59 protein-coding genes (2 of these 59 cut by a window edge) are annotated in these 54680 nt (G+C 65.3%); 31 read left to right on the top strand and 28 right to left on the bottom strand.

The features are described from left to right. Window positions 1-335: the 3' portion of a phospholipase D-like domain-containing protein gene (locus J2X53_RS12425; RefSeq protein ID WP_349037799.1), read on the top strand. 1228 nt of this gene lie to the left of the window's left edge; the window shows 335 of its 1563 coding nt (coding positions 1229-1563); its start codon lies off the left edge, out of view; the stop codon is at window positions 333-335. Between the two features lie 99 nt (window positions 336-434). Here J2X53_RS12425 and J2X53_RS12420 read toward each other — a convergent pair whose 3' ends face one another. Genes J2X53_RS12420 through J2X53_RS12410 form a run of 3 tightly spaced genes read right to left on the bottom strand, consistent with a single transcriptional unit; the run spans window position 435 to window position 2129 of the window. Further along, the gene (locus J2X53_RS12420) at window positions 435-1496 is read right to left on the bottom strand and encodes a hypothetical protein (protein WP_349037798.1); all 1062 of its coding nucleotides are present in this window, start codon (window positions 1494-1496) and stop codon (window positions 435-437) included. 23 nt (window positions 1497-1519) lie between these two features. Then, the gene (locus J2X53_RS12415; RefSeq protein WP_349037797.1) at window positions 1520-1900 is read right to left on the bottom strand and encodes a phage holin family protein; all 381 of its coding nucleotides are present in this window, start codon (window positions 1898-1900) and stop codon (window positions 1520-1522) included. 22 nt (window positions 1901-1922) lie between these two features. Next, window positions 1923-2129: a PLD nuclease N-terminal domain-containing protein gene (locus J2X53_RS12410; RefSeq protein WP_349037796.1), complete on the bottom strand. Its 207-nt coding sequence runs from the start codon at window positions 2127-2129 to the stop codon at window positions 1923-1925. Between the two features lie 391 nt (window positions 2130-2520). Between J2X53_RS12410 and J2X53_RS12405 the strand changes: the two genes are divergently transcribed. Further along, window positions 2521-2694, top strand: coding sequence for a DUF1328 domain-containing protein (locus tag J2X53_RS12405; RefSeq protein ID WP_103333097.1), 174 nt, complete (start codon window positions 2521-2523; stop codon window positions 2692-2694). Window positions 2695-2845: 151 nt separating this feature from the next. Here J2X53_RS12405 and J2X53_RS12400 read toward each other — a convergent pair whose 3' ends face one another. Beyond that, window positions 2846-3352, bottom strand: a complete 507-nt coding sequence (locus J2X53_RS12400) for a hypothetical protein (RefSeq protein WP_349037795.1) — start codon at window positions 3350-3352, stop codon at window positions 2846-2848. Between the two features lie 219 nt (window positions 3353-3571). Between J2X53_RS12400 and J2X53_RS12395 the strand changes: the two genes are divergently transcribed. Further along, entirely contained in the window at window positions 3572-4201 is a 630-nt protein-coding gene (locus tag J2X53_RS12395; protein ID WP_349037794.1) for an exopolysaccharide biosynthesis protein, read from the top strand. An 11-nt stretch (window positions 4202-4212) separates the two neighbouring features. Here the strand turns inward: J2X53_RS12395 and J2X53_RS12390 are convergent, their stop codons facing one another. After that, a complete protein-coding gene (locus J2X53_RS12390) occupies window positions 4213-5220 on the bottom strand; it encodes a histidine kinase dimerization/phosphoacceptor domain -containing protein (RefSeq protein ID WP_349037793.1) in 1008 nt (335 codons plus the stop codon). A gap of 41 nt (window positions 5221-5261) precedes the next feature. After that, complete coding sequence (locus J2X53_RS12385; protein WP_349037792.1) at window positions 5262-5663, bottom strand: hypothetical protein; 402 nt, start codon at window positions 5661-5663, stop codon at window positions 5262-5264. An 80-nt stretch (window positions 5664-5743) separates the two neighbouring features. On the opposite strand from J2X53_RS12385, the gene J2X53_RS12380 reads away from it, so the two are divergent. From J2X53_RS12380 to ureC, 10 genes are all read left to right on the top strand, one after another. Beyond that, window positions 5744-6475, top strand: a complete 732-nt coding sequence (locus J2X53_RS12380; protein ID WP_349037791.1) for a Crp/Fnr family transcriptional regulator — start codon at window positions 5744-5746, stop codon at window positions 6473-6475. An 80-nt stretch (window positions 6476-6555) separates the two neighbouring features. Then, the gene (locus J2X53_RS12375; RefSeq protein WP_349037790.1) at window positions 6556-7008 is read left to right on the top strand and encodes an RbsD/FucU domain-containing protein; all 453 of its coding nucleotides are present in this window, start codon (window positions 6556-6558) and stop codon (window positions 7006-7008) included. Window positions 7009-7010: 2 nt separating this feature from the next. Further along, window positions 7011-7931, top strand: a complete 921-nt coding sequence (gene rbsK / locus J2X53_RS12370; RefSeq protein WP_349037789.1) for a ribokinase — start codon at window positions 7011-7013, stop codon at window positions 7929-7931. Between the two features lie 152 nt (window positions 7932-8083). Continuing rightward, window positions 8084-8728 carry a sugar transferase gene (locus tag J2X53_RS12365; protein WP_349037788.1) on the top strand — a complete coding sequence of 215 codons (645 nt, stop codon included), beginning with the start codon at window positions 8084-8086 and terminating at the stop codon, window positions 8726-8728. 164 nt (window positions 8729-8892) lie between these two features. Continuing rightward, window positions 8893-9723, top strand: coding sequence for an urease accessory protein UreD (locus J2X53_RS12360; RefSeq protein ID WP_349037787.1), 831 nt, complete (start codon window positions 8893-8895; stop codon window positions 9721-9723). A 27-nt stretch (window positions 9724-9750) separates the two neighbouring features. After that, window positions 9751-10053 carry an urease subunit gamma gene (locus tag J2X53_RS12355; RefSeq protein WP_349037786.1) on the top strand — a complete coding sequence of 101 codons (303 nt, stop codon included), beginning with the start codon at window positions 9751-9753 and terminating at the stop codon, window positions 10051-10053. A gap of 13 nt (window positions 10054-10066) precedes the next feature. Continuing rightward, a complete protein-coding gene (locus J2X53_RS12350) occupies window positions 10067-10639 on the top strand; it encodes a HupE/UreJ family protein (protein ID WP_349037785.1) in 573 nt (190 codons plus the stop codon). Window positions 10640-10649: 10 nt separating this feature from the next. Next, entirely contained in the window at window positions 10650-10955 is a 306-nt protein-coding gene (locus J2X53_RS12345) for an urease subunit beta (RefSeq protein ID WP_349037784.1), read from the top strand. A gap of 12 nt (window positions 10956-10967) precedes the next feature. Further along, a complete protein-coding gene (locus tag J2X53_RS12340) occupies window positions 10968-11282 on the top strand; it encodes an antifreeze protein (RefSeq protein ID WP_349037783.1) in 315 nt (104 codons plus the stop codon). 16 nt (window positions 11283-11298) lie between these two features. Continuing rightward, window positions 11299-13050: an urease subunit alpha gene (gene ureC / locus J2X53_RS12335; RefSeq protein ID WP_349037782.1), complete on the top strand. Its 1752-nt coding sequence runs from the start codon at window positions 11299-11301 to the stop codon at window positions 13048-13050. Between the two features lie 7 nt (window positions 13051-13057). Here the strand turns inward: ureC and J2X53_RS12330 are convergent, their stop codons facing one another. After that, window positions 13058-13228 carry a hypothetical protein gene (locus J2X53_RS12330; protein WP_349037781.1) on the bottom strand — a complete coding sequence of 57 codons (171 nt, stop codon included), beginning with the start codon at window positions 13226-13228 and terminating at the stop codon, window positions 13058-13060. Window positions 13229-13335: 107 nt separating this feature from the next. On the opposite strand from J2X53_RS12330, the gene J2X53_RS12325 reads away from it, so the two are divergent. From J2X53_RS12325 to urtE, 8 genes are all read left to right on the top strand, one after another. Further along, window positions 13336-13923 (top strand): urease accessory protein UreE, encoded by a 588-nt coding sequence (locus tag J2X53_RS12325; protein WP_349037780.1) that lies wholly within the window; start codon window positions 13336-13338, stop codon window positions 13921-13923. Window positions 13924-13932: 9 nt separating this feature from the next. Further along, a complete protein-coding gene (locus tag J2X53_RS12320; protein WP_349037779.1) occupies window positions 13933-14568 on the top strand; it encodes an urease accessory UreF family protein in 636 nt (211 codons plus the stop codon). Beyond that, window positions 14565-15209, top strand: a complete 645-nt coding sequence (gene ureG / locus J2X53_RS12315) for an urease accessory protein UreG (protein WP_349037778.1) — start codon at window positions 14565-14567, stop codon at window positions 15207-15209. Before J2X53_RS12320 ends, ureG begins: the two co-directional genes overlap by 4 nt. Window positions 15210-15615: 406 nt before the next feature. After that, complete coding sequence (gene urtA, locus J2X53_RS12310; protein WP_349037777.1) at window positions 15616-16893, top strand: urea ABC transporter substrate-binding protein; 1278 nt, start codon at window positions 15616-15618, stop codon at window positions 16891-16893. A 63-nt stretch (window positions 16894-16956) separates the two neighbouring features. Further along, a complete protein-coding gene (gene urtB, locus J2X53_RS12305) occupies window positions 16957-18918 on the top strand; it encodes an urea ABC transporter permease subunit UrtB (protein WP_349037776.1) in 1962 nt (653 codons plus the stop codon). 121 nt (window positions 18919-19039) lie between these two features. Continuing rightward, the gene (urtC, locus tag J2X53_RS12300) at window positions 19040-20272 is read left to right on the top strand and encodes an urea ABC transporter permease subunit UrtC (RefSeq protein ID WP_349037775.1); all 1233 of its coding nucleotides are present in this window, start codon (window positions 19040-19042) and stop codon (window positions 20270-20272) included. Then, window positions 20269-21018, top strand: a complete 750-nt coding sequence (gene urtD, locus J2X53_RS12295) for an urea ABC transporter ATP-binding protein UrtD (RefSeq protein ID WP_349037774.1) — start codon at window positions 20269-20271, stop codon at window positions 21016-21018. The genes urtC and urtD overlap by 4 nt, the downstream gene beginning before the upstream one ends. After that, on the top strand, window positions 21015-21710 hold the full coding sequence (gene urtE, locus J2X53_RS12290) for an urea ABC transporter ATP-binding subunit UrtE (RefSeq protein ID WP_349037773.1): 696 nt from the start codon (window positions 21015-21017) through the stop codon (window positions 21708-21710). Before urtD ends, urtE begins: the two co-directional genes overlap by 4 nt. Before the next feature lie 139 nt (window positions 21711-21849). Here the strand turns inward: urtE and J2X53_RS12285 are convergent, their stop codons facing one another. Next, a complete protein-coding gene (locus J2X53_RS12285) occupies window positions 21850-22215 on the bottom strand; it encodes a hypothetical protein (RefSeq protein ID WP_349037772.1) in 366 nt (121 codons plus the stop codon). Between J2X53_RS12285 and J2X53_RS12280 the strand changes: the two genes are divergently transcribed. Beyond that, on the top strand, window positions 22162-23055 hold the full coding sequence (locus tag J2X53_RS12280) for a LysR family transcriptional regulator (RefSeq protein ID WP_349037771.1): 894 nt from the start codon (window positions 22162-22164) through the stop codon (window positions 23053-23055). The two genes, J2X53_RS12285 and J2X53_RS12280, sit on opposite strands and share 54 nt — an antisense overlap. Before the next feature lie 97 nt (window positions 23056-23152). Here J2X53_RS12280 and J2X53_RS12275 read toward each other — a convergent pair whose 3' ends face one another. The 15 genes from J2X53_RS12275 to bchF form a co-directional block, all read right to left on the bottom strand. Then, entirely contained in the window at window positions 23153-23638 is a 486-nt protein-coding gene (locus tag J2X53_RS12275) for a cytochrome C (RefSeq protein WP_349037770.1), read from the bottom strand. Window positions 23639-23752: 114 nt separating this feature from the next. After that, the gene (gene hemA / locus J2X53_RS12270) at window positions 23753-24964 is read right to left on the bottom strand and encodes a 5-aminolevulinate synthase (RefSeq protein ID WP_349037769.1); all 1212 of its coding nucleotides are present in this window, start codon (window positions 24962-24964) and stop codon (window positions 23753-23755) included. Continuing rightward, complete coding sequence (gene puhE, locus J2X53_RS12265; RefSeq protein ID WP_349037768.1) at window positions 24954-25802, bottom strand: putative photosynthetic complex assembly protein PuhE; 849 nt, start codon at window positions 25800-25802, stop codon at window positions 24954-24956. Before puhE ends, hemA begins: the two co-directional genes overlap by 11 nt. Window positions 25803-25901: 99 nt before the next feature. Further along, window positions 25902-26927, bottom strand: a complete 1026-nt coding sequence (gene acsF, locus J2X53_RS12260) for a magnesium-protoporphyrin IX monomethyl ester (oxidative) cyclase (protein ID WP_349037862.1) — start codon at window positions 26925-26927, stop codon at window positions 25902-25904. 83 nt (window positions 26928-27010) lie between these two features. Continuing rightward, window positions 27011-27307, bottom strand: coding sequence for a hypothetical protein (locus J2X53_RS12255; protein WP_349037767.1), 297 nt, complete (start codon window positions 27305-27307; stop codon window positions 27011-27013). Between the two features lie 12 nt (window positions 27308-27319). After that, window positions 27320-27787: a photosynthetic complex assembly protein PuhC gene (gene puhC / locus J2X53_RS12250; protein ID WP_349037766.1), complete on the bottom strand. Its 468-nt coding sequence runs from the start codon at window positions 27785-27787 to the stop codon at window positions 27320-27322. Between the two features lie 12 nt (window positions 27788-27799). Continuing rightward, a complete protein-coding gene (puhB, locus tag J2X53_RS12245) occupies window positions 27800-28438 on the bottom strand; it encodes a photosynthetic complex putative assembly protein PuhB (RefSeq protein WP_349037765.1) in 639 nt (212 codons plus the stop codon). 64 nt (window positions 28439-28502) lie between these two features. Further along, window positions 28503-29270, bottom strand: a complete 768-nt coding sequence (gene puhA / locus J2X53_RS12240) for a photosynthetic reaction center subunit H (protein ID WP_349037764.1) — start codon at window positions 29268-29270, stop codon at window positions 28503-28505. Between the two features lie 19 nt (window positions 29271-29289). After that, window positions 29290-30729 carry a PucC family protein gene (locus J2X53_RS12235; protein ID WP_349037763.1) on the bottom strand — a complete coding sequence of 480 codons (1440 nt, stop codon included), beginning with the start codon at window positions 30727-30729 and terminating at the stop codon, window positions 29290-29292. Continuing rightward, window positions 30726-31394: a magnesium protoporphyrin IX methyltransferase gene (bchM, locus tag J2X53_RS12230; RefSeq protein WP_349037762.1), complete on the bottom strand. Its 669-nt coding sequence runs from the start codon at window positions 31392-31394 to the stop codon at window positions 30726-30728. Before bchM ends, J2X53_RS12235 begins: the two co-directional genes overlap by 4 nt. A gap of 2 nt (window positions 31395-31396) precedes the next feature. Next, window positions 31397-32299, bottom strand: a complete 903-nt coding sequence (gene bchL, locus J2X53_RS12225; protein WP_349037761.1) for a ferredoxin:protochlorophyllide reductase (ATP-dependent) iron-sulfur ATP-binding protein — start codon at window positions 32297-32299, stop codon at window positions 31397-31399. Window positions 32300-32405: 106 nt separating this feature from the next. Further along, window positions 32406-35972, bottom strand: coding sequence for a magnesium chelatase subunit H (locus J2X53_RS12220; protein WP_349037861.1), 3567 nt, complete (start codon window positions 35970-35972; stop codon window positions 32406-32408). A 19-nt stretch (window positions 35973-35991) separates the two neighbouring features. Further along, on the bottom strand, window positions 35992-37563 hold the full coding sequence (bchB, locus tag J2X53_RS12215) for a ferredoxin:protochlorophyllide reductase (ATP-dependent) subunit B (RefSeq protein ID WP_349037760.1): 1572 nt from the start codon (window positions 37561-37563) through the stop codon (window positions 35992-35994). Between the two features lie 220 nt (window positions 37564-37783). Next, window positions 37784-39061 carry a ferredoxin:protochlorophyllide reductase (ATP-dependent) subunit N gene (locus J2X53_RS12210; protein ID WP_349037759.1) on the bottom strand — a complete coding sequence of 426 codons (1278 nt, stop codon included), beginning with the start codon at window positions 39059-39061 and terminating at the stop codon, window positions 37784-37786. Continuing rightward, entirely contained in the window at window positions 39058-39588 is a 531-nt protein-coding gene (gene bchF, locus J2X53_RS12205; protein ID WP_349037758.1) for a 2-vinyl bacteriochlorophyllide hydratase, read from the bottom strand. The genes J2X53_RS12210 and bchF overlap by 4 nt, the downstream gene beginning before the upstream one ends. A gap of 326 nt (window positions 39589-39914) precedes the next feature. On the opposite strand from bchF, the gene J2X53_RS12200 reads away from it, so the two are divergent. The 6 genes from J2X53_RS12200 to idi all read left to right on the top strand — a co-directional run bounded on the left by J2X53_RS12200 (window position 39915) and on the right by idi (window position 46326). Then, window positions 39915-40721, top strand: coding sequence for a hypothetical protein (locus J2X53_RS12200; RefSeq protein WP_349037757.1), 807 nt, complete (start codon window positions 39915-39917; stop codon window positions 40719-40721). Between the two features lie 45 nt (window positions 40722-40766). Continuing rightward, window positions 40767-42179, top strand: a complete 1413-nt coding sequence (gene ppsR / locus J2X53_RS12195; protein ID WP_349037756.1) for a transcriptional regulator PpsR — start codon at window positions 40767-40769, stop codon at window positions 42177-42179. 211 nt (window positions 42180-42390) lie between these two features. Then, window positions 42391-43299, top strand: coding sequence for a chlorophyll synthase ChlG (chlG, locus tag J2X53_RS12190; RefSeq protein WP_349037755.1), 909 nt, complete (start codon window positions 42391-42393; stop codon window positions 43297-43299). After that, window positions 43296-44591, top strand: coding sequence for a BCD family MFS transporter (locus J2X53_RS12185; protein ID WP_349037754.1), 1296 nt, complete (start codon window positions 43296-43298; stop codon window positions 44589-44591). The genes chlG and J2X53_RS12185 overlap by 4 nt, the downstream gene beginning before the upstream one ends. 2 nt (window positions 44592-44593) lie before the next feature. Then, complete coding sequence (locus J2X53_RS12180; protein WP_349037753.1) at window positions 44594-45787, top strand: geranylgeranyl diphosphate reductase; 1194 nt, start codon at window positions 44594-44596, stop codon at window positions 45785-45787. Continuing rightward, window positions 45784-46326: an isopentenyl-diphosphate Delta-isomerase gene (idi, locus tag J2X53_RS12175; protein WP_349037752.1), complete on the top strand. Its 543-nt coding sequence runs from the start codon at window positions 45784-45786 to the stop codon at window positions 46324-46326. The genes J2X53_RS12180 and idi overlap by 4 nt, the downstream gene beginning before the upstream one ends. A gap of 177 nt (window positions 46327-46503) precedes the next feature. On the opposite strand, the gene bchO is transcribed toward idi, so the two are convergent. The 4 genes from bchO to crtA are packed head-to-tail and all read right to left on the bottom strand — an operon-like array spanning window position 46504 to window position 50870. Further along, window positions 46504-47367 (bottom strand): alpha/beta fold hydrolase BchO, encoded by an 864-nt coding sequence (bchO, locus tag J2X53_RS12170; RefSeq protein ID WP_349037751.1) that lies wholly within the window; start codon window positions 47365-47367, stop codon window positions 46504-46506. A 3-nt stretch (window positions 47368-47370) separates the two neighbouring features. Continuing rightward, on the bottom strand, window positions 47371-49032 hold the full coding sequence (locus J2X53_RS12165) for a magnesium chelatase subunit D (RefSeq protein WP_349037750.1): 1662 nt from the start codon (window positions 49030-49032) through the stop codon (window positions 47371-47373). 6 nt (window positions 49033-49038) lie between these two features. Further along, the gene (gene bchI / locus J2X53_RS12160; RefSeq protein WP_349037749.1) at window positions 49039-50094 is read right to left on the bottom strand and encodes a magnesium chelatase ATPase subunit I; all 1056 of its coding nucleotides are present in this window, start codon (window positions 50092-50094) and stop codon (window positions 49039-49041) included. Further along, on the bottom strand, window positions 50094-50870 hold the full coding sequence (crtA, locus tag J2X53_RS12155) for a spheroidene monooxygenase (RefSeq protein ID WP_349037748.1): 777 nt from the start codon (window positions 50868-50870) through the stop codon (window positions 50094-50096). Before crtA ends, bchI begins: the two co-directional genes overlap by 1 nt. A 77-nt stretch (window positions 50871-50947) precedes the next feature. Between crtA and J2X53_RS12150 the strand changes: the two genes are divergently transcribed. The 3 genes from J2X53_RS12150 to J2X53_RS12140 all read left to right on the top strand — a co-directional run bounded on the left by J2X53_RS12150 (window position 50948) and on the right by J2X53_RS12140 (window position 54268). Beyond that, window positions 50948-52528, top strand: a complete 1581-nt coding sequence (locus J2X53_RS12150) for a phytoene desaturase (protein WP_349037747.1) — start codon at window positions 50948-50950, stop codon at window positions 52526-52528. Beyond that, window positions 52525-53529, top strand: a complete 1005-nt coding sequence (gene crtB / locus J2X53_RS12145; protein WP_349037746.1) for a 15-cis-phytoene synthase — start codon at window positions 52525-52527, stop codon at window positions 53527-53529. The genes J2X53_RS12150 and crtB overlap by 4 nt, the downstream gene beginning before the upstream one ends. A 259-nt stretch (window positions 53530-53788) precedes the next feature. Continuing rightward, window positions 53789-54268: a TspO/MBR family protein gene (locus tag J2X53_RS12140; protein WP_349037745.1), complete on the top strand. Its 480-nt coding sequence runs from the start codon at window positions 53789-53791 to the stop codon at window positions 54266-54268. A 202-nt stretch (window positions 54269-54470) separates the two neighbouring features. Here J2X53_RS12140 and crtC read toward each other — a convergent pair whose 3' ends face one another. Further along, on the bottom strand, window positions 54471-54680 hold the 3' portion of the coding sequence (gene crtC / locus J2X53_RS12135) for a carotenoid 1,2-hydratase (RefSeq protein ID WP_349037744.1). 633 nt of this gene lie beyond the right edge of the window; 210 of the gene's 843 nt are visible here — the last part of the coding sequence; its start codon lies off the right edge, out of view; its stop codon occupies window positions 54471-54473.

Genomic DNA, 54680 nt, shown 5'->3' with positions numbered 1-54680 from the left:
ATGCCAAGGTTTCGGTATTTGACCATGTGGCGATCGTGTCCTCTGCCAATCTCAATGGCCGGTCGATGCGGTGGGATACCGAAGCCGGGGTGCAGTTGTCCGAACCGCAGGTGGTGGCCGATGTGCGCAAGCGCTGCATGTCACACTGGTTGCCCGCTGGGGCCGATGCCCGCTTTTTCACGCCGGAGCTGGCCGTAGCGGCATGGCGCGGGTTGGCGTTGTCAAACACCGCCCGCGCGCCCGAGGACCGGCAGGGGTTTGTGCTGCCCTATGATGTGCAAGTGGCCGAGAAGTTTGGCACCGCCATCCCGTTCCTGCCGCCCGAACTGGTCTGACCCTGCCCGAAGGGGGCTGACCCCAACAGAAAAAGGACCCATGGCCGGGGCCATGGGTCAGGTCGCCTTGATGAGGCGTGGGGAAAGAGAGAGCCGCGCTTAGTTCGCGCGGCCGCCCGTCAGTTTGTCGGCCAGCTTTTGCGTGGCGCTGCGGCGGCTGCGGGTCTGGGCGCTGACCCGTTTTGCCGCGCCATTCACCTTGGCCGCCGCGCGGCGGGTGGTTTTGCGTGCAGTTTCCTCGACATCATCGGCCATGTCTTCGACCGACCCTGCCATGTCACGGCCCTTGTCGCGGGCGTTTTCCAGAATGTCGCTTAGATCCGACACCATCGCCAAGGCGGCTTCGGTGCCACGGGTGCGCAGAGCACTTGCCGCTTCGCCAAGGGCCCGGCCTGCGGCAGTGCGCTCGGTATCAAAGGTTTTGCGGGCCTTGGCCATCAGGTTTTCGGCGGAGTCTGCCAGAGACTCGCCGTCGCGGCGGTTGGCTTGCAGCGCCGTGGCCAAGGCTGCCCCCAGTGCAACAGCTACCGCAGCCGACGCGACCGGATGGCGGCGCAGAATGTTGCGGTCATCCGCTTCTTCGGTCAGCTCGTCGTATTTGTCCTCGACCGCTTCGGCCCCCGAGGCAAAGGCGGCATAGGCACGCTCGCGGGCGGCGATGATCCGGTCGGCGGCATCAGAGGTCATGTCCGATAGCCCGTGACCAAAGGCCGAGGCCAGATCGGCGGCCAGATCCGCAGTGACGGTTGCCTTTTCGCGGGCGAACTCAGCGGCATCATGGCCACGTTCGGCCATGTCGTCGTACAGAGCAGACAGCCGTTCGCGCGCCGCTTCACGCGCGTCATCGGCGCGGGCCTGCCAGTCTTCGATGGTGTCAGAGACGCGGTCGGTCAGGCTGTCTTCGCTGCGCGGGCCAAAGGTCAGCCAGGCCAGACCAGCCCCCACCAGCACAGTGGCCAGCGGATAGGTGCGCAGCGCACGGGCGGCGGCGGTTGCCAGAACCGTCTGACCCAGCGGCCCGGTTGCCAGACCCAGCAGATCGTCAGAGGAATTCCGGCTGCCGGTCAGGCGACCCGTCAAACGGCCCAGTGCCGCGCGGAGCGCATCTTCGGTGGCGCGTGCTTCATTGAACAGCGCCTCGGATTTACGGGAGCGTGCCATGTCAGTCTCCTATTCATGTTTCATCAGGGGCGCGTGGCGGGAAGATCCTCGCCGGTGCCCGCAAGGGATGTCAGAGGTAAAGTGGCCCGCCGCAGGCAGGACCGGGCAATCAGGCCCAGGGCCACGGCAATCAGGCCGCAAACCCCCGCTGCAATCAGCAACGCCTGCAACGGCGTGTATCCCAGGGCGCTCAGGCCAAGCACCCCCGCCTGCACCAGCAGAACGAGCATGAGCATGATCAGCGCCAAGGCCACGACGCCCAGCATGAGGGCGGTCGCAACCGACGACGCCCGCAGCCGCAGCTCTGCCTTTGCAAGCGCAAAGCGCAGGGCAATGGCCCGACGCCCCAGCATCAGCAGGTCGAGCAGAGGGACAATCAAGCCTTCAAGTCCAGAGCGCGCCATCGGGTATTCCTGTCTGACCGGGTCATATTCTGCGCTGTGCCGCGCGTGGACCCATGATCAGCCAGACAATGAACCCGAGGATCGGCAAGAACAAGATCAGCAAGGTCCAGATGACCTTTTTACCGGTGCTCACGGTGGAATTGAACACCGAAATGATCGCCCACAGGTCGAGAGCCAGGATCAGAAGGCCGCCAAAGCCAGACAATTCAAACATGCTCAGTTGGTTCATTGTGCGTGTCCTTTGCGCTTTGGCATCCGTATCGTGGCCCTTCGATCACGACCTTGTGCTTTACAAACGCGGCGATCGGAGTCTGGTTCCGCAGCCGCGTAAAAATCTTCGCAGCCTTTTTGAAATTGACCGTTGGCCAAAAAGCGCTTTGCTCAGATCGTCGGAGAAGGGCCGCCAAGGAATTTGAGTAAGCGTCTGATTATATAAGTAATTAATCAAAGTTCCGTTCATCTGGTATCAGGCTGCGATCCTTTGTATGCCGCATTTTCGCTGATCCAGATTGTGTCGCCGATGTTTTTGCCCGGCGCAGCGGAACCTGAGCCGGGGGCATACGTTGACCCAGCACAAGCGCTACGGCGCAGAAACCTGAACCAGATGAGAGGAGATCACCATGCTTGGTTGGGCATTGACGTTTCTGGTCGTGGCATTGATTGCAGCGGCTCTTGGCTTTGGCGGGATCGCGGGCGCTTCGGCCTCTATCGCGCAGATCCTGTTCTTTGTTTTCATCGTTTTGTTCGTCGTGGCGATGATCGCCCGCGCCGTGCGCGGAAAGCCCCCAGTCTGACCGCAGACGCAGACGGTCATTCCACACGGGAAAAGGTCGCTCTTCCGAGCGGCCTTTTTTCTGGCTCCTGACGTAAAACGCTCGGCTCATTGGCGTTCATCGGCAAAAGCCCCTGCAAATCGCAGGGGCGGCCCGGTACGACTTTCAGGCTTCAGAGAGGTTCGGGGCGGGAGATCAATCCGTTGGCACAAGGCTGCACACCACTGTCTTCCCGGGAGGGCTGCGGGGTCCGCGACAAAGGTTCGGCCAGCAAAGGGCCGCCGGGTGAGGGTCGGTCAAGGGGGATGACCGCAAATTCAGCGGGATTTGCGGTCAGGGCCCGCCCGGCATGGCGGGCAAAGCTGATCAGAGACTGATGCATCCGGCCCTCCTGCGTGTCGCCAAAGGTCAGAAACACAATCCGGCGCGCGCCGGTGGCAACCAGCCTGCGGGCCTTTGCGACGGCGGTCAGAAAATCCGTCCCGGCCTCGACCGTGCCGGGGCCAGAGCCGCACAACACATAATGCACCGCATCCTTGGCATCGCCTTTGGCCTCGGTCACCACCTCATCCGGTTGTGCAAGCTGCGCACCGGCATGGATCAGGGCCTGCATCCAGGGCAATTTCAGACTGGGGGAACCGGAGGCAAGCATCGGGTGCGGAACAGCGGTGGCAGTCATCGTTTTGCTCCTTGGGCCGGTACGCCCGGCGGGCGCGACGAGGCTTTAACGCCGACAGGGGGGAGTTTGGTTCCCGCGCTCTTGCGGGTCGGCGGCGAATTGCCCATCTGAGGGCGGTCACGGGTTTGACACGTGCCGGAACCGCGCGGGCAAAGCGGCGTTGATCTGGCGCGTGCATGTCTGATCAGACACAGAGGATAAAAGCAAATCATGTCAGCCATGCGAAACCCCGACCACTCTGGCCCCAAAGGCCCCGCTGATGCAGCCTCTGGCGATGATGCGGCAGACCTGAACGGCGTGGTGGGGCGGTTGCACGCGGCCGCAGGCGCGGCAGAGCGGGTTCTGTTGGGAGATCTGGTGGATGCGATGGGGCGGTCGTCGATGGCGGCGGTTCTGCTTGTGCCGGCGCTTTTGCTGGTCTCGCCGCTGAGCGGGGTGCCGGGGGCGTCGATTGTCGGCGGGGTTGTGATCGCGCTGATTTCCGGCCAGATCCTGCTGCGCCGGCAAAAGGTGTGGCTGCCCGATCTGATCCGCGCCCGCAGCCTGCCGGGACCTGCCTTTCGCCGCGCGCTGGCCTGGCTGCGCAAGCCTGCCCGGCGGTTTGACGGGCTGGCCCCGGCCAGACCGGGCGGCGGGGATGATACGTGGTGGACCCCGCTTCTGGCGCTGCTGTGCCTGTGTCTGGGGCTGGCCATGCCGATGATGGAGCTGATCCCGTTTTCGTCGTCGATCGCGGCCACGTTGATTTCTGCACTGGCCCTGTCAATGCTGACGGGCCGCCTGACCATCGCGCTGGTGGCAATGGCCCTGGCCGCTCTGGCCATCGGCGGGGTGGTCTGGCTTTTGTGACCCTGGCGGATCTATCTGTCGTCGGACGGATCCAGCGGAATGGTCAGCGTGACGCGGGTGCCGTTGATGGTTTCAAACACCAGCGTTCCCCCCAGCTGTTCGGTGAACTGCAAGGCCACGCGCAGACCAAGGCTGCGGGATTTTTCCGGGACAAAATCCGCTGGCAGACCTTTTCCGTCGTCCTGCACAATGATGATCGCCTCTGCCCCCCGGCTGCGCATGGTCAGGTGCAGCCGGGTCTGCCCCTCATCGCGGGTGGCATGTTCGACGGCGTTTGACACCAGCTCCACGATGATCAGCGCCAGCGGCGTGGCCTGATCGCCGGTGACAATCACCGGCTCGACATCGAAATCCAGCACCATACGGTCGGACAGGGCATAACTGTTGACCACTTCGGGCAACACATCACGCATCAACTGGCCCATATCCGTGCTCTGACGCTTGGGGTTGTGCAACTGGCGCTGGATGCTGGCCACGACCTGCAACCGGGCCGTGGCCACATCCAATGCGGCGCGCGCGCCCTCATCCACGACATTGCGCCGCTGCATTTTCAACAGCGAGGCCACAACCTGCAGGTTGTTCGAAACCCTGTGCTGCAGTTCGTGAAACATGGTCTTGTTGGCCCGCGCCAGCGTGTCAGACCGCTCTTTTTCAATCTCCAGCTTGCTCAGGGCGTAGCGCATCGCATGGATCAGCAGCAGCTCTGTCGTCGAGATGAAGACATAAAACCCAAGCGCCAGCAGCATTGGTCGAGACAGGGCAAAACTGTCTTCGGGAACCAGAAACCAGTACCAGGCCGCCAGACCGCAGGCCACAGCCACAACAACGCCTGCCCGTGTTCCGGCGAAATATCCTGTCAGGATCACCGCCGGAAAAAACGTGAGATAGGGAAAGCCCGGCGGCAAGGCCGGTTCCAGATACGCGCGCAGGGCAATGGAAATGATGATCGCAAGGCTGGCAAAAACAATCTGATAAGCAGAGCTGCGCTCTGCCACCGCCCAAAGTCGCAATTGTTCCATTCGTTACCCTATTCCGGTCCCGGCCCGGCGTCAGGCAAAGGTTATCCCAAGCCAATGGGAGTGCAATGGCTTTCCGCGCGAGCATCCGGCTCTGGCCAGGCATCCCCGAGGGCTGCACGCACTTGCAGCGCAGAAAACGGCATGTCAAGGGCACGCCATCCGGCATCAGCGATCGTATGCTCTTCGCCGTTATCCGCCTCGGTCAGCAGCACAGTGACGCGCGGATTTCCGATCAGCCGGTCCAGTCCAGCCGAAAGCGCGCTCCGCATGGACTGGCGCATGATCAGCATGTCAGGCTCTTGCCCGTCGGACAACAGCGCCAGGATCTGTCTGGCCTCACGGCACAGGATCACACTGGCGTCAGGCCAGGCTTCCATCACGGTTTGCGCCAGATCGAGGCTGATCAGCACGTCGGGGTCCTGAATGAGGATCGTTTTCGGCATCTCAGTCTCCTTCAGAAAGAAGGATGTCATGGAACTAAAATTGCCGCGGCGCAGTTAACTGTGACATAGTTGTGGAGGAAATGTTGAAAACCATTTGCCGCGCCTGTCCCTTGCGCCAATGCGAGGCCTTTCTGCCGATGAACGAGGATGAAATCCGGTTCATGGAGCGTTTCAAGAAGGGGGAACTGTCGGTTGCCCGCGGGGCCACCATCCTGTCCGAAGGCGAACCGAGCGGTCAGCTCTACACGGTGCTGAGCGGACTTGGCTTGCGCCACAAAACACTGGAAGGCGGGCAGCGTCAGGTGCTGAACCTGATTTTCCCCGGTGATTTCCTTGGCTTGCAGGCAGGTCTGATGGGTGAGATGGGCCACTCGGTCGAGGCGACAACGCCGATGGTGCTGTGTGTGTTTGACCGCAGCGCGCTGTGGTCGCTGTTTCAGGCCAATCCGGCACGGGCCTATGATCTGACCTGGATCGCTGCGATCGAAGAGCATTTTCTGGGGGAAACCGTCGCCACCATCGGGCAGCGCGACGCCTCGGCAGCGCTTGCCTGGGCGTTTTTACGGATTTTCCGGCGCGGCGAAAGCCTTGGGCTGGTGACGGATGGCAAGATGTTGTTGCCGTACCGGCAACAGGATATGGCCGATGCGCTTGGCCTGTCGCTGGTGCACACCAACAAGCGGCTGCAAAAGTTCCGCGCCGCAGGGCTGATGGACTGGTCGCGCGGTGTGCTGCACATTCCCGACCGCAAGGCCTTGGCCGATCTGGCAAATCTCGCCGATGGGCCGGCAGAGAAGCGGCCGCTGCTCTAGCCTCTTGCAGCCCGCCGTGGGACGGGGCAATCTGCCCGCAACAGGCGCACAGCGGATGTGACGCAGCGGGAGGGACGACCATGCTGAAAGGGATTGATCATCGGCTGAATGCCGATGTTCTGGGAACGTTGCGTGCCATGGGGCATGGCGACTACATTGTCGTGGTCGATACCAACTTTCCCGCCGACAGCATTGCGCGCACCACCCCCGTCGGCAAGCTGCTGCGGATGGAGAATCTGACCTCGGCGCAGGCGGTGCAGGCGATCCTGTCGGTGCTGCCGCTGGATACGTTTGTGCCCCATTTTGCAGGGCGGATGCAGGTGGTGGGCGACCCCTCTGCCGTGCCCGAGGTGCAGGCCGAAGTGCAGGTCGAGGTGGACCATGCCGAAGGCAAGCACCGCCCGCTGCCGGGGATCGAACGCTTTGACTTTTACGATCTGGCCAAAGGCGCCTATGCGGTGATCCAGACCGGTGAGCGGCGGTTTTACGGCTGCATCATGCTGCGCAAGGGTGTAATCGGGCCAGAGGCGTAGCCATGTCGCAACAGATTGTCATCCTTGGGATTTTTGTCGCCGATGCCGCCTACCGCGCTGATCGCCTGCCCCGTCTGGGCGAGACGATCCTGGGCCAGCATTTCCGGCTGGGGCCGGGGGGAAAAGGCTCCAACCAGTCGGTTGCGGCGGCGCGGGCCGGGGGGGATGTTCACATCATCACCCGGCTGGGCCGCGATGCCTTTGCCGACATGGCCCGCGATCTGTGGCGCGACGCCGGGGTGACTCCGGACGTAACCGAAGACCCCGACAGCTATACCGGGTCGGCGTTCATTTTCCTTGAGGCCGCGACCGGGCAGAATGCGATCATCGTGGCGCAGGGCGCCGCCGCCCGGATCTCGGTGGCTGATGTCGAGGCGCGGCGCGGTCTGATCGAAGGCGCGGGGCTGTTCATGACCCAGCTGGAACAACCGCTGGACGCCGCCGAACACGGGCTGCGCATCGCGCGTGGGGCAGGGGTGCGTACCATCCTGAACCCGGCCCCGGCGGCGGCCCTGACCGATGAGATGCTGTCGCTGTGCGACCTGATCACCCCCAATGAATCCGAGGCCGAAGGGCTGACCGGCGTGACCGTGACCACATTCACCGATGCCGAAGCCGCCGCCGACCGGCTGATCGCGCGTGGCGTGGGGGCGGCCATCATCACGATGGGCGAAAAGGGCGTGCTCTATCGCAAGGATGGCCGCAGCCATCATGTACCCGCCCGTGCGTCCGGTCCGGTGGTCGATACCACCGGGGCGGGGGATGCGTTCAACGGCGGTCTGGCAGTGGCTTTGTCGCAAGGGGCGGCGATGGAACAGGCGCTGCATTTTGGTGCGGCAGTGGCGGGAATTTCAGTCACCAGGCACGGCGCGGCCAGTTCTATGCCGACCCGTTCCGAGGTGGAAGTCTTCTTGCGCGGGTAGTGATCCAGCCGGGCGCAACCACAGCGTGTCTGACGTGGCGTCACTTTCTGGTCATGGTTACGCCAGGTTTAAAATTCCCCTGAGATCTGAGCAGATTCGGGCGTATGAGCAGCCTTCGCGGGAACCTGTCCTGCGTCTTGGGGATGCTGCCAATGTCCGCCCTTTCTGTGTCACGGCCCCTCGCCGTTTCCAGCCTTGCCCCCGCGCGCCACAAACGCGCGCTCGATGTCAGTCTGATCCTGCTGTCGCTGCCGGTTCTGCTGCCGCTGGTGCTGCTGCTGGTGCTTGCAGTCCGGATGTCATCACCCGGCCCGGTGCTGTTTTTTCAGACCCGTGTCGGGCAGAATGGCCGCCGCTTTCGCATGGTCAAGTTCCGCAGCATGTACCCGGATGCCGAGGCGCGCCGGGCGGCGCTGCTGGCGCAATCTGATCGCACCGGCCTGTGCTTCAAGCACAAGGACGACCCGCGCGTGACCCCGATCGGCCGGTTCCTGCGCCGCTCGTCTCTGGATGAGTTGCCGCAATTGTGGAACGTGCTGCGGGGCGAGATGTCGCTGGTCGGCCCGCGCCCGGCGCTGCCCGAAGAGGTGGCGCTCTATTCGCCGCAGGCCTTGCAGCGGCTGGCGGGCCTGCCGGGGCTGACCGGGTTGTGGCAGGTGTCCGGGCGGGCCGACATCGGCTTTGACGAGATGGTGGCGCTGGATGTCGATTACCTGACATCGGCGAGCCTGCGCGGCGACCTTGCGTTGATCTTTCGCACCGTTGGTGCGGTTGCTCTGGCGCGGGGTGCGTATTGATCGGGCAGTTGGCGCAGTCTTGTTTCAACTGCGCTGAAATTCCGGGCATACCGCATGCGCTTTGGGCGATGATGCGCTCTGCATCCCGTTGACCCACCCGTCCCCCCAGATCGCGCATTGAGCCTGCCGTCGTGCCGCCGCAGCCTGTGGCAAAGCGGGGGACCATGTTTGCAGCACCCATCACCGAGCCGATGCAGCGCAGCCGGGGCGAAGCCTCGGTAGCACTTGTCTGTGGCCCTGCGGGAATGCGGCTGACCGGCCTGCGCCAGCAGGGATCGGCCAAGTGCATTCTGCCGCATGGCGCCCGGGGCCGCGATGGGATGCCAGAGGTGGTTTTCCTGAACACCTCCGGCGGGCTGACCGGCGGTGATATGCTGTCTTATGCGGTGCAGCTGGGGCCACAGGGGCGGGCGGTGGCCACCACCCAGACGGCGGAACGGGCCTATCGCTCTTTGGGCGGTGCCGCGCGGGTGCGGGTCACGATGGAGGTGGGCGCGGGCGGCTGGCTGGAGTGGTTGCCGCAGGAAACCATCCTGTTTGATGACTGCCGCCTTGACCGCCGCACCGTGCTGGACCTTGCGCCCGGCGCGGGGTGCCTGCTCTTGGAAAGCGTGGTGCTGGGCCGGGCCGCGATGGGCGAGACGGTGGCGAAGATTGCCTTGCGCGACTGGCGCGAGATCCGCCAGGCGGGCCGCCCGGTGATGGTGGAGCCGCTGGCGCTGTCCGATCGCGCCTTGCAGACCGGGGCGGCGGGGCTGGGCGGCGCGCGGGCCTTTGCCTCGCTCGCGATGCTGGGGCAGGGTGTCGCCGATCTGCTGGGCCCGGTGCGCGCGGTGCTGGATGAACCCGGCGTCACCGCTGCCGCCTCTGCCCCCGAGGGCCGCCTGATGCTGCGGATGATGGCGGTGGATGGCTGGCCGCTGCGCCGCCAGATTGCCCGATGCCTTGCCGTGCTGCGCCGGGGTGCGCCCCTGCCGCGCGTCTGGCAGGTGTGACGGCTTGGCAGATGTAAAGGAGAGACCATGAACCTGACCCCCCGCGAAAAAGACAAGCTGCTGATCAGCCTTGCCGCCATGGTCGCCCGTGGCCGGCTGGCGCGGGGCGTCAAGCTGAACCACCCTGAGGCCATCGCGCTGATCACCGATTTCGTGGTCGAAGGCGCGCGCGACGGGCGCCGCGTCGCCGATCTGATGGAGGCGGGGGCGGGCGTGATCACCGCCGATCAGTGCATGCTCGGCGTGCCCGAGATGATCCATTCCGTGCAGGTCGAGGCCACGTTTCCCGATGGCACCAAGCTTGTCACCGTTCACCACCCGATCCGCTGAGAAAGGCTTTGAGATGAAAAAACTGCTGCTGACGGTCGGGGCCATCGCTGTGCTGCCACAGATGGCTCTGGCGCATGTAGGCCATCATGACAGCCCGGCGTTCCTGTCCGGGGTGATGCACCCGGTTGGCGGGGCCGATCATGTGCTGGCGATGGTCGCCGTGGGTCTCTGGGCTGCCGTGACCGGCGGTCGCGCGCTCTGGGCGCTGCCGCTGGGGTTTGTCGGCGCGATGCTGGCGGGCGGCGGAATGGGGGCTGCGGGGATCGCTCTGCCGGGGGTGGAGCCGATGATTCTGGCGTCGATCGTGCTGACCGGGCTGCTGGCGGCGCTGGCGTGGCGCGCACCTATGGCGGTGGGCTTGGCAGTGGTGGCGGTTTTTGGCCTGTTCCACGGCCATGCCCATGGCACCGAAGGCCCGGCGTCAGGTCTGCTGACCTATGCCGCAGGCTTTGCCCTTTCGACCATGGCGCTGCACCTTGCGGGGCTTGGCCTTGGCCTTGCGCTGAATGCACTCTCGGCGCGGATGGCCACCCGCGCGCTTGGCGCAGGTACCGCTTTCGCGGGCCTCGCTTTGGCCATTGCATAAGGATAACCCCATGATTCCCGGAGAGCTTTTCCCCGCCGAGGGCGACATCACCCTGAATGCCGGGGCAGCGGTGACGGTGCTGGTGGTCGCCAATACCGGCGACCGCCCGGTGCAGGTCGGCAGCCATTACCACTTTGCCGAGACCAATCCCGGCCTGTCATTCGACCGCGATGCCGCGCGCGGCCAGCGGCTGGATATTCCCGCCGGTACCGCGGTGCGGTTCGAGCCGGGCCAGACCCGCGAGGTTCGGCTTGTGCCGCTGGCGGGCGCGCGGCATGTCTATGGCTTTAACGCCCAAGTGATGGGCGCTTTGTAGGAGCTTTTGCCCATGCCGCCGTTTTCCCCGTTCGATCTGATGCGCCTGTCGATGAACACCGCCACGATGCTGGCGCAGGCGCAAAGCGTGATTGCCATGCGCATGATGGGCATGGCCGGGGTCTGGACCGTGTCGCCCAGCGAAAACGCCCGCATGGTCTCTGAGAAGATGCGCGCCGGGATCAAGGCCGGGGCCGCCGCGCAAAAATCCGCCCTCTCGGGCGGATCTGCCACCGATATCGCCGAGGCTGCGCTTGCCCCGGTCAAACGCGCCACCGCCGCCAATGCCCGCCGCCTGACCCGCAGCGGACCCAAAACCCCGTTCTGACAGAAAGGTTCCGCCGATGCCGTTTGTGATCTCCCGCGCCGCCTATGCCGATATGTATGGCCCGACGGTGGGTGACCGGCTGCGCCTGGGCGACACCGATCTGATCATCGAAGTGGAGCGTGATCTGATCGCCGAGCGCAGCGGGGCGGCGACCTTTGGGGCCAACGGGCTGATGTTTGGTGAAGAGGTGAAGTTCGGCGGCGGCAAGGTCATCCGCGATGGCATGGGGCAAAGCCAGATCACCCGCGCGGCGGGGGCGATGGACACTGTGATCACCAACGCGCTGATCGTGGATTATACCGGCATCTACAAGGCTGACGTGGGCTTGCGCGATGGCAAGATCGCGGTGATCGGCAAGGCCGGAAACCCCGACACCCAACCGGGGGTGGATGTGATCATCGGGCCGGGGACCGAGATCATCGCGGGCGAGGGGCGGATCCTGACCGCAGGCGGCTTTGACGCGCATATCCATTTCATCTGCCCGCAACAGATTGATGATGCGCTGCATTCGGGTCTGACCACCATGCTGGGCGGCGGCACCGGCCCCGCGCATGGCACGCTGGCCACCACCTGCACGCCGGGGCCCTGGCATCTGGGCCGGATGATGCAGGCGGCGGATGCGCTGCCGATGAACCTGGCCTTTGCCGGCAAGGGCAATGCGTCGCTGCCCGCCGCGCTGGAGGAGCAGGTGCGGGCGGGGGCGTCGTGCCTGAAGCTGCATGAGGATTGGGGCACCACGCCGGCCGCGATTGATTGCTGTCTGTCGGTGGCCGAGGCGATGGATGTGCAGGTGATGATCCACACCGACACGCTGAATGAGAGCGGCTTTGTCGAGAACACCATAAAGGCGATCGCGGGCCGCACCATCCACGCCTTTCACACCGAAGGCGCGGGCGGCGGCCATGCGCCCGACATCATCAAGGTGGTCAGCTCGCAAAACATCCTGCCGTCGTCGACCAACCCGACGATGCCTTACACCGTCAACACCATCGAAGAGCATCTGGATATGTTGATGGTCTGCCACCACCTTGACCGCAAGGTGCCCGAGGATGTGGCCTTTGCCGAAAGCCGCATCCGGCGCGAAACCATTGCTGCCGAAGACATTCTGCACGATCTGGGCGCGTTTTCGGTGCTGTCGTCCGACAGTCAGGCCATGGGCCGCGTGGGTGAGGTAATCACCCGCACCTGGCAAACCGCCCACAAGATGAAGCTGCAACGTGGCCGGCTGGAGGGCGAGCAGGGTGCCAATGACAACCTGCGCGTCCGGCGTTACATCGCGAAATACACCATCAACCCGGCGATCATTCACGGGATCAGCGAGCACATCGGCAGCATCGAGGTTGGCAAGCGCGCCGATCTGGTGCTGTGGAACCCGGCGTTTTTCGGGGCCAAGCCGGAAATGGTGCTGATGGGCGGCGTGATCATGGTGGCGCAGATGGGCGACCCCAATGCCAGCATCCCGACGCCGCAGCCGGTGCACAGCCGGTTGATGTTCGGCGCCTATGGCCGGTCGGTGGAGCGCAACGCGGTGGTCTTTGTCAGTCAGGCGGCGCAGGATGACGGCATCGCCGCGCGGCTGGGACTGGCCAAAGAGACGGTGGCGGTCAAGGGCACGCGCGGTGTGAAAAAGGCCGATATGAAGCTGAACTCGGCCACACCGCAGATCGACGTTGACCCGGAAACCTATGAGGTGCGGGCCGATGGGGTGCTGTTGACCTGCGAACCGGCAGAGGAGCTTCCGCTTGCGCAGCGCTATTTCCTGTACTGACCGGGGGTCAGTGCAGGGCGTTGCTGCTGATCCGCCGGATCGGCCAGCCGGGACGCAGCGGCGCGGGGGTGCCATCGGCGCGGTAAATCGCCTCTTGCAGCTGAAGTTCGCGCTGTTGCAGCCGGGCCAGCTGCGCCCGGACCTCGGCCAGTTCGTCTGCAAGGTTCGGTGTCTGCATCATACCCTCCGATTCATGGTCTGTTCCATGACAGTCTGCCGCCAAGTGGTTAACGAATTCCTGCCAAACGGGCGCACCCCGATTTCTTTCTGACCTGAGGATAAGCCATGACCGATCTGTCCGCCGCCCGCCGCCTGCTGAAGGACGCGCCCGCCACCTGCCATGACGTGGTGGTGCTGACCTATGACGAACGGCTGATCCGCCGCAAACGGCTGGTCACCGTGCATGACGAGGGGTTTCTGGTCGATCTGCCCGAGGTGACCAATCTGGATGCCTTCTGGGGGTTCGAGCTGGCAGATGGCCGTACCATTCAGGTGGTCGCGGCCGAAGAGGCGGTGTTGGAGATCACGGGGGCCGACCTTGCGCGCTATGCCTGGCATATCGGCAACCGCCACACGCCGTGTCAGGTGGAGCCGGACCGGCTGGTGATCCGCGCCGATCATGTGCTGGAGGCGATGCTGCGCCAGTTGGGGGCTGGGGTGCGGGCCACGTCAGAACCCTTTGCGCCAGAGGTCGGGGCTTATGGTATGGGTCGCCCGATGGGGCATGACCATGGCCCGGCGGACGGGCATGCGCACAGCCACAGCCATGCTGAGAGCCACGCGCACAGCCACTCTCACAGTCACGCCCACAGCCATGACCACGATGACGGCCATGGCGGTCACAGCCACCCCCACCCGCATCCCAAAAGCTGACCCCCAGCGATGAGCCGCGATCTGCTGACCCTTGTGCAATGGCTGTCCCCGGCGTTTCCGACCGGCGGATTTGCCTATTCGCACGGGCTGGAGTCGGCAATTTCGACCGGGCAGGTGGCCGATGCGGTGGCCTTGCGCCACTGGCTGGCCGACGTGCTGGAGTTTGGCGCGGGGCGGCAGGATGCGATCCTGCTGGTGCAATCGCTGCAGGACGGCGCAGATCATGACCAGCTGGATGCTCTGGCCCGCGCCCTGCAACCCTCAACCGAGCGGCTGACCGAGACGCTGGATCAGGGCACCGCATTCGCCCGGACCGTCGCGGGGCTGACCGGGCGGGCGCTGCCCCCGCGCTGCCTGCCGGTCGCGGTGGGCGAGGCGGCGGCGAGGCTGGCCTTGCCGGTGGCGCAGGTGGCGGCCTTGTATCTGCACGCTTTTGCCAGCAACCTGACCTCGGTCGCCATGCGCTTCATGCCGCTGGGGCAGGTCGCGGGGCAGGGGGTGCTGACGGCGCTGCACCCGCTGATTGACGCCCTGGCGCAAGAGGTCACAGCCCTGACCCTCGATGATCTGGGCGCATCGGCACTTGGCGCTGATCTGTCGGCAATGGCGCATGAAACCATGGATGTAAGGATATTTCGAACATGAGCGTGAACGGACCCCTTCGCGTCGGCATCGGCGGCCCGGTGGGCGCAGGCAAGACCACCCTGACCGAGCATCTGGCGCGGGCGCTTGCCAGCCGGTGCTCGATGGCGGTGATCACCAATGACATCTACACCCGCGAAGATGCCGAATACCTTTTGCGCGCGCAGGTGCTGCCTGCTGACCGTATCCGCGGCGTGGAAACCGGCGGCTGCCCGCATACCGCGATCCGCGAGGATGCCAGCATCAATCTGGCCGCGATTGCCGATCTGCGCCGTCTGCACCCGGATCTGGACCTGATCCTGATCGAATCCGGCGGCGACAATCTGGCCGCGACCTATAGCCCGGAACTGGCTGACATCACCATCTATGTGATCGACACCGCTGCGGGGCAGGACATTCCGCGCAAACGCGGGCCGGGGGTCACGCGGTCGGATCTGCTGATCGTGAACAAGACCGACCTTGCCCCCCATGTCGGCGTGGACCCGGTTCTGCTCGAAGCCGACACCGCCCGCGCGCGGGGGGCGCGCCCCTATATCATGGCGCAACTGCGCAAGGGGCGGGGGGTGGCCGAGGTGGTGGCCTTTCTGGAACGAGAGGGCGGGCTGGTCCTGCGCCCGGTCGAGGACGCGGTAAACGCACTCTGACAGGCCCCGGTTTTTCATCCCGCATCAGGCAAAACCCCGGCTGATCCGGGGTTTTTACTTTTGATCAATTTGCAATCAGTTCCAGCGCTCGAATCGCGGGCATTTGCTCAAGTCTGCCCGGAAACTGCGCGTGGTGGGGCTGCGACGCTTAATTTACCGGCAATCGCCGCTACGTCTGCACCTGACCGCCCCCCCACGCGCAGCGCACCTTGCCGCACTGCGGCAATGACGCTTTCGTGACAGGGCCAGCCGGTTTCGGAGGGCACAAGAAAAAAGGATGTGCGGTGGCGGTCAGGACCAGATGCCTGACACCACAGCACGGGGTGCAACAGAATTGCCGCGCAAAGACAGGCCGACCCGGAGGGACCGGTCGCCTGACCTGTGCGCGGCCCAATGAGGGAAAACCATGTCGAATTTCAAGGGAGCGCTGCTGGCTTCTGCCATTGCCATGACGGCAGGGCAGGCCATCGCACAGGATGAGACGATCAAGGTGGGGGTGCTGCATTCGCTGTCGGGCTCGATGGCGATTTCGGAAACCACGCTCAAAGACGTGATGCTGATGCTGATCGCCGAACAGAACGCCAAGGGCGGGGTGCTGGGCAAACAGCTGGAGGCCGTGGTGGTCGATCCGGCATCAGACTGGCCGCTGTTCGCCGAAAAAGCCCGCGAGCTGATGACGGTGTCGGATGTCGACGTGATGTTCGGCTGCTGGACCTCCGTGTCGCGCAAATCGGTGCTGCCGGTGATCGAAGAGCTGAACGGGCTGCTGTTCTACCCCGTGCAGTACGAGGGCGAGGAATCGTCGAAAAACGTGTTCTACACCGGCGCCGCGCCAAACCAGCAGGCGATCCCGGCCACCGACTATTTCCTTGAGGAGTTGGGCGTCGAGAAATTCGCCCTCCTTGGCACCGACTATGTCTATCCGCGCACCACGAACAACATCCTCGACAGCTATCTGAAATCCAAAGGCATCGCCGAGGCTGATATCTTTGTGAACTACACGCCTTTCGGTCATTCCGACTGGTCCAAGATCGTCGCCGATGTGGTCGCTCTGGGGGCCGATGGCAAAAAGGTCGGCGTGATCTCGACCATCAACGGCGATGCCAATATCGGCTTCTACAAGGAACTGGCCGCCGCAGGCATCTCGGCCGATGACATTCCGGTTGTCGCGTTCTCGGTCGGTGAGGAAGAACTGTCGGGCCTCGACACCTCCAACCTCGTCGGCCATCTGGCGGCGTGGAACTACTTCCAGTCGGCGGAATCCGAGCTGAACACCGAATGGATCGCCAAGTGGAAAGCCTTTGCCGGCGAAAACCGCGTGTTCAACGACCCGATGGAAGCGCATGTGATCGGCTTCAACCTCTGGGTTCAGGCGGTTGAAAAGGCTGGCACCACCGATGTCGATGCAGTGCGCGAGGCGATGTATGGCCTTGAGACCCCGAACCTGACCGGCGGAATTGCCAAGATGCTGCCCAACCATCACCTGACCAAGCCGGTGCTGATCGGCGAGATCCGGGCCGACGGTCAGTTCGACATCGTGTCGTCCACCGAACCTGTCCCCGGCGACGCCTGGACCGACTTCCTGCCGGAATCGGCGGTGCTGGAGGCAGACTGGGCCGAACTGGACTGCGGCATGTACAACACCGAGACCAAGACCTGCGTTCAGATCAAATCCAACTACTGATCGACCTGACGGGAGGGGGCTTGCCCCCTCCCGTCCTCCCGTCCCAAACCACAAGGCCCACCCATGCGCGCCGCCCTCGCCGCCCTTGTTCTTGCGCTGCTGTCGCTGATGCCCGTAGCGGCGCTCGCGCAGACCAGCCCGCCCGTCTCTGCCGCTGACATCGTCGAGGACAACCGCGCTCAGATCGAAAAGCCGTCGCGCCAGACCATCGGCCCGGTGATCGCGGCCCTGGCCGCCAGCGGGGACCCGCAGGCAACCGTGATCCTGTCGGCCTGGGCCAACCGGGGGCTGGGGGTGCGCAAAAGCGACGGCGTGTTCGTGCTGATCTCGGATTCGGCCGATGGCTACGCCCTGCGCCTGCTCGATGGCAGCGACGCGGGCACCGCGCCACGCGCCGATATCACCGAGCTGCGCCCCAATTCCGGGGTGCGCGGGGTGATCGCCAATGCGCTGGTGCAGTTCCAGCTCAATGATCCCGATCCGGCGCGCCGCGCGGCGGCGCTCACCACCATCGCCCGCGACCCCGCGCCCGAACTGCTGGAACCGCTCCGCGCCTCGATCGAGGCCGAGGCCGACCCCAGCTTGCGCACGCAAAAGGACCGGCTCAACCGCCTGCTCACCCTGCGCTTTGACCCCGATGCCGCCACCCGCATCGCCGCCGTCGAGAGCTTTTCCGGCGACCTTGGCCTTGATCTGCGCGCCGCGCTCAACCCGCTCTTGGCCACCACCCGCCGCGCCGCCCCCTTGGGAACTGCGATTGAGGGCAACATCGCCCGCGAGCTTGATCCCGGCAGCGATCTGACCGAAGTGGAGGCCTATGACCTGCTGGTCGCCGCCAACCTTGCCCCGGCCCGGCTGACCACCGCCGAGCTCAAGGCCTCGCTTGCCGCCAATATCGTGGACGGCGCGGTTGCGGGCATCCCGCTGGCCGAGCTGAACAGCCAGACCGCCCGCAACCGCGCCTACACTCTGCTGGAAGAGGCGGGCACGGTGCCGGTTGCCGCCACCGATGAAGAGGTGACCCAGATCGTCGCCGGTCACCGCTTTGTCGAGACCTACTCCGAACCCGATACCACCATCACCACCGCCGCACAGGCCGTGCTGACCGGCATCGAGGTCAAGCTGGCCTCGATGCAGGTGGCGGACCTCGCGCTGGATGCGCTGTCGCTCGCCTCGATCTACTTTCTGGCCGCCATCGGTCTGGCGATCACCTTTGGCGTGATGCGCGTGATCAACATGGCGCATGGCGAGTTCATCATGATGGGGGCCTACACCGGCTATGTGGTGCAGCTGTTCATCCCGAATTATACCCTGTCGCTGATCGTGGCGCTGCCGCTGGCCTTTGCCGTCACCTTCGCCGCCGGGGTCGCGATGGAGCGGCTGGTGATCCGCCACCTGTACAAGCGCCCGCTGGAAACGCTGCTCGCCACCTTCGGCATCTCGATTGCGCTGCAACAGCTGGCCAAGAACATCTTTGGCACGCAAGCAAGGCCGCTGACCTCGCCCGCCTGGCTGGATGGCGCGCTCAGCTTCAACGACATCGTGTCGATCAGCTATATCCGCGTCGCGATCTTCGTGCTGGCGCTGGTGTTCCTGCTGTTCTTCCTCTGGCTGATGAAGCGCACCCGGTTGGGGCTGGAGGTGCGCGCCGTGACGCAAAACCCGTCAATGGCTGCTTCGATGGGCATCAACCCCGACCGGATCAACATGCTGACCTTTGGCCTCGGCTCCGGCATCGCAGGCATCGCGGGCATCGCCATCGGCCTGTTTGCCAAGGTCACCTCGGAACTGGGCAACGACTATATCGTGCAAAGCTTCATGACCGTTGTGGTCGGCGGCGTCGGCAATATCTGGGGCACCCTTGCCGGGGCGCTGATGATCGGCACGCTGCAAAAGGGCATCGAGTTCCTGAACCCCTCAAACACCCTGGCCGCCCAGACCTACATGATCCTGTTCATCATCCTGTTCATCCAGTTCCGCCCAAGGGGCATCATCGCCCTCAAGGGCCGCGCGGCGGGGGATTGATGGCAATGCCTTTCCATTCATCTTGGCAAAAATACTCCGGGGCAGGCCATTGGCTTCGCCATTGGTTCAAGAAACCAATGGACTGGGGGGCTGGCCCCCGGTCCGACGGCAGGAGCATGATATGACCCGCACCTATCTTTCCCGGAACCCTTCCGTGTTGTGGTTCCTTTTGATCCTGTCGCTGTTCACGCTGGGCGTCACCGTGCTGTCCGAGGCGTATGGCGTCGCGTTCCTGTCCACCTCCTTCATCAAGACGCTGGGCAAAACCCTGTGCCTCTGCCTTGCCGCGCTCGCGATGGATCTGATCTGGGGCTATGCCGGCATCTTGTCGCTCGGCCACATGGCGTTTTTCGCGCTTGGCGGCTACATGATCGGCATGTGGCTGATGTATGCCCGCACCGAAGGCATTGTCATCACCGCCCTGTCCAACGAGGCGCTGCCCGCCACTGCGCAGGAAATCCAGAACGGCATCGCCGCGCAGATCTTCGGCGTGGTCGGCGCGTCCGAACTGCCCCCGGTCTGGAGTTTCGCCCATTCATTGCCGCTGCAACTCATGCTGGTGGTGCTGGTGCCGGGCGTGCTGGCGCTGGTCTTTGGCTGGCTGGCGTTCCGCAGCCGGGTGACGGGCGTGTATCTGTCGATCCTGACGCAGGCGATGACGCTCGCCCTTGCGCTCTATCTGTTCCAGAACGACTCCGGCCTGCGGGGCAACAACGGGTTGTCGGGCCTGCAGAACATCCCCGGTCTGGACGGGGTGTCGCAGGACCGGATCTCGGTATGGTTTCTCTGGGCCTCGGCCTTTGCCCTTGGCCTTGGCTACCTGCTGGTGGCCTGGGTGGTCTCGGGCAAGTTCGGATCTGTGATCCGCGCGATCCGCGATGATGAGGCGCGGGTGCGCTTCCTCGGCTACTCGGTGGAGGGGTACAAGCTCTTTGTCTTCACCCTCACCGCCATCATCGCCGCCATCGCGGGCGCGCTGTATTACCCGCAGGCGGGCATCATCAACCCGGCCGAACTCGCCCCGATCGCCAGCATCTACCTCGCGGTCTGGGTCGCCATCGGCGGGCGCGGGCGGCTCTATGGCGCGGTGATTGGTGCGGCATTCGTCTCGCTGTTGTCGTCCTGGTTCACCGGCGGGCGGGCGCCGTCGATCAACCTGGGCTTCTACACCATCAACTGGGTGGATTGGTGGCTGATCCTCTTGGGCCTGTCCTTTGTCGGCGTCACCCTGTTCGCGCCCAAGGGCATCGGCGGGTTGTTCGACCTGTGGCAGGGCTTGCGCAGCCCCGACCGCAAGGGTGCGACGCTTGGCCCCGATGACGGGTCACTCATGGAAAAGGAGGCCAAGGAATGAGCCAGCTTCTCGAAGTCTCCGGCGTGTCGGTCACCTTTGACGGCTTTCGCGCCATCAACAACCTGTCTTTCTCTATCGGCCCGGCGGAACTGCGCGCGATCATCGGGCCCAATGGCGCGGGCAAGACCACGTTCATGGATATCGTCACCGGCAAGACCCGCCCCGATGAGGGCCGCGTGCTGTGGGGGGATCGCCTGCAATCGCTGCTGAAGATGTCCGAGGCGCAGATCGCCCGCGCCGGGGTCGGGCGCAAGTTTCAGCGCCCGACGGTGTTCGAGGATCAGACGGTGGCCGACAATCTGATGATGGCGCTCAAGGCGGCGCGCGGGCCGCTGGCGGTGCTGTTCTGGTCGCCCAAACCCGCCGATCATGCCCGCGTGGCGGAGCTGGCGGCCGAGGTGGGCTTGGGTGACTCGCTCGCCCGCAAGTCGGGCGAGCTGTCGCACGGGCAAAAGCAATGGCTGGAGATCGGGATGCTGCTGGCGCAAGAGCCGCAGCTTTTGCTGGTCGATGAACCCGCCGCCGGCATGACGCTGGCGGAGCGCGAGCATACCACGCGGCTGCTGGTGGACCTTGCCAAAACCCGCGCGGTGGTGGTGGTCGAGCATGACATGGAATTCGTGCGCCGCCTGAATTGCAAGGTCACGGTGCTGCATGAGGGGTCTGTGCTGGCCGAGGGCACACTGGACCATGTCACCCGCAATCCGCAGGTGATCGACGTTTATCTGGGGCGGTCCGAGCGATGATCAGAACCGAAAACCTGACGCTGCACTATGGCGGCAGCCAGATCCTGCACGGCATCAGCATGGAGGCGCGGGCGGGGGAGGTGACCTGCGTGATGGGCACCAACGGCGTCGGCAAGACCTCGCTGTTAAAGGCGCTGGCGGGGACGCATCCGCGCTCGGGCGGGCAGGTCTGGCTGGGCGGGGAGGTGGTGCCGGTGGTGCCGCCACAGGCGATGGCGCGCCGCGGGCTGGCCGTGGTGCCGCAGGGGCGGATGATCTTTCCGCTGCTGACCGTGCGCGAGAATATGGAGACCGCCTATGCCCTGCTGCCCCGGGCCGAGCATCGCATCCCGGAGGAGATTTTCGAGCTGTTCCCGATCCTGAAAGACTTCCTCCACCGGCGCGGCGGCGATCTGTCGGGCGGGCAGCAGCAGCAGCTGGCGATTGCCCGCGCGATGATCATGAAGCCGCGCGTGCTGCTGCTGGACGAGCCGACCGAAGGCATCCAGCCCAACATCATCCAGCAGATCGGGCGGGTGATCGAGTATCTGAAAGGCAAGGGCGATATGGCGATCATTCTGGTCGAGCAGTATTTCGACTTTGCCTATGGTCTGGCGGACCGCTTTTACGTGCTCAAACGCGGCGAAGTGGCGCTGGAAGGCGACAAGGCCACGCTGTCGAAAGAGGTGCTGAAGGCCACGGTTTCGGTGTGAGGAAGGGGGGCTGTAACACAGGGGGAGGTTTTTAATATTGTTTGAAATCAATTGTTTGATATGTGGTCGTTAAAGATAAATTAATGTTTGACAGGTGGTGAGGAGGTTGTTCCCACGGCCCGCCTGTCCGTTGCGGATGTCATAGTCTTTCATCTGCAAGGGGACGCGTTTTGCCTGTTCCTGGTCCCGTGACCCGCCTGTTGCGCCCCAGCAGCCCTGCCGTGCGAACAGAGCCGGGCAGACCGATCAGGTGGCGACCGATCCTGCGGCAGGAGGCCCAGACCACATTGAGCCGGCTTTTTATCGGGCGATGGCCAAGAGCGTAAAACTCTTCTTCGGTGAGTTTGCGGGATGGGATCGGGAGGATCAGGGGTTGCATCGGCATCTCCATTTGTTCACTCATGAAATGATGGAGCAGCGATACGCCCGAAAAAACCCCGAGGAATGAAGCATGTCGTTCACTGGTGAAAGACTTGGCTGGGATGATCTGGAAATTTTCTTCCATGTTGCGCAGAGTGGCGGCCTTAGCGCGGCCAGTCGTCTGGTCGGCCTGAGCCCCCCGACCGTGGGCCGTCGCATGCTCGCGCTGGAACAGCGCGCGGGCCAGACGCTGTTTCACAGGACTCAGACCGGATACAGTCTGACCCTTGCGGGGCAGGCGCTGTTCAAACGGGTAAAGGCCATGCACGCCGCCGCCGTGCCGGTTCAGGAGGCTTTGTCCTCGAAGGCCGCCACACCCTTGATCCGCCTGTCTGCCGGGACAGCGACCGCGATGTTTCTTGCCGACAAATACACCCTTCTCAGCCGCCGCTCTGACGGGTTCCGGCTGAATTTTGTAACAACCGAGGCGACTCTGGACATTGCGCACCGCGAGATTGATCTGGGCATCCGGAACCGGCCTGCAGAAGCGGGAAACCTTGCCTCGCGCAGGCTGGGCACCTTGCGGTTTGCGCCCTATCGCAGCTGGAGTGTGCCGGACCCCGAGCAGTTGGGCTGGGTGGCACTTGATCCGGTACACGCAAGGCACCCTGCGGCGCAGTGGCTGCACCGTCAGGACCATATGATCTCGGTCATGGCCAGCACGGTTGCGACGGTTCATCAACTGGTGCGGGCCGGGGCTGGCATTGGGGTGATGCCCTGCATGACCGGGGATTGTGACCCGGCTTTGTGCCGGGCCGGACCTGTCATTGAAGCCCTGACCGAGCAGCAATATCTGGTCATGCACGATGATGACCGGCACCGCGCCCCGATCCGGCGACTTATCGAGAGAATAACAAAGATTTATGCCGACAATGCCGATTTGCTGTCAGGGCAGCAACCGCTGCGGGGGCAGACCGGCATCTGACCCCGCCGCATGGTCGGACGAGCTAGCACACCCGGCCCCCCCGAACGCAAAAAGCCCCGGATCGCTCCGGGGCCTTTGCTTTGCTGCCGATGGCAGATCAGTTCGTCGCTGCCGGAGCGGCTTCGCCCTCAGCCGCGGGTTCCATCGCGGGCGAGAGTGAGGCGATATAGGCCCAGACATCGGCCTTTTCCTTGGCGTTGGTCAGTTTGAACGACATCTTGGTGCGGGCGCCATTGTCATCCAGACGGGTTTTGAGGAACTTGGCCGGGTCGGCAACGTATTCGGTAAAGCTCGCCTCATCCCAGGTGAAGCCGGTGGCGCCGAGAGCAACCAGCGAGTCGCCGTAGCCGTTGAAATCGGCCTGGGTGCCGGCAGTGCGGCCCGGCAGGCCGTAGAGGTTCGGGCCGGTCTTGGCGTTGCGGCCACCCAGCACATTGCCATCGGCATCGGCGATGACGTGGCAGGTCTGGCATTTGTTGAAGACTTTCTCACCAGCGGCGGCATCCCCGGTCGCGTCCTGGGCCATGGCGGGGGCCGCAAGGGCGAGCGAGGCGAAAGTCAGGGCAGTCAAAGTGAGTCTCATGGGGATCCTCCCGGATGTCTGATGGTATGAAAGATGGACCTGCGGTTGGAAAAGGCAAGTCACGCCAATGTGCGCGTGATGGATTTGTGGGGCGCACACCGGCATTTGGGTGCCTCAGGCAACCGCATGAGCCAGCGCGCATTGATGCCAGAGCGACGACAGCGCCGCGACCAGATGGTCGATATCGGCATCCGAATGCAGCGGGCCGGGGGTGATGCGCAGGCGCTCCGTGCCCTTTGGCACGGTGGGGTAGTTGATCGGCTGCACATAGATGCCCCAGTCGTTCATCAGGATATCGCTGATCATCTTGCACTTGACCGGATCGCCGATCATCACCGGGATGATGTGGCTGTCATTGGCCATATGCGGAATGCCGGCGGCATCCAGCCGCGCGCGCAGCCGGGCGACGCGGTGCTGCTGGGCGAGGCGCTCTTGCGACGAGTCCTTGAGGTGTTTGATCGAGGCGGTGGCGGCGGCTGCGACGGCCGGGGGCAGGGCGGTGGTGAAGATGAAGCCGGATGAGAAGCTGCGGATGAAATCGACCAGCGGGGCCGATCCGGTGATATAGCCGCCGACGCAGCCAAAGGCCTTGCCCAGCGTGCCTTCGATCAGGTCGATGCGGTGGGCAAGGCCCTCCCGCTCGGATACGCCACCGCCGCGGGGGCCGTACATGCCGACGGCGTGCACCTCGTCGATATAGGACAGCGCGCCATGGGCTTCGCAGACCTCGATGATTTCGCGGATCGGGGCGACATCGCCATCCATCGAATAGACGGATTCAAACGCCACGATTTTGGGCCGGTCGCCGACGGCGTGCAGCTTGCGGTCCAGATCGCGCCAGTCGTTGTGCCGCCACAGCACCTTGTCGGCGCGGGAGTGGCGGATGCCTTCGATCATCGACGCATGGTTTTTCTCATCCGACAGGATCACCGCGCCCGGAATGCGCGCGCCAAGGGTGCCAAGGGCGGCCCAGTTCGACACATAGCCAGAGGTGAACAGCAGGGCGGCCTCTTTGCCATGCAGGTCGGCGAGTTCGGATTCCAGCAGGATATGGTGGTGATTGGTGCCGCCGATGTTGCGGGTGCCGCCTGCGCCGGTGCCGCAGGACCGCACCGCCTCGACCATGGCATTCACCACTTTCGGGTTCTGGCCCATGCCCAGATAATCGTTGGAACACCAGACGGTGACATCGCGCAACTGCCCGTCCTTGTGATTGTCGGCGCGGGGGAAATTGCCGCAGCGGCGTTCCAGATCGGCAAAGACGCGGTAGTTGCCTTCAGCTTTCAGGAGATCCAGATGGCTGGTGAAGAGGGCGTCAAAGTCCATGGGTCTTTTCTTTCAACGTCGGGCGCAGGGTCTGCATCACCTGCGGTTGCGGTTTGCGCTCGGGCAGCATCCAGCGCCAGAGCTTCTGGTCGGGAAGCGGGATCACCATGAACCAGTGCTCCAACAGGGCGAGCAGGGTCAAGGCGGACAGAAGAGTAAAGCCGATCAGGCTGCCGGGGGTGGGGGCGGTGAGGGCGCGCTCGGTAAAGCAGTAGGAGGCATAGCTGAGCGCGGTGATCGAAACCGGGAACACCGCGTTCATCGGCGCGCGGCGGAAGTGGCTGGCCAGATGCGCCAGCGGGCGGGGCAGGAACTCGGTATGGATGCGCGGCACGCCGAAGAACAGGTTCAGCTTGGCCGAGATCCGGGCAAAGAACAGGATGGCAAAGGTCCAGAGGCCAAAGATGTTGGGCGCGTCGTGGGACAGGATCACAAGGGCGCAGAGCAGGGTGATCAGCAGAATTTCGTGCCACAGGATGGTGCCGATCGCGCGCAGAAAGCGGTCTGGCAGCGCGGCACCGGGCGGGCAGGGGTTCGTGTTCGGCCCGGCGATGATGCCCGACAGAAACGCGAGTTCGACCCAGGCCCAGAGGGCAAGAGCGGAGAGAAAGGCGAGGTAAGCACCGGTGGCTGAGGTGTCGGTCAGCGTCTCGTTCAACCCGACCACGCCCCCCAGCAGCAAGGGCAGTCCCAGCAGTACCGACCACAGATGCGCGTCATGGCCCTGATTGTCGGCCCGGCGCACCCGCCACAGGATGATGCCGGTCGAAAACCACCACAGGAAAAGGGCTGACAGCGCCGCGATCCATGGGTTAGTCATGCTCCACAGGTCAGTCATTCGTGGCCCCCCTGATACCAGAGGGGCCACGCGCGGCGGCGGGACGCGCCCATCCTGCCGCCGCAATCACCGCTGTCGCGGTGATATGATGGTATGCGGTCAATATGCCGGTTCCAGCCGCACCGAGGCGGGCGGGGTCGTCTTGATGACCGGGATCGTGTAGAGCGAGACAAAGGCCGTCAGGGCGCGGATCGTGCCCCAGGCATTGGTCATGCGGCCCTTGAGACCGCCGGTTTTGCGGCCGCGCTCCATATCCAGCATGGCCGCGTTCATCCGGCGCAGACCGGGGATCCAGCGCGGGTGGTCGATGTCGAGCTCGACCGGGAACACCTGCCGCGCGATGGCCGAGGTTTTGCGGAACACCTCATGGTCATACCAGTCGATGTCCACCCCCAACGCCGCGTGGAAATCCTTGCGGGCATGGTCGCGCACCCACATCGTGGAATACACCGCCGTCAGAAAGAACCGGATCCACAGCTTGTTGGCCCAGGTCGTGGTCAGCTTGGGGTCTGTGCGCATCAAGAGGGCGAACGCCTCGCCATGGCTGAACTCGTCGTTGCACCATTCGCGGAACCATTTGAAAATCGGGTGGAACCGGTGTTCGGGATGCGCCTCAAGGTGGCGGTAGATCGTGATGTAGCGCGCGTAGCCGATTTTCTCGGACAGGTAGGTGGCATAGTAGATAAACTTTGGCCGGAAATAGGTGTATTTCTTGGCCTTGGTCAGGAACCCGAGGTTCACCGCCACCCCCGCCTCACGCAGCGCGTCGTTGATGAAACCGGCATGCCGCGCTTCATCGCGGGCCATGTAGTTGAACAGCTCGCAGATGTCGGGATTGTTGCCGCGGCGTTTCATTTCCTTGTAGAGCACGCAGCCCGAGAATTCGGCGGTGCAGGATGACACCAGAAAGTCGATGAATTCGGCGCGCAGATGCGGCTCCATCCCGGCCCAGTCCACATGATCCCAGTCGGCGTTTTTCTTGAAATGGCCCTTGTTGGGGTCGGATTTCATCTGCGCGATCAGCACATCCCATTCGGCGCGCACCGGGGTTACGTCGATGCGGTCCATCTCGTCGAAGTCGGTGGTGTAAAAGCGCGGGTTCAGCAGGGTGGCATCGGTCGCCATCGCCGTGGTGTCGAACTTGCCCGCCAGCTCGGCGTGCAACTCGCCATGGGTGGTGTCGTGGCGGGCCTCAGGGGTTGCGTCTTTCATACTGTCAACTCCTCTGAAAACGAAAACTCGCACAATTCCATGAAGTCGAGATCGCCGGTCAGCTTGACCCATTGCCGCTCGACCCAGGTGGCGCGGGTGATGGTGGCCATGCGGTCCTCGATGATCAGCTCGCCGTAGGCGGCCAGCACCGGCGCGCCATGCACCAGCACCTCGTCGCCGGGGTGCACGACGGCGCCGTTGTTGAATTTGACATGGGCGTGAAGCGCTTCAAAGCGGTGACTGACCTCGACGGTGCAGGGCACCTGTTCGGTTGTTTTGCTGAAGAATGCCATTGTTGTTTTCCCTTATTTTGTCTGATCAAGCAGCCGTTCGAACGCGGCTTTGTTGTCGCCGCCAAAGGCATAGAGCTCGGCGCTCCACCCCGTGGCCGGGTCTTCGGCCACAAGGCGGCCGTTGTCATAGCGCACAACCCGCATTGGCGGATTGCCCGGGATCTGGGCCACCAGACGCGCGCGCGCCATGGCAGACTGGATCACGGTGATGAAACCGCCATGCGGCAGATCCATCAGCAGGGTGCCGTCAGCATCGCGGACCACAACCGCCTGTGCTGACTTGCCTTCAAGAACCAGCCACCGCTCTTGTACGGCAGTCGCGGCTGGGGGAACGCCCACATGCGGGCGGTTGGTGACGACCGACAGGCTGACGATGGCCAGCGTGATCATGGCAAGGGCGAACATCGCCCAAAGCAGAACGCGGGGGATCATCTCGCGCTCGGGCGATTGACGGTCGGCGAGGGTGCGGAGCTGGGCCATCTGCGCGCTCCCTTATTCTGCGGCCATCACGGCACCCGAAGGGGCCATGGTGACAACGGGTTCGTTCAGCTTGGCCTGTGCCGCATCGGCCAGCAGGCGGGCCACGTTCTGCGCATCCGCGATGCAGCGGAACGCGGGCTGCGTGTGTTTGGCAAAGCCGGGCCGCAGGTGCGGCCAGAGGACCGCGAAGGACAGCCGCATGCCTGCGGTGATTTCCAGCGCAATGGTGCCGGTGCCGCCGGGTCTGACATCCAGCCGGGCGGTGGCGATGCGGACAAAGGGGATGGTGTAGGTGACCGGCAGCGCCGCCCCGATCCGCATGATCACGCGGGCGGTGGTGATGGTGTAGATCGAGGCGCGGGCTTGCGCCCATGCCAGCAGGTAGATCACGCCGTAGCCCGCGACCGACAGCACCAGATAGGGCAGGCCGGTGGCCAGCATCAGCGCGGTGCCGCCATCGGCATAGGCCCCGCCGGCGCGCCAGAGCACGACGGCCAGCATATACCCGGCGATCCAGTTGATCTTGTAAGCTTCACGCGCAAGCGCCATGGCCTGCGGTTTGCCCTGCCACAGGATCTGTTCATCCTTTGGCAGACCGGCGGGGACGCCGGGCATTATCTCGAAATCGAAGTCCTTATTCTGGCCCGACATCTCAGACCCTCCGTCGCTTGGGGTAAGACGGGGCGGCGCGGGCGCGCGCCGCCCCCCTTTTTGATCAGAACCCGTATTTGCGGTTCGTGGCGTACATCCAGCCCGAGGCGACATAGGCCGAGATCTTGTCTTCCTCGAGCTTGGTCACCGTGGTCAGCGATTTGGTCGCCGGAATGTCTGCGAAATGGTCCGAGGTGATCGAGCGCACGCGCACCCGGTCGGCCCAGATCCGGGCCATGGTCATCGGGATCAGGCGGCGTTCGCCGGAATTGAGCTCGATTTCCAGATAGCGGACCATCTGCTCGGGGGCATCGACCCACATGTCGCTGACGCGGCCCACAACCTCCAGATCGGCGGCCTGCACCGGCAGGCCACGCGGGTCACGCCCGGCGCTGACGGCAAAGCCATGGGCCTGCGCCATCGGCACGATCTTTGCATGGCCGTGGCCATCCAGCTCCGGCTCATCCCGGCGCGGCGCCCATGAGGCAGGACCGACGCCATCGAGCATCGGGTTGCCGGTGGGGGCGTGCGGGAACCCTTCCGACACCGCCGTGCGCGCCAGCGCCAGATCGGTGCGGCGGTGCGCCGCCTCATTCTCGGCCGATGGCACGGTGACAGTGCCCTTGCCGTTGGGCAAAAGGAAGGTTTTCGGCTTGGGCACCGGAAACGGGCCCTGATTGGGCGCGGGCAGACCGTCTTCGGTCTCCAGCGGATAGCCTTCGCGCATGTTTTCGGTTTGCAGGTAATAGATCAGCAGGGCGAAAAAGCCCCAGAACAGCCAGATCGACAGGCTTGCCAGATCGAAATTGCCAAAGAAAGTGACGCCAACCATGGAATGGTCCTCCGCGTTGTCAGGTGGGGAAGTCGGCAAGGGCGAGTTTGCCCCCGTCGGCGTCCGGTTTCGGTGGGGTCAGGATATTGACCTTGACCAAGGGGCCAAGGGCGATAAGCGTTAGAAAAAGCAGTCCGATTTCAAGGTGATAGACGGCGGAATAGCCGATGCTCGCATCAGTCAGCGCGCCCAGTTTGCCCGCTGTGGCCAGATGGCCGACCACATCGCGCAGGGTGCCGCCGATCAGGATGGCAAGGCCGGCGGCGGTGGCCTGCGCCGCCCCCCAGGCCCCAAGCGCCAGGCCCGCACCCGCCAGCCCGCGCGCAGGCATGGTCATGGCAGCGGTCAGGGTAGAGATGCCGAACAGCCCGCCGCCAAAGCCGATGCCAAAGGCGCCAGTGTAAAAGATCAGCGTGCTGTCGAGCGGGGCCGCAAAGATCACGCAGGAAAACGCAGCAATCCCGGCCAGAATGCCGCGCGCGGCCATCCGGTACGGGTCCAGCCCCCGCGTCAGCCAGCGCGCCGCGATCAGGAACCCGATCAGCGCCCCGCATGCCCATGCGGCGGTCAAGAGCGTGGTCGCCCCGACCGACAGGCCAAGAATCTCCCCGCCATACGGCTCCAGCAGCACATCCTGCATCTGAAACGCCAGCGTGCCCAGCATCACCACCGCCAGCAAGCGCCCTGCCGTGCCACCCGCCATCAGATCACGCCAGGCATCGCGGAACTGCGGACACGGTTCCTCGCGCTGCGCGCGTGTCATGGGGCTGACCTTTTCCTGCTTCCACAGCGCGATGATGTTCAAGACCAGCGTCGCCGCCCCGCAGCCCTGCACCACGCGGACCAGCGTGACCGGGTCATAGTCGCGCAAGAGGTAGCCCACGATCACCGCCGAGACGCCCATGCCAAGCAGGAACATGATGTACAAAAGCGCCACCACGCGAGGCCGGGTCTCATCACTCGCGCGGTCGGCGGCGAGGGCCAGACCGGCGGTCTGGGTCATGTGCATGCCCACCCCGGTCATGAGGAATGCCAGCGCCGCCAGCACCTCACCCGCCCAGACCGGCCCAAGATACTGGTCCCCCGACAGCACGATCAGCGCGAACGGCATCACCGCAAGGCCGCCCATCTGCCACAGGCTGCCGAACCACAGGTAAGGCACCCGCTTCCAGCCGATCGCGCTTCGGTGGGTGTCCGACCGATGGCCCAGAAACGCCCGGAACGGGGCCACCAGCACCGGAATCGCGATCATCAGCGCCACCAGCATGGCGGGGATCGACAGCTCGACGATCATCACCCGGTTCAGCGTGCCCAAGAGCAGCACCGTCGCCATGCCCACCGAGATCTGGAACAGCGACAGCCGCAAGAGCTGCCCCATCGGCAGGCCATCAGAGGCGGCGTCGGCAAAGGGCATCCACCCGGCACCAAGTTTCGCGATGTCCTTCTTGCGCAGGATCATGGCCGGTACTCCAGACAGTCGCTGATATAGAACCCGCTGCTGATCCGCCCCACGCGTGCCAGTCCCGGCCCGGCGGATTTTGCCAGGGTTTCATAGGCATGCGGGATCATGGTGGGCGACCGGTCGGCGCGCGGGAACAGCTTGCCCAGTGTGAAGAAGGTCATCAGGAACGGGGTGCGCGGGGCCACGGTAAACACGATCCCCGCTCGCGTGCGCTGCGCCAGACGGTGCAGGATCGCGGCAATATCCTCCCCGCTGTAGTAAATCAGGCTGTCCATTGCGATCACATGGTCAAAGTGCCCATGCGTTTCATCGGTCATGTCCCCGGCGGCAAAGGTGACCTGACTGGCAAAGCGGGCATCCAGCCGGTCGCGCGCAATGCGGATCAGCTGGGGCGAGATATCCACCGCCACCACCTCGGCCCCGCGCGCCGCCAGCTCTGCCGTCATCAGCCCGGTGCCACAACCGGCATCCAGCACCCGCGCACCCGACAGGTCTGCGGGCAATTGCGCCAGCATCATCGCCCGCATGGCATCACGCCCGGCGCGCACGGTCTGCCGGATCCGGCTGACTGGCGCGTCAGAACACAGACGCTCCCACACTTTGGTGGCGCTGCGGTCGAAATAGTCTTCGACCCGGGCACGGGTGGCGGAATAGTCGGCCATGATCAGTCAAACCCCAGCAATTCAAAGATCTCGCGGTCGGGCAACGGGTCGGGGGTCGATCCCTTGCCCTGAACCGACCGCCACAGCGTATCGGCCAGCCGCATGTATTCGGCCCGCGCCATCACCACGTCTTCGGCATCGTCCATCTCGAACAGGGTCTTTTTCTTCAGGCGACTGCGGCGGATGGCATCAATGTCGGGCATATGCGCCAGCCGGTTGAAGCCGACACGGGCACAGTAGCGGTCAACCTCATCGGTCTCGCGGGAGCGGTTGGCGACGCAGCCCGCCAGCTGCACCTTGTAATTGCTGGATTTTGCCTGCACGGCCGCGATGATGCGGTTCATTGCGTAGATGCTGTCGAAGTCATTGGCGGTGATGATCACCGCGCGGTCGGCATGCTGCAAGGGCGCGGCAAACCCGCCGCAGACCACATCACCCAGCACGTCAAAGATCACCACATCGGTGTCTTCCAGCAGGTGATGCTGCTTCAAGAGTTTCACCGTCTGGCCCACCACATAGCCGCCGCAACCGGTGCCTGCGGGCGGCCCACCGGCCTCCACACATTTCACGCCGTTGAAGCCGATGGCGACGTAATCTTCGGGCCGCAGTTCTTCGGCGTGGAAATCGACCTCTTTCAGAATGTCGATCACCGTCGATTGCAGCCGCCCGGTCAAGGTAAATGTGCTGTCATGCTTGGGGTCGCAGCCGATCTGCAACACCCGCTTGCCCATCATCGAAAACGCGGCTGACAGGTTCGAACTGGTGGTCGATTTCCCGATCCCGCCCTTGCCATAGACCGAGAACACCTTGGCCCCTTCGATCTTTACATCGCTGTCCTGATGCACCTGCACCGAGCCGTCGCCGTCAAGGCCTCTCAGGTCTGGTATCTCATCACGCGGGCTCATTGTCCGCTCCTTTCCAGAGGCGGGCGCGCCCCTTTCATCTTGGTGAAAATACTCCGGGGTCCGGGGCAGAGCCCCGGTCCGAAGGCGAAATCTGGAAACCACATCGTCATTCCGCTGCGATCCCTTCCAGACGGTCTTCCATCTCATCCGCCGCGCGTTGCAGCGCGGCCAATGTCTCGGCGTCGGGCTGCCAGTAGTTGCGGTCGGACGCTTCCAGCAGCCGCTGCGCCATGCGGTTGCTGGCTTCGGGGTTCAGGCCCGCCAGGCGTTTGCGCATCGCCTCGTCCAGCACAAAGGTTTCGGACAGGCGCTGATAGACCCAAGGGTCGACGTGCCCGGTGGTGGCCGACCAGCCGAAGGTGTTCGACACCTGCGCCTCGATCTGGCGCACGCCTTCGGCCCCGTGCTTCAAGAGCCCCTCATAGAACTTGGGGTTCAGGCTGCGCGACCGGGTCTCCAGCGCGATCTGGTCGCGCAAGGTGCGCACCGTGCCCGCACCACGGGTCTGATCGCCGATGAACACCGGGGTCTCCTGCCCGCCACGCGCGCGTTTCACCGCGCGGGCGATGCCGCCCAGCGTGTCGAAATAGTGGTCTACGCTCGTGACGCCCAGTTCGACCGATTCCAGGTTTTGATAGGCCAGATCGACATCTTTCAGCGCCTTTTGCAGCAGCGCCCCGTTCTGCACCGGCTTGCCCGAGCGGCCATAGGCAAAGCTCTTGCGCGACTCGTAGGCATCGGCCAGCTCATCCTCGGCGCCAAAGGCGGAGGATCCGACCAGCACGTTGACGTTCGAGCCATAAGCCCCCTCGGCATTGGAAAACACCCGCAGGGCCGCCACATCCATGTCGACGCCCATCTCCTGCGCATAGACAAGCGCATGGGCGCGGACAAAGTTCTGCGACAGCGGTTCCTCGGCGGTGGCGGCCTTGTACGCCGCCTCGGCCAGCATCCGGGTCTGCAAGGGCAAGAGGTCGCGGAAGATGCCCGACAGGGTCATCACCACGTCAATGCGGGGGCGGCCCAGTTCGGCCAGCGGGATCAGATCGGCCCCGCAGAGCCGCCCATAGTGATCAAACCGGGGCTTTGCGCCCATCAAGGCAAGCGCCTGTGCAATCGGGCCGCCATCGGATTTGATATTGTCGGACCCCCACAGCACCAGCGCCACTGAGCGCGGCAGCCGCTCTGCCGCGGCCAGCAGGCGCCCGGCCTGTGCCGCACCATCCTGCATGGCAAAGGCGGTTGGCATGCGGAACGGGTCAAAGGCGTGGATGTTGCGGCCCGTCGGCAGAATTTCCGGCGCGCGGATCAGATCACCCCCCGGCACCGGGCTGATGAACCGCCCCGACAGCGCGCGCAGCAAGGCGGGGATCTCATGCTCTTCGCGCAACAGACGGTCGGCTGCCGCCTTGTCGGCGGTGTCAGGCATCAGGTCGAGCATGGCGGCGCGGGCGGCATCGGTCATCTTGCGGCCCACGACGTGGAAGCCATCGGTGATCAGTGCGCCCTCGGTCTCCAGCAATTTGATCCACAGCGTGTCCAGATCGCTGGCATCCAGATCGACGGCAAGCGCCTGCACCATGAGCAGGTCGATCAGCTCCAGCCGCTCCGGCGCGTCCGCAGGCAAAGCACGCAGGCGGGTCAGCGTGTCCTTCACATCGGCCAACCCCTTGTAGAGCCCCGATTGCGCCAAGGGTGGCGTCAGATGGGTGATGGTGATCGCGTTCGAGCGGCGCTTGGCAAGTGTCGCCTCGGACGGGTTGTTGGCGGCATACAGGTAGATGTTGGGCAGGTTGCCGATCAGCCGGTCGGGCCAGCAGGTTTCCGACAGGCCCGCCTGTTTGCCCGGCATGAACTCCAGCGCGCCATGCATGCCGAAATGCAGCAGCACATCGGCGCGGAAGTCTTCGCGCAGCCAGCGGTAGAAGGTGGTGAAGGCATGGGTCGGGGCAAAGCCCTTCTCAAACAGCAGCCGCATCGGGTCGCCTTCATAGCCGAACACCGGCTGCAGGCCCACGAACACATGGCCCATCTCGCGCCCCAGCACAAAGACGCCCCGGCCATCGGTCTGGATGCGGCCGGGGGCAGGGCCCCAGGCAGCCTCGACATCGCGCAGCCAGCGGGTCTTGGCGACCACCTCGGCGGCAGGCACCATCGCCGCCACATTGGCGGGCTGGCCATACATCCGCGCCGATCCGCCCAACACCGCCTCGCGCAGATCCTCCACGCTTGCGGGCGGGTCCACCCGGTAGCCTGCGGCCTTCATGGCGTGCAGCATGTTATGCAGCGACTCGAACACCGACAGATAGGCCGCCGTGCCCGCCGCCCCGGCATTGGGCGGAAAACCGTAAAGCACGATGGCCACCTTGCGGCCTGCCACATCGGACCGGCGCAGATGCGCCAGACGTGCCACCTTGTCGGCCAGTGCGGTGATCCGCTCAAAGCAAGGGGCCATGGCGCGGGTTGCCAGCGCCTCGGCGCTTTGCGGCTGGCACTTCTGCGCGCAGCCAGTGCAGCCATTCAGATCATGCCGCCCGGCAAAGACGGTGGGGTTGGTCGCGCCGTCAATCTCGGGCAGGGCGATCAGCATGGTGGTTTCCACCGGGCCAAGCCCGCCTCCGCTCGCGCCCCATTGGCCAAGGGTCTGAAATTCCAGCGGATGCGCGGCGATGTAGGGCACATCCAGCGCCTGCAAGGCCGCCACCGCCGCCGGGCTGTCATTGTAGGCCGGGCCGCCGACCAGGCTGAACCCGGTCAGCGACACCAGCGCATCGACCGTCGCCCTGGCAGGCCCGGTGAAAAACGCCTCCATCGCCGCGCGGCCATCCAGACCCCCGGCAAAGGCCGGCAGCACGGCGATGCCCTTGGCCTCGAACGCCGCGATCACCGCGTCGTAATGCGCGGTATCGCCAGCGAGGATATAGCTGCGCAGCATCAGCATGCCGACGGTGGCCACCGCGCCTTCGGGCCGGGGGATCACGCTGGCATCGGTGGTGATGCGATGGGGCAGGCTGGGGTGATAGAGGCCGACATCGGGGTAGTCGATCGGGGCCGCCGCCTTGATCTTTGCCCAGTCGCGCTTGCCGGAATAGCGGCTGACCAGAAAGCGCACCATCGCTTCCAGATTGTCATCCGAGCCGCCCAGCCAGTACTGCATGGCCAGAAACCACGCCCGCAGATCCTGCGCCTTGCCGGGGAAATACTTCAGGATCTTGGGCAGCCGCCGCAGCATCGCCATCTGCTTCTGGCCAGACCCGGCCGACGGCGCTTTTGATCCGCGCAGCTTTTTCAGCAGCGCCATCGGTCCCGAGGCCTCGACGCTCATGTCCAGATCGCCCATCCGGGTCAGCTTGACCACCGACGGGTCGGCAATGACGCCGACAAAGGCATCACAACGGCTTCGTGCGGCCTGCAACTCGGGCAGGATGGCGGAAATGTGCTCTTCGATGAACAACAGGTTCGCCACCACGAAATCGGCGCGGGTCACCGCCGCTTTGGCCGCTGCCAGCGCGGCCGGGTTTTCCGCCCATTCCGCCGCCGCGTGCACCGACACTTCGATCCCCGGAAAATCAACTGCCAGCCGGGGCGCGATCCGCGCCGCCGGACCTGCCGCATGGGCATCCAGCGTCACGATCACGAAACGGTAAACCCCGTCGCCCTGCGGCGCAGTCATTTCCGGCGATGTGTATCGGTCATCGCGCATAATGGGCCTTTGCCTCATACAGGGTTTCAACAGAAATCTCGGCCACGCCCTGCTCTGACGCATAGGCCTCGGTGTTGCGCCGGGCCTTGCCACGCACAAAGAACGGGATCTTTTTCAGCTCGCGCTCGGCGGCGGCCAGCCAGACCGGCTGCCCTGCCTGCCCTTGCGCATTCATCTTGGCCAAAATACTCCCGCCGGAGGCACCCGCAGGTTCCGCGAAGGCCTCCGCCTCAGAACCGTCCCGCAGATCCGCCTTGCCGCCGTGGTGGCTGGGGCCTGCATCGGAGTGAAATTCGAAATCCTCGCGGAACATCGTCAGCAGGTGCTCTTCCAGCCCCATCACCAGCGGGTGGATCCAGGTGTCAAAGATCACATTCGCGCCCTCGAACCCCATCTGGGGCGAGTAGCGGGCGGGGAAATCCTGCACATGCACCGGGCTGGAAATCACCGCGCAGGGGATGCCGAGGCGTTTGCCGATGTGGCGTTCCTGCTGGGTGCCGAGGATCAGTTCGGGGGCGGCGGCACTGATCGCGTCTTCCACCTCCAGATAGTCATCGCTGATCAGCGCCTCCAAACCGTAAGCCTTGGCGGCGGCGCGCATGGGCCGCGCAAATTCGCGGTTGTAGCAGCCCATGCCGACCACTTCGAAGCCAATCTCGGTGGCGGCGATGCGGGCGGCGGCGATGACATGGGTGGCGTCGCCGAACAGGAACACACGCTTGCCGGTCAGGTAGGTGGAGTCGACGGAGGCCGACCACCAGGGCAGGCGCAGGGCGGATTCGTCAACCTGGGGTGACAGGCCGGTGAGCGCTGCCACCTCGTGCAGAAAATCGCGGGTCGCGCCGACGCCGATGGGGACCGTTTTGGTCCATGGCTGGTTGCAGGACCGCTCCAGCCAGCGGGCGGCGGATTCGCCGGTTTCGGGGTACAAGAGCACGTTGAAATGCGCCTGACCCATGCGGGCGATGTCGGCGGGCGATGCCCCCAAGGGGGCGGCCACGTTGACGGCAATACCCATCAGGCCCAGCAGTTTCGTCACCTCGGCCACGTCGTCGCGGTGGCGAAAGCCGAGGGCGGTGGCCCCAAGCAGGTTGCAGGTGATGGTTTGCGTGCGCGGCATGGGCTTTGCGAGGGCGCGGCACAGCTGATGAAAGGTCTCATCCGCGCCGAAGTTTTCCTTGCGCTGATAGCTCGGCAGATCCAGCGGGATCACCGGGCAGGGCAGGTCCAGTGCGCCGGCCAGACCACCGGGATCGTCCTGGATCAGTTCGGCGGTGCAGCTTGCCCCGACGATCATCGCCTGCGGCTTGAACCTTGCATAGGCGTCGCGTGCGGCATCCTTGAACAGGTTGGCGGTATCGGCCCCCAGATCGCGGGCCTGAAAGGTGGTGTAGGTGACCGGCGGGCGGTGGTTGCGCCGTTCGATCATGGTGAAGAGCAGATCGGCATAGGTGTCGCCCTGCGGCGCGTGCAGCACATAGTGCAGGCCGGTCATCCCGGTGGCGACGCGCATCGCGCCGACATGGGGCGGGCCCTCATATGTCCAGAGGGTGAGCTTCATGGCTGACCCCCGGTTCCGGGGCGCAGACCTGTCGGATGCAGCGCCCCCCCACCCCAGCCGTCGGGGGCATGCCCCGACCCCACGAGGGGGGAGGGAGCCTCCCCTCCCCCTTGTGGGGAGGGGATGGGGGAGGGGGGCATGGTGCAAGGTGTCCGGGCGGCGCGCGTCGTGGCAGCCCGCAGGACAGTCTGAGTATTTGTGCCAAGATGAAGGGCAAGTGTCATGCTGCACCTCCGGCGGTCAGCAGGGCCTTGCGGCGCAGCGGGCGGCTGAACAGGGCGGCGAGATCGCCCGCCTGTTCGTAGAAATGCACCGGCGTGAACACCAGCTCGATCGCCCATTTGGTGGTATGGCCCTTCGCCTCCAGCGGGTTGGCGAGGCCAAGGCCGCAGACGGTAAGGTCGGGCTTTGCCGCATGCTGGCGGTCGAGCTGGCGGTCGACATCCTGCCCCTCGCTGATGACCGGGCCTTCGGGCAGCAGGTCAAGGTCGGGGCCGGTGATGGCGGCGTGCAGAAACGGCGTGCCGACTTCGAGCGGGGTCATGCCGCATTCGCGGGCGAGAAAGCGGGCGAGGGGGATTTCCAACTGGCTGTCGGGAAAGAAGAACACCGATTTGCCGTTCAGGGTTTCCGCATGGGCGGCGACGGCTTTGGCGGCGCGGGCGCGGGGGGCGGCGGTGACCGCATCGAAATGCGCTCTGCTGACGCCGAATTCCTGCGCGATGGCCCAGAGCCACAGCGTGGTGCCCTCTTCGCCAAACGGAAAGACGGCGGGCAGGGGGGTGGCCCCGCGCCGGATCAGGGCGGCGTGGGTGTCGCCGAGAAAGGGTTGCACCAGCGCAAAGACGGTGTTGGGCCCGACGGCGGGCAGGTCGGTGGCGCGGCGGGCGGGCAGCATGCGGACCGGCGCGATACCAAGCTCCGCCAGCAGCGACAGGCACTGATCTTCGACCACATCGGGCAGCGCGCCGACCACCAGCAGCTCGCGCGCATCCGTTGCGGCCAGGGTCGGGACCATGGCGGCCAGGCAGGCATCTTCACCTTGGGTAAAGGTGGTCTCGATGCCGGAGCCGGAGTAATTGTAGACCCGCACATGCGGGGCGTGCAGTCCGGACAGCCGTTCGGCGGCGCGGGCCAGATCCAGCTTGATCACTTCCGAAGGGCAGGAGCCGACGAGGAAGAGTTGCTTGATGTCGGGGCGGCGGGTCAGCAGGCGGGCGACTTCGCGGTCAAGCTCGGTATTGGCATCGGCCAGACCGGCAAGGTCTTTTTCTTCCAGTATAGCGGTGCCGAAGCGGGGTTCGGCAAAGATCATCACCCCGGCGGCGGATTGCAAAAGGTGCGCGCAGGTGCGCGAACCGACCACCAGAAAGAACGCATCCTGCATCTTGCGGTGCAGCCAGATGATTCCGGTCAGGCCGCAGAACACCTCACGCTGGCCACGCTCTTTGAGCACGGGGGTGTCACGGCAGCCGCGGGCGGGGGAATCGAGGCTCATGCTGCCACCCCATTGGCATCGGGGGCCTGCGCCTCTGCCCCGGCATCAAGGCGGGCCTGCCGCAGTTTCCACAGGAACTGTCCAGCATTGATGACATAGGTGACATAGGCGGCAAGCGCGACGGTCATCTGCGCCGCCGGATCGAGCGCTCCGGTGATCAGGCCATAGAGATAATAGGTGTGCAGCGCGATGACGGCAAAGCTGACCACATCTTCCCAAAAGAACGCCGGCGCAAAGAGATACTGGCCAAACACCACCTTTTCCCAGATCGCGCCGGTGACCATGATCAGATACAGCAACGCGGTCTTGATCAGAATCGATACGGTGGCGGCAGCATAGCCATCGCCGGTCCACAGGAATCGCAGCACCAGCGCCAGCGACACCCCGAAAGCGAGGAACTGCAGCGGAGCAAGAATCCCCTGCACCAGCGTCCATTTCGTGGCATCGCGGCGGGCGCGTTCAGCCTTGGTGTAAAGCTGCCGGCGCGCTGCTGGCGGGTTGGATGAATATGATGGCTTTGGCTGCATGTGCCGCGGCCCCTCCCTTGGTCTATGGCTCTTACAGGTTAGACTCGGGGGTGAAAGTGTCAACTAAAACTTACACTAATGAGTCGATATCTGTCAGATGCGGCAGACGCAGGACGCGCGTGCACAATCCGAAGATGCGACCGTTTATTCCAGCGGATCAGAGAATTGCGCGCTGTTTTCAAACTGTGCCCGCTCAGGATGTGTCAATTTGATTTGACAATATACGGGTGCTGGGCGACATTCGGGCTCAGGAGCGCATCATGTTTGGAAAATCCTGTGCGGTTCTGCTATGCGTCCGGTCCGGCTGTTGAGGCGGGACCGGCAAGATGGTTTCGGAGCCAGGGATGCAGGATGGCAACTTTTCGGTGGATGGGCTGCGCGGATTGAGCGGTGTGGGCATCACCCGGCTTGCGACCGATGCGATGGCCCGAGTCGCGGCACGCGACAGTGCGGCCTGTGCCGCGCTGAAAGAGCCGGTGGTGGCTGCCATGATGGCGGCAGCGGGGGCTCGCGATCCGGGCGCGATGGACCGGCTCTGGTCCGATTTCAGGCGGTCAAAGATCTCTGACAGGATGCTGGCCGATCACTATATCCCCGAAGTGGCCCGCAGGCTGGGTCGCAAATGGGAAGACGACACCGCCTCGTTTGCCGAGGTGAGCATCGGGTCGGCCCGGCTGCAGACCTTGCTGCATGAGGTGAGCAAGGGCTGGGTGGCGGGCGGGACGGGCGCGCCGGCGGCGGGGACCGTGCTGATGATCGTGCCGATGGGCGAGCAGCACACGCTGGGCGCGGTCGTGGCGACGGGATGGCTGCGGCGCAACGGGGTTTCGGTCTGCCTGCGGATTGCGCCGACACAGGCCGAACTTGCGGCAATTCTGGCGCAACGGCGTTTTGACGGCGCAATGATTTCGGTTGCCTGTCACGAAAAGCTTGAAACTTGCACCGGCTTGGTGAAAACCCTGAGGGAAGACTCTTCAGCCGGACTGCGCATCGCCTTGGGAGGGGCGATACTGGAACTGCAACGGGGGGAAGACGTTTCGGCTGTATCAGGGGCGGATATCGTGACCAACGATCTGCCAAAAGCGGTAGAGGCCCTGGGCCTGACCGCCAGGCGGACCCTGATGGCGGTATAACTCAAAGCGCGCCAGCCGGTGTGCAGCAAAAGAACGGATAGTCAGGTGACTACGGATGGACGGCACCTTTTGAATGGCGGAAAGCTTCCGCTGATCGCGCCCGAGTTGTTGGGCGAAATCATTGCCTCTGCCGGTGATCTTGCGCTCTTGATCTCCCCCTCCCACAAGGTTGTCTCGGTTCTGGTGAACCCGGCGCATGGCATTCAGGCCCGGGTTGCGGATTGGGAAGGCGTGTCGCTGCAGTCAATTCTGGCGGGCGAAAGCTGGCGCAAGCTGGAGGCGCGGCTGGCCGATCTGGGCAACCGGCGCACCCCGGCGGTGATCGAGCTGAACCACGCCGACCGGACCGCCTGGGAATTTCCGGTGCGCTACAGCCTGCACAAGATCGGGTCCGACGACTCGGTGCTGATGATCGGCCGCGATCTGCGCCCGATTGCCGAGGTGCAGCAGCAGCTGATTTCGGCGCAACTGGCGCTGGAGCGGGACTATGAGGCGCAGCGCGAGGCGGATACCCGCTACCGCGTGCTGATGGAGGTGGGGCGCGATCCGATTGTCATCGTGTCGATGTCCACCGGGCGGATCACCGATCTGAACGCGGCGGCGGCGACCCTGTTGGGCGGCAGCCGGGCCGATATGATCGGGGCCGCCATCGCGCAGGAGTTTGAGGGCCGGCGCCGGGGCGAGTTTCTGGAAAGCATGGCCAATCTGGCGGTGGCCGAAAGTGCCGGGCCGATCGAGCTGTCGGCGCGCCGGTCGCAAAAGCGGCTGCTGGTGACGCCGACGATGTTCCGCGCGGCGGGTGAGCGGCTGTTGATGTGCCAGCTGGACCATGCCGACTCGGTGATGCCGCAGGGCGATGACCTGACCGGCAATCTGGCGCGGCTGTATCAGGATGGCGTCGACGGGATCGTGTTTACCGATGCCGATGGCGTCATCGTCTCGGCCAATGAGGCGTTTCTGAACCTGACCGACAGCGCCAATACCGCGTCGGTCCGGGGGCGTTCGCTGGGCGATTATCTGGCGCGCGGTGCGGTGGATCTGCGGGTGTTGATGGATAACGTCAAGCGTACCGGGCAGTTGCGGCTCTATGCGACCCGGCTGACCACCGATTTCTCGGGGCAGACAGCGGTAGAGCTGTCGGCCAGCTGGCTGAATGACCGGCCCAACCCGGTTCTGGCACTGGTGGTGCGCGATGTCAGCCGCGCCGACAGCCTGCGTCGTCCGGCGGGCGTGCCGAATGAAGAGGGCATGCGCAATGTGATGGAGCTGGTGGGGTCGTCCACGCTGCGCGACATTGTGGCCGAAACCACCGATGTCATTGAGAAAATGTGTATCGAAACCGCGCTGGAGCTGACCCGCAACAACCGGGTGGCGGCGGCAGATATGCTGAGCCTGTCGCGGCAATCGCTGTATGTAAAGCTGCGCAAATACGGGCTGATCAACAAGGACAGCGACTGATCCGGCATTTGTCACGGCCCCTTTCTTCGGGCTTTCACCTGGCTGAAATACTCTCTGGGGGTCCGGGGGGCGAAGCGCCCCCGGGGCTTGCCCTCAAGTGCCCGGCCTTCCCGCTGATCTGACGCCCTCGGGCAGAATGTGTAAGGATAAATTTACACAAATTGCCATCTGACCCCTTGCCCGACTCTCGATTGTCATGTGTAGTTGACAGATGACCGTCAGCATCGCCCCCTTTGCCCGCACCACGCCGCAGCCCCGCGCCATGCTGGAGTTGATCAAGCCGATTACATGGTTCCCGCCGGTCTGGGCCTATCTGTGTGGCGCTGTGTCGTCGGGCGTGGCGCTGTCGGGGAACTGGGGGATCGTGATCCTTGGCATGGTGCTGGCCGGGCCGGTGGTCTGCGGCATGTCACAGGCGGCAAATGACTGGTGCGACCGCCATGTCGATGCGGTGAACGAGCCGGACCGACCGATCCCCTCGGGCCGGATACCGGGGCGGTGGGGGCTGTATATCGCGCTGGCGATGACGGTGCTGAGCCTCGCCATCGGCTGGCTGCTGGGGCCATGGGGCTTTGGCGCAACGGTGGCGGGGGTGATTGCCGCCTGGGCCTATTCGGCCGAGCCCGTGCGGCTGAAACGTTCAGGCTGGTGGGGGCCGGGGCTGGTCGGCCTGTCCTATGAGGGGCTGCCATGGTTTACCGGGGCGGCGGTGCTGCTGTCAGCGGCACCCCGGTTCGAGGTGGTGATCATTGCGCTGCTTTATGCGCTTGGCGCGCATGGCATCATGACACTGAATGATTTCAAGGCGTTGGAGGGCGATCGCCAGCATGGCGTGCGCTCCTTGCCGGTGGTGCTGGGGCCAGAGGTGGCGGCGCGCATCGCCTGCACCACGATGGCGATGGCGCAGGCCGTGGTGATCGCGCTCCTGCTCATCTGGGGCGCGCCCTGGCATGCGGGGGCGGTGACCCTGCTGCTGCTGGCGCAGGTGCTGGCGATGCGTCGTTTGTTCCGCGACCCCAAGAAATATGCGCCCTGGTACAATGGCACCGGCATCGTGTTCTACGTCTCGGGCATGATGATCGCCGCCTTTGCCCTGCGAAATCTGGGGGGTGCGGGATGAAGCTCAGCTGGCTCCAGATCATCCGCCTTGGCCTTGTGCAGATGTGTCTGGGCGCTGTGGTGGTGCTGACCACCAGCACGCTGAACCGGCTGATGGTGGTCGAACTCGCCTTGCCCGCGCTGGTGCCCGGGCTGCTGGTGGCGTTGCATTACGGCATCCAGATCACCCGGCCGAACTGGGGGTTCCGGTCAGACACCCGCGGCAACCGGACGCTGTTCATCATCGGTGGCATGGCGGCCCTCGCCGCAGGCGCGTTTCTGGCGGCAGTTGGGGTTGTCATGATCCCGGCGCAGCCTGTGGCCGGGCTGGCGCTGTCGGTCGCGGCCTATGCGCTGATCGGTGTGGGCGTGGGGGCCTCCGGCACCTCGCTGCTGGCGCTGCTGGCCACTGCCACAGCACCCCAGCGGCGCGCAGCGGCGGCGACGATCACCTGGCTGATGATGATCTTTGGCATTGCCGTCACGGCGGGCACGGTTGGCCATTTCCTCAAGGACTACACTCCCGGTCTGTTGCTGGAGATTGTCGGCATCGTCACCCTCGGCGCGGTATTGCTGACCACGCTGGCGGTCTGGGGCATTGAAGCGCAGGTGATCGCCGAGCGTGAGGCCGATCCGGCCCCGTTCCGCGAAGGCCTGGCACAGATCTGGGCCGAGCCGCAGTCGCGGGCGTTTACGCTGTTCGTGTTCCTGTCGATGACTGCCTATTTCATGCAGGAGCTGATCCTTGAACCCTATGCCGGGCTGGTTTTCGGCTTCGGCGTCGGGCAGAGCACCCAGCTGTCGGGGGCGCAGAATGGCGGGGTGTTCCTTGGCATGCTGGCGGTTGGCATTGCCGCCACCGGCTTGCGCATCGGCACGCTGCGGCAATGGGTGGTGGCGGGCTGTCTTGGCTCTGCCGTCGCATTGGCGGGGATTGCGATGCTGGGGCAGATCGGGCTGGGGCTCTTGGTGCCTGCAGTGATCGCGCTGGGGTTTTTCAACGGCATGTTTGCGGTGGCGGCCATCGGCTCGATGATGGCGCTTGCCGGGCAGGGGCGCGGCGCGCGCGAAGGCACGCGCATGGGCCTGTGGGGGGCGGCGCAGGCGCTTGCGGCCGGGTTCGGCGGCCTGCTGGGCGCGGCGAGCGTGGATCTGTTCCGGCTCTGGCTGCCTGCCACTTCTGCCTTTGGGCTGGTGTTTCTGGCCGAGGCGGCTCTGTTTATGATCGCCGCCCTGATCGCCCTGCGGGTGATTGAGGCGACCAAAGGGGGGCGCGACACGCGGCCCCCTGCCATCGCCATTCCGGGAGAATGACCATGCAGTATGATGTGTTTGTCGTCGGCGGCGGGCCCTCGGGCGCGACCGCAGCCGAGGATCTGGCCCGCGCCGGCTACCGGGTGGCGATGCTGGACCGGGCCGGGCGGATCAAGCCCTGCGGCGGCGCGATCCCGCCGCGCGCCATCCGCGATTTCGACATTCCCGACGCGATGCTGGTGGCAAAAATCCGCACCGCCCGGATGATCAGCCCTACGGGGCGCGCCGTCGATATCCATATCGAGGGCGGCTATGTCGGCATGGTGGACCGGGAAGAGTTCGACGAATTCCTGCGCGACCGCGCCGCGATGACCGGGGCCGACCGGCTGACCGGCACCTTTCTGCGGGTGGAGCGGGATGCGGCCGGAACCCATGTGATCTGGCGCGACAAGGCCAGCGGCGACGAGCGGCGCAGCCGCACCCGGCTGGTGATCGGGGCCGATGGGGCGCGTTCTGCCGTGGCACGGGCCGAAGTGCCGGGCGGCGACAAGATTCCTTACGTCATCGCCTATCACGAGATCATCAAGGCCCCCGAAGGCGGCTTTGCTGCCAACGCCGATTACGACCCGATGCGCTGTGATGTGATCTATGACGGCAAGATCAGCCCGGATTTCTACGGCTGGGTGTTCCCGCATGGCAAGCATGCGAGCGTCGGCATGGGCACCGAGGTGGATGGGGTTGACCTGAAGGTGGCGACCGCCGCCTTGCGCGCCATGTCGGGCCTGACGGGGTGCGAGACGATCCGCAAGGAGGGCGCGCCGATCCCGCTCAAACCTTTGGATCGCTGGGACAATGGCCGCGATGTGGTGCTGGCGGGCGATGCGGCGGGGGTGGTGGCGCCTTCGTCGGGCGAGGGGATTTTCTACGCCATGGCCGGGGGCCGCGTGGCCGCCACGGCGGCACAGGCGGCGCTGCTGTCGGGCCGTGCGAAAGACCTGCGGCTGGCGCGCAAGATGTTCATGCGCGAGCATGGCACGGTGTTCCGGGTCTTGCGCTCGATGCAGGATGCCTATTACCGAAGCGACGACCGGCGCGAGCGCTTTGTCAGCCTGTGCCATGACATTGATGTTCAAAAGCTGACGTTCGAGGCCTATATGAACAAATCTCTGGTCAAGGCGCGGCCGATGGCCCACGTCAAGATCGGGATCAAGAATATGGCGCATCTGTTGGGGTTGGTATCGCCGAAGTGGTCATGAACGCAGAAGAACTGATCCCGGCTTGGGTCGATGGCACGCTTGTCCCCGTGGGCAAGCTGGAGGTGCATCAGCGCGGGCTGCGGCACAAGGCGGTGTCGGTCTTTGTGACTGACCGGGGCCGCGTGCTGATCCAGCGCCGCGCGCTGTCAAAATACCACACGCCGGGGCTTTGGGCCAACACCTGCTGCACCCATCCCCGCTGGGAGGAGGATGCTGCCACCTGCGCTGTGCGCCGCCTGCGCGAAGAGCTGGGGATCACTGGTCTGGTCCCGGCCTTTGCCGACCGGGTGGAATACCGCGCCGATGTTGGCGGCGGTCTGATCGAGCATGAACTGGTCGATATCTTTGTCGCCGAAGCCGGGCCTGGGCTGGGGATAGCCCCTGATCCGGATGAGGTGATGGACACCCGTTGGGTCGATCTGCACGATCTGTCGGCTGAGGTGCAGCGCAGCCCGGAGCGGTTCACGCCCTGGCTGCGGATCTACATGACCGAACATATGGCGCGGATATTCGGGGCGGGCGTCGGGGTGGGGCGCTAACGTCTTTCGGTGCGCCGCCCCCCACCCCCAGCCCCTCCCCACAAGGGGGAGGGGAGGCGCTTTTACGTAAATTGCCTGCCTGTGTTGCCACCCGAAGCGTTGACCATCGGACGCGCCGGTTTTGCCAATCGCCTCCCTCCCCCCTCGTGGGGGAGGGCTGGGGTGGGGGGGGCGCCATCAAATCCGCGCCGCCAGCCATGGCAACAGCACCGCCGCCACCTGATCCGCCGCCTCTTCGTGGACCAGATGGCCAAAGCCTGCGATTTCGGCATAGGTCGCGTCCGGCATATGCGCCACCGCATCGCGTGAGACCTTTGGCGGCACGGCCGTGTCGCGGTCTGACGCGATCAGCAGAACCGGCTCTTGCAGCGAGGGCAGCCGCGCCATCAGCCCGTCGAGCCGCCATTGCGCCATCATCCCCAACGTGCCGCCAACATGGGCGGCGTCGCGCACCAGCGTCAGGTACTGCGCCTGACCCGCCGCATCCAGCGGCGAGCCGGTGCCGGTCAGCAGTTTGTTGACCGTGGCCGGAGTGCCCCAGAGCTTTGCCACCGCCGCGCCGACAAAGGGCGTGGCGGCCAACGCGCGCGCCATCAGCGGAAACATCACCCCCGCCGCGCCGTCAAATGTGCCAAGGGCGGCGTTGATGCCGATGATCGCGCGCAGCGGGGTCAGGTCGGCCATGCGCAGGGCAATCGCCGCCCCCGCCGAATGGCCGATCACCGCTTGTGGCGCCACGCCCGCGCTTTGGCACAGGCGGGTCAGATCTTCAGCCATCGCGTCGAGGCCCAAGCGGCGCATGCCGCCCGGGCGGGTGCAGCCCTGACCGGGCAGGTCGGGCACGATCACACGGTACGTCTCTGACAGCAAAGGGATCAGCGCGCGAAAGCTGTGGCCCGATCCGCCCGCGCCGTGCAGCAGCAGAGCCACGGGCGCGTGTTTTGCCCCGGTGTCGATCACCCACCAGTCATGCGGGCTCACGCGGATGTGCCGGGCGTCGGCCCGGTAGGGCCAGTCGGCGGGCAGGCGGGCGCTGTCCATCCGCTAGTCCCCCAGGGCCGCAGACAGCACGCCCGACAACCGCCGCGCATCGGCACGCGGCAGGGCGAGGTAGGGGGCATCCATGCGGCGCGCCATCTCGGCCAGACTGGGTTGCGGGCGGTTGGCGGTGTCGATCACCACCGCAGGCACCCCCGTGGCGCGGATCGCGCGGGCCAGCCGCTGCGCGTCGTCGTCGGCCTGTGCGCGGTTGGCGCTGCCATCCAGCGCGATATTGCCGCGCCCGTCGGTCAACAGCGCAATCGTGGGCGTCAGCCCGCGCGCGCGGGCCTGCGTGGCGGTCGCCATCGCCAGCTGCATCCCGGCGGCCAGCGGCGTGCCACCGCCGCCCGGCAGACCGGCAAGGCGGCGCTTGGTCTGCACAAGGCTGCGGGTGGGCGGCAGGATCAGCTCGGCCCCGGTGCCGCGAAAGGCGACCAGCGCCACATGATCGCGCCTTGCATAGGCGGCGGCCAGCAGCAGTTCCACCGCGCCCTTGGCCTCGGCCAGCCGGGCAAAGGCCGACGAGCCGGAGGCATCGACGGCAAAGATCAGCACCCGGTCAGAGGTCTCGCGGAAGCGTTTCACCCGGATATCCGACGCGCGCACCAGCAGCACCGCATCGCTCTGCGCCGATCTGCGGCGCAGGGGTTGCCAGGGCGCGGCGGCGCGCAGGGTGGCGACCAGATCAATCCGCGCGCCGGACCCCAGCCTGCCGGGGCGTGACGGCAAGGGGCGGCCGCGGCGGTTGCCGCTGCGCGCGGCCCCGGTGCCGCTGGCGCCTTTGGCGGCGCGGGCGGCGCGGCCTGCGGTCAGCCGCGCCAGAAGGTCGGCGGGCAGCGCGGCGCGGGCGGCCTCGACCAGCATCTCCTCGGGGATCGACTGGCTTTGGTCGGCGCTGTCTTGCGGAGTTTCCTCGCCCGGATCGGGGGGCGGCGGTTCCGGCTGGTCTTGCGGGGCTGCCTCGGACACCGGCAGGGCGCGGTGGCCGTAGATCAGCTCGGCGGCCTGACGCAGGTCGGAGTCGTCAACGCTCATGCGCCCCGCCCATGCGGCCAGCGCCCGGGCGGCGGCCATCGCCAGCAAAGGCGCGCGCAGCGAGGCGATGCCCAGCTCTGCCGCCGCGCGGGTCAGGGCGCGCGCGGCATCGGGCGGCAGGGTGACGGTGGGCAGCAGGGCGCGGGCCTCGGCCAAGGCTTTGTGATCCATGGGAATTTCGGCGGTGTCGGACCACGCGATGCCGTCGAGATCCAGAAACAGCCCCAGCCGGTCGGTCAACGCGAGGGGCAGGCCCTCACCCTCCTCCGCCGCCTCATCCAGCGCAATCAGGCAATGGCCCCGGGCATCCAGCGCGTGGGCCAGCCGTGCCGACAGCCCCGGCGGCACCCGTTCCGCCATGGTCAGCACCAAAGCCGCAGGCTGCGACAGCAGCCCGCGCGACGTGACCGGGCGGCCAGTGGCCAGCGTGGCGGACAGGTCCAGCCCGCCATAGAGCGCGTCATCGGCAAGGCCGGGGTGCAGCCGCACCACCGGCAGCGGCAGCGCGGTCAGCGCCGCCGTCACGCGGTCACGCACGGCGCCTGCACGCGCGCGCAGCCACAGGCCCTTGAGCCCCTCGGGGTCGATGGCCAGCAGCTGCAGGGCGAGGGGGATGCGGGACCAGTCCATGAGTGCCTACGGCAAAACCTCATCCACCATGCGCGCCACGCGCACGCCAGACCCCGCCTCATCCAGCGGATCGCGGCGCAGGCGGTGCGACAGCGCCATCACCGCCACCGCTTTCAGATGGGCGCGGGTCACGGTCTGCACCGCCTCAAACGCCGCCTGCGCGCGGGCGGCGCGCAACAGCGTCAGCTCGCCCCGCAAGCCATCAGAGCCAAGCGCGATGCACAAGGACGCGCAGTCGTGCAGCAGGGTGTTGGGCGTGGTCAGCTGCGGCAGCGCCACGCGGGCCGCAAGGATACGGTCGCGCAAGGCACCATCCGCCGCCTGCCATTCCGGCATGAAGGCGTCATAGCCGGTCTCATAGGCATCACGCCGCAGGATCACTTGCACCCGGGTGTCCACATCGCGGGGGCTGGTCACTTCCACCGACAGGCCAAAGCGGTCAAGGAGTTGCGGGCGCAGTTCACCCTCCTCGGGGTTGCCGGAACCGACCAGCACAAAGCGCGCGGCGTGGCGGATCGACAGCCCCTCGCGCTCCACCACATTTTCGCCGGACTGGGCCACGTCGAGCAACAGGTCAACGATATGGTCTTCCAGCAGGTTGACCTCATCAATATAGAGATAGCCACGATTTGCGCGGGCCAGCAGGCCCGGCTCAAACGCCTTTTCGCCACGCGTCAGCGCGCGTTCGATGTCGAGCGCGCCGACAACGCGATCCTCGGTCACGCCGAGCGGCAGATCGACCACCGGGGTCGGTTTGCGGATGATCTGCGTGGCGGTCACCTGTGCCCAGTCGGGGCACTGATCGGGGCGGGCGGAGTTGACGGGGCAGCCCTCTACCGCGTCAATCTCGGGCAAAAGTGCTGCCAGTGCGCGCACGGCGGTGGATTTGCCGGTGCCCCGGTCGCCGAACACCAGAACGCCGCCGATCCCGGGGTCGATCGCGGTCAGCACCATGGCCTGTTTCATCGCCTCTTGCCCGACGATGGCCGAGAACGGAAACGGCTGGCGCGAGGGGGTGCGTTTGGGCAGGGCGTGAATTTTCGGGGCGGTCTCAGCTTGCATCAGGCGGCGTCCTTTTCCTGTCTCAGCCGGGCCAGCGGATCGCCGCCCTCCCAGCTGCCCGCTGTGCCCAACAGGGCAAAGCGGGCGTAAAGTTCCTCGGCAAACCAGTTGCCATCGCGGACGGCGGCAATCGCCTGCCCGTGCGGGCCGTTGCCGCGCGCGAACCGGGCCATGCTGGCGGCATCGGGCCAGACCGAAAACGTGACCTGATGCAGCAAGGGCACCTCGCCGATGCCGATCTTGAAGACGACATTCGGATCGCAGCCGATGGCGGCGGAAATGTCGGGCACCCGGTCCCAGAACCGCAACGCGCGGCCGGGGCGGATGGTGGCGCGGGTCAGGGCGATGACGGGGCCGCTGCCGGGGCTTTGGCCGGTGGGGGTGAAGGGGTTTACCCCCGCCCAGGCCCCGCGCGCCGAGGTGGGGTCCAGAAACAGCGTCCAGCTTTCCGCCGCGCGGCTGCGCCAGCGGGCAAAGACCGGGCTGGTCGCCACCGCATCGCGTGCCGTGGCCTCATCCGGCCAGGTCGCAAGGATCGCCCAGACACCCCAGTTCGGCTCTGGCGTAAAGCCCTGTCCGGTGCCTGATCCGCACAGCTTCCAGAACAGCGCGCGGCGTTCGCGGCGCAGGGTCAGGCGCGCGGCGGCCATCTGGCCGATCACCCAAAGCCGGGGCAGGGCCCCGGAAAAGCGGAACAGGCTGAGGGTGGCTGTGGGAATGGATCTGCCCTCCGTCTGGCGTTTGTGTAAACTTAGTCTGACATTAATCGCGCGCAAGAGAAAGCGACAACTCTGGATTTCTGAATGGAAAGGCTATTGTTGTAAATTAAAATGGACAGGTTATCATCAGCCTCATGCAAAACACATCACGCCCCTCCGCCAGCCTTGCCGCCTCTGATCCCGCCGATCCGGATCAGGCTATTGTCATCGGCGCAGGCCTTGGTGGCTTGGCTTCGGCCATGCGGCTTGGCGCCAAGGGCTACCGGGTGACGGTGCTCGACCGGCTGGACCGGGCGGGCGGGCGCGGCTCGTCTCTCAGCCAGGGCGGCCACCGATTCGATCTGGGGCCGACGATTGTGACGGTGCCGCAGGGCCTGCGCGACCTGTGGGCCGCCTGCGGGCGCGATTTCGACGCCGATGTGACGCTGAAACCGCTGGACCCGTTCTACGAGATCCGCTTTGCCGATGGCGAGACCTTTACCGCCCGGCAGGACGATGCCGCGATCAAGGCCGAGGTGGCACGGATTTCGCCGGGTGATTCAAAGGGCTATGCGCAGTTCCTCAAGGACTCCGAAGCGCGCTACTGGTTCGGCTACGAGGATCTGGGCCGCAAGCCGATGCACAAGATCTGGGACACGCTGAAGGTGATCCCAAAATTCGCCATGCTGCGGGCGGACCGGTCGGTTTATGCCCATGCGAGCGCCCGTGTGAAAGACGAACACCTGCGCTTTGCGCTGTCGTTCCACCCGCTGTTCATCGGCGGCGATCCGTTCAACGTGACCTCGATGTATATCCTTGTCAGCCATCTGGAAAAGGCGTTCGGGGTGCATTACGCCATGGGCGGGGTGCAGGCGATTGCCGACGCCATGGTGCGGGTGATCGGGGCGCAGGGCGGCACGGTGGTGCAAGGGGCGGAGGTGGATGAGATCACCATCGCCGCCGGTCGCGCTTCGGGCGTGCGGCTGGTCTCGGGCGAGACCCTGCCGGCAGCCGTGGTCGTGTCGAACGCCGATGCGGGCCATACCTATGACCGGCTGCTGCGCAACGCGCCCAAAAAACGCTGGACCCCGGCCAAGCTGAAGCGCGCGCGCTGGTCGATGGGCCTCTATGTCTGGTATTTCGGCACCAAGGGCACGGCAGGCATGTGGCGCGATGTGGGCCATCACTCCATCGTTGTCGGCCCGCGTTACCGCGAGCATATCAAGGATATCTTCATTCGCGGCAAGCTGGCCGGGGACATGAGCCTCTATGTGCATCGGCCTTCGGTCACTGATCCGTCTTGCGCACCCAAGGGGGATGACACGTTCTACGTGCTCTCGCCGGTGCCGCATCTGGGCCATGACAACGGGGTGGACTGGGCGGCAGAGGAGGAGCCCTACCGCGCAAAGATGCTCAAGGTGCTGGAAGAGCGCCTGCTGCCGGGGCTGACCGGGCGGGTGAGTGAAAGCCTGACCTTTACGCCCGAAACCTTTCGCGACCGCTACCTGTCGCCTTACGGCGCCGGATTTTCCATCGAGCCACGCATCCTGCAATCGGCCTGGTTCCGGCCGCATAACATCAGCGAAGAGCTGCCGGGGCTGTACCTGGCCGGGGCGGGGACGCATCCGGGCGCGGGTCTGCCGGGGGTGATCGGCACCGCCGAGGTGCTGGGCCGTCTGGTGCCCGATGCGCCGGGCGGGGCCGTACCCGCCGCGTTGCGGATTGCGGCAGAATGATCGCGCCCGACGATATGGCGGCCTGCCGCGCCGCGATCCGCACCGGGTCTTTGTCATTTCATGCCGCCTCGCGCGTGCTGCCCGCCCGGGTGCGCGACCCGGCGCTGGCACTCTATGCCTTTTGCCGGGTGGCGGATGATGAGGTGGATGAGGGCGCGGACAAGGCGGGCGCGGTCCTGCGGCTGCGCGACCGGCTGGATCTGGTCTATCGCGGGGCCCCGCGTGACAGCTATGCCGACCGCGCCTTTGCCGCCGTGGTCGAAGATTTCGACATGCCGCGCGCCTTGCCCGAGGCTTTGCTGGAGGGGCTGGCCTGGGATGCGATCGGGCGGCGCTATGACACGCTGTCTGGCGTGCTGGACTATTCGGCGCGGGTGGCGGCGGCGGTGGGGGCGATGATGTGCGTGCTGATGCGGGTGCGCGACGCCGATGCCTTGGCGCGGGCCTGTGATCTGGGGCTGGCGATGCAGCTGACCAACATCAGCCGCGATGTCGGCGAGGATGCGCGGGCGGGGCGGGTGTTTCTGCCGCTGGACTGGCTGCGCGCCGAGGGTGTTGCAGTGGAGCGGTTTCTGACGGAGCCTGCGGCCTGCGAGGGCGTGCGGCGGGTGACGGCGCGGGTGCTGGGCGAGGCGGACCGGCTCTATCTGCGGGCCGAGGCCGGGGTGGCGGCGCTGCCGCTGGCCTGCCGTCCGGGGATCTTTGCCGCCCGGCATATCTATGCCGGGATCGGCGGTCAGGTGGCGCGGGCCGGATATGATTCGGTGGGCCTGCGGGCGCGGACGGGCAAGGGGCAAAAGCTGGGCTGGCTGATGCTGGCCGGGCTGCGGGCTGCCGCCTCACCGCTGCTGCCGCGTCCGGCGGTGCTGCATGCAAGGCCGGCGGCGGAGGTTGCGTTTCTGGTCGACGCGGCGGCGCGGCAAGGGGCGGCGCGGGGCCGCTCGGAGGCCTTGTTCGAGGTGCTGGCCCAGCTGGAAGCCCGGTCGCGCGGAATGGCCTGACCGGGCGCGTGCCCCCTGTGTTACAGGCTGGGGTTTCCTTTTACATCAATGGGATAGAAGTCGACCGTTAAGGAATTGTTAGGGTTTTGACCGGGGTGCTGCGTGCAGGCGCCCACCCTGGGGAACCGGCGTGGTGCGTGCTGCGTTCATGCTCAAACCAGACGGGTGCGCGGCGGGGGCGCGCCTGCGATCATCGTGCTCTGGCTTGCGCTTTGGTGGGTCTGGTCTAGAAAGAACGGATCACCGAAAGGGCGGGTTCATGGATTTTACGTTGTTTTTCACCTATCTGGCGGCCTGCGGGGCTGCGGCGGCGACGGGGGCGATGTTTCAGCCCGGCGACTGGTATCGCAGCCTGAACAAACCCTGGTGGACCCCGAAGGACTGGATGTTTCCGGTGGCCTGGACGGTTTTGTATATCTGCATTGCACTTGCCGCGATGCGGGTGGCGATGGAGGCCGGGTTTGACCCGCTGGTGGGGCAGGGGCTGGCGCTGTGGGCGGTGCAGATTGCGCTGAACACACTCTGGACCCCGGTTTTCTTCGGGCTGCGCCGCATCCGGGCCGGACTGGTGGTGCTGGGCCTGTTATGGCTGGCGGTGGCGGCGACGTTGCTGGTGTTCTGGCGGATTGACCCGCTGGCCGGTTGGCTGTTTGTGCCCTATCTGCTTTGGGTGACGATTGCGGGGGCGCTGAATGCTTCGGTCTGGATGCGCAATCCTGTGGCCGTCCGCGCGGGCTGAGGCTGCGGGAGCGCTCCGCGCGGGAGTATTTTTGCCAAGATGAAAGCCCGGGCGCTTTGTCTTGCAGCTTTCCCAAATACTCTCGGGGTGAGCCAATTGGTTTCGCCATTGGTTCGAGAGACCAATTGGCTTGGGGGGCAGACAGCCCCCGGGGGAGTCAACGGGCGCAGCGCTTGGCCGGTCCAGACAGACGCGGCCCGGTTCAGTCCCTGAACGTCCAGCCTGCGCGGCGCGGGACGCGGACAGCGAGCATGGGTTTCAGCAAGGGCTGGCGGAAGCGGGTGAGGTCGAGGGCTTCGTGTACGCCGGTGGTGGTCTCGCCGTTGATCCGGGTTTCAACGAGGCTGCGGCTGTAGAATGGCGCGTCGAGCATGTTGAGGCGTTGGCGGGGCATTGTGCCGGCATCGGCGCG

The sequence above is a fragment of the Pseudotabrizicola sp. 4114 genome (assembly GCF_031457365.1).
Classification (GTDB): Bacteria; Pseudomonadota; Alphaproteobacteria; order Rhodobacterales; family Rhodobacteraceae; genus Pseudotabrizicola.
This window is presented reverse-complemented; position numbering and strand designations above follow the sequence as displayed.

Excerpts from the sequence above, each read along its gene's own strand:
- J2X53_RS12420 (WP_349037798.1), bottom strand. The coding sequence starts at position 1,496 with ATGGCACGCTCCCGTAAATCCGAGGCGCTGTTCAATGAAGCACGCGCC.
- J2X53_RS12415 (WP_349037797.1), bottom strand. The coding sequence starts at position 1,900 with ATGGCGCGCTCTGGACTTGAAGGCTTGATTGTCCCTCTGCTCGACCTG.
- J2X53_RS12410 (WP_349037796.1), bottom strand. The coding sequence starts at position 2,129 with ATGAACCAACTGAGCATGTTTGAATTGTCTGGCTTTGGCGGCCTTCTG.
- J2X53_RS12405 (WP_103333097.1), top strand. The coding sequence starts at position 2,521 with ATGCTTGGTTGGGCATTGACGTTTCTGGTCGTGGCATTGATTGCAGCG.
- J2X53_RS12400 (WP_349037795.1), bottom strand. The coding sequence starts at position 3,352 with ATGACTGCCACCGCTGTTCCGCACCCGATGCTTGCCTCCGGTTCCCCC.
- J2X53_RS12395 (WP_349037794.1), top strand. The coding sequence starts at position 3,572 with ATGCGAAACCCCGACCACTCTGGCCCCAAAGGCCCCGCTGATGCAGCC.
- J2X53_RS12390 (WP_349037793.1), bottom strand. The coding sequence starts at position 5,220 with ATGGAACAATTGCGACTTTGGGCGGTGGCAGAGCGCAGCTCTGCTTAT.
- J2X53_RS12385 (WP_349037792.1), bottom strand. The coding sequence starts at position 5,663 with ATGCCGAAAACGATCCTCATTCAGGACCCCGACGTGCTGATCAGCCTC.
- J2X53_RS12380 (WP_349037791.1), top strand. The coding sequence starts at position 5,744 with ATGTTGAAAACCATTTGCCGCGCCTGTCCCTTGCGCCAATGCGAGGCC.
- J2X53_RS12375 (WP_349037790.1), top strand. The coding sequence starts at position 6,556 with ATGCTGAAAGGGATTGATCATCGGCTGAATGCCGATGTTCTGGGAACG.
- rbsK (WP_349037789.1), top strand. The coding sequence starts at position 7,011 with ATGTCGCAACAGATTGTCATCCTTGGGATTTTTGTCGCCGATGCCGCC.
- J2X53_RS12365 (WP_349037788.1), top strand. The coding sequence starts at position 8,084 with ATGTCCGCCCTTTCTGTGTCACGGCCCCTCGCCGTTTCCAGCCTTGCC.
- J2X53_RS12360 (WP_349037787.1), top strand. The coding sequence starts at position 8,893 with ATGTTTGCAGCACCCATCACCGAGCCGATGCAGCGCAGCCGGGGCGAA.
- J2X53_RS12355 (WP_349037786.1), top strand. The coding sequence starts at position 9,751 with ATGAACCTGACCCCCCGCGAAAAAGACAAGCTGCTGATCAGCCTTGCC.
- J2X53_RS12350 (WP_349037785.1), top strand. The coding sequence starts at position 10,067 with ATGAAAAAACTGCTGCTGACGGTCGGGGCCATCGCTGTGCTGCCACAG.
- J2X53_RS12345 (WP_349037784.1), top strand. The coding sequence starts at position 10,650 with ATGATTCCCGGAGAGCTTTTCCCCGCCGAGGGCGACATCACCCTGAAT.
- J2X53_RS12340 (WP_349037783.1), top strand. The coding sequence starts at position 10,968 with ATGCCGCCGTTTTCCCCGTTCGATCTGATGCGCCTGTCGATGAACACC.
- ureC (WP_349037782.1), top strand. The coding sequence starts at position 11,299 with ATGCCGTTTGTGATCTCCCGCGCCGCCTATGCCGATATGTATGGCCCG.
- J2X53_RS12330 (WP_349037781.1), bottom strand. The coding sequence starts at position 13,228 with ATGCAGACACCGAACCTTGCAGACGAACTGGCCGAGGTCCGGGCGCAG.
- J2X53_RS12325 (WP_349037780.1), top strand. The coding sequence starts at position 13,336 with ATGACCGATCTGTCCGCCGCCCGCCGCCTGCTGAAGGACGCGCCCGCC.
- J2X53_RS12320 (WP_349037779.1), top strand. The coding sequence starts at position 13,933 with ATGAGCCGCGATCTGCTGACCCTTGTGCAATGGCTGTCCCCGGCGTTT.
- ureG (WP_349037778.1), top strand. The coding sequence starts at position 14,565 with ATGAGCGTGAACGGACCCCTTCGCGTCGGCATCGGCGGCCCGGTGGGC.
- urtA (WP_349037777.1), top strand. The coding sequence starts at position 15,616 with ATGTCGAATTTCAAGGGAGCGCTGCTGGCTTCTGCCATTGCCATGACG.
- urtB (WP_349037776.1), top strand. The coding sequence starts at position 16,957 with ATGCGCGCCGCCCTCGCCGCCCTTGTTCTTGCGCTGCTGTCGCTGATG.
- urtC (WP_349037775.1), top strand. The coding sequence starts at position 19,040 with ATGACCCGCACCTATCTTTCCCGGAACCCTTCCGTGTTGTGGTTCCTT.
- urtD (WP_349037774.1), top strand. The coding sequence starts at position 20,269 with ATGAGCCAGCTTCTCGAAGTCTCCGGCGTGTCGGTCACCTTTGACGGC.
- urtE (WP_349037773.1), top strand. The coding sequence starts at position 21,015 with ATGATCAGAACCGAAAACCTGACGCTGCACTATGGCGGCAGCCAGATC.
- J2X53_RS12280 (WP_349037771.1), top strand. The coding sequence starts at position 22,162 with ATGTCGTTCACTGGTGAAAGACTTGGCTGGGATGATCTGGAAATTTTC.
- J2X53_RS12285 (WP_349037772.1), bottom strand. The coding sequence starts at position 22,215 with ATGGAAGAAAATTTCCAGATCATCCCAGCCAAGTCTTTCACCAGTGAA.
- J2X53_RS12275 (WP_349037770.1), bottom strand. The coding sequence starts at position 23,638 with ATGAGACTCACTTTGACTGCCCTGACTTTCGCCTCGCTCGCCCTTGCG.
- hemA (WP_349037769.1), bottom strand. The coding sequence starts at position 24,964 with ATGGACTTTGACGCCCTCTTCACCAGCCATCTGGATCTCCTGAAAGCT.
- puhE (WP_349037768.1), bottom strand. The coding sequence starts at position 25,802 with ATGACTGACCTGTGGAGCATGACTAACCCATGGATCGCGGCGCTGTCA.
- acsF (WP_349037862.1), bottom strand. The coding sequence starts at position 26,927 with ATGGCGACCGATGCCACCCTGCTGAACCCGCGCTTTTACACCACCGAC.
- J2X53_RS12255 (WP_349037767.1), bottom strand. The coding sequence starts at position 27,307 with ATGGCATTCTTCAGCAAAACAACCGAACAGGTGCCCTGCACCGTCGAG.
- puhC (WP_349037766.1), bottom strand. The coding sequence starts at position 27,787 with ATGGCCCAGCTCCGCACCCTCGCCGACCGTCAATCGCCCGAGCGCGAG.
- puhB (WP_349037765.1), bottom strand. The coding sequence starts at position 28,438 with ATGTCGGGCCAGAATAAGGACTTCGATTTCGAGATAATGCCCGGCGTC.
- puhA (WP_349037764.1), bottom strand. The coding sequence starts at position 29,270 with ATGGTTGGCGTCACTTTCTTTGGCAATTTCGATCTGGCAAGCCTGTCG.
- J2X53_RS12235 (WP_349037763.1), bottom strand. The coding sequence starts at position 30,729 with ATGATCCTGCGCAAGAAGGACATCGCGAAACTTGGTGCCGGGTGGATG.
- bchM (WP_349037762.1), bottom strand. The coding sequence starts at position 31,394 with ATGGCCGACTATTCCGCCACCCGTGCCCGGGTCGAAGACTATTTCGAC.
- bchL (WP_349037761.1), bottom strand. The coding sequence starts at position 32,299 with ATGAGCCCGCGTGATGAGATACCAGACCTGAGAGGCCTTGACGGCGAC.
- J2X53_RS12220 (WP_349037861.1), bottom strand. The coding sequence starts at position 35,972 with ATGACTGCGCCGCAGGGCGACGGGGTTTACCGTTTCGTGATCGTGACG.
- bchB (WP_349037760.1), bottom strand. The coding sequence starts at position 37,563 with ATGAAGCTCACCCTCTGGACATATGAGGGCCCGCCCCATGTCGGCGCG.
- J2X53_RS12210 (WP_349037759.1), bottom strand. The coding sequence starts at position 39,061 with ATGAGCCTCGATTCCCCCGCCCGCGGCTGCCGTGACACCCCCGTGCTC.
- bchF (WP_349037758.1), bottom strand. The coding sequence starts at position 39,588 with ATGCAGCCAAAGCCATCATATTCATCCAACCCGCCAGCAGCGCGCCGG.
- J2X53_RS12200 (WP_349037757.1), top strand. The coding sequence starts at position 39,915 with ATGGTTTCGGAGCCAGGGATGCAGGATGGCAACTTTTCGGTGGATGGG.
- chlG (WP_349037755.1), top strand. The coding sequence starts at position 42,391 with ATGACCGTCAGCATCGCCCCCTTTGCCCGCACCACGCCGCAGCCCCGC.
- J2X53_RS12185 (WP_349037754.1), top strand. The coding sequence starts at position 43,296 with ATGAAGCTCAGCTGGCTCCAGATCATCCGCCTTGGCCTTGTGCAGATG.
- J2X53_RS12180 (WP_349037753.1), top strand. The coding sequence starts at position 44,594 with ATGCAGTATGATGTGTTTGTCGTCGGCGGCGGGCCCTCGGGCGCGACC.
- idi (WP_349037752.1), top strand. The coding sequence starts at position 45,784 with ATGAACGCAGAAGAACTGATCCCGGCTTGGGTCGATGGCACGCTTGTC.
- bchO (WP_349037751.1), bottom strand. The coding sequence starts at position 47,367 with ATGGACAGCGCCCGCCTGCCCGCCGACTGGCCCTACCGGGCCGACGCC.
- J2X53_RS12165 (WP_349037750.1), bottom strand. The coding sequence starts at position 49,032 with ATGGACTGGTCCCGCATCCCCCTCGCCCTGCAGCTGCTGGCCATCGAC.
- bchI (WP_349037749.1), bottom strand. The coding sequence starts at position 50,094 with ATGCAAGCTGAGACCGCCCCGAAAATTCACGCCCTGCCCAAACGCACC.
- J2X53_RS12150 (WP_349037747.1), top strand. The coding sequence starts at position 50,948 with ATGCAAAACACATCACGCCCCTCCGCCAGCCTTGCCGCCTCTGATCCC.
- crtB (WP_349037746.1), top strand. The coding sequence starts at position 52,525 with ATGATCGCGCCCGACGATATGGCGGCCTGCCGCGCCGCGATCCGCACC.
- J2X53_RS12140 (WP_349037745.1), top strand. The coding sequence starts at position 53,789 with ATGGATTTTACGTTGTTTTTCACCTATCTGGCGGCCTGCGGGGCTGCG.